Origin of the sequence: Micromonospora sp. CA-240977 (assembly GCF_050942285.1) — a bacterium.
In the GTDB taxonomy this organism is placed as follows: domain Bacteria; phylum Actinomycetota; class Actinomycetes; order Mycobacteriales; family Micromonosporaceae; genus Micromonospora.
Genome location: NZ_CP192055.1, coordinates 3363691 through 3419051, shown reverse-complemented (window position 1 = coordinate 3419051; position 55361 = coordinate 3363691). Strand labels below are relative to the sequence as shown.

General features: G+C 72.5%; 54 protein-coding genes, 1 pseudogene and 1 riboswitch (2 of these 56 only partly in view). Of the genes and pseudogenes, 28 read left to right on the top strand and 27 right to left on the bottom strand.

From position 1 onward, the window contains the following. The 4 genes from ACQPWW_RS15610 to ACQPWW_RS15595 all read left to right on the top strand — a co-directional run. Nucleotides 1–241, top strand: partial view of a magnesium and cobalt transport protein CorA gene (locus ACQPWW_RS15610; RefSeq protein WP_433133367.1) — the end only. Its footprint begins 860 nt before the window's first position; 241 of the gene's 1101 nt are visible here — the last part of the coding sequence; the start codon falls outside the window, past its left edge; its stop codon occupies nucleotides 239–241. Between the two features lie 66 nt (nucleotides 242–307). Further along, on the top strand, nucleotides 308–1081 hold the full coding sequence (locus ACQPWW_RS15605; protein ID WP_433134363.1) for an SGNH/GDSL hydrolase family protein: 774 nt from the start codon (nucleotides 308–310) through the stop codon (nucleotides 1079–1081). A 44-nt stretch (nucleotides 1082–1125) separates the two neighbouring features. Continuing rightward, a complete protein-coding gene (locus ACQPWW_RS15600) occupies nucleotides 1126–1545 on the top strand; it encodes a YchJ family protein (protein WP_433133365.1) in 420 nt (139 codons plus the stop codon). Between the two features lie 54 nt (nucleotides 1546–1599). Next, a complete protein-coding gene (locus ACQPWW_RS15595) occupies nucleotides 1600–1986 on the top strand; it encodes a VOC family protein (protein ID WP_433133363.1) in 387 nt (128 codons plus the stop codon). A 24-nt stretch (nucleotides 1987–2010) separates the two neighbouring features. Here ACQPWW_RS15595 and ACQPWW_RS15590 read toward each other — a convergent pair whose 3' ends face one another. Together ACQPWW_RS15590 and ACQPWW_RS15585 are read right to left on the bottom strand one after the other, a co-directional pair. Then, the gene (locus ACQPWW_RS15590; RefSeq protein ID WP_433133361.1) at nucleotides 2011–3285 is read right to left on the bottom strand and encodes an MFS transporter; all 1275 of its coding nucleotides are present in this window, start codon (nucleotides 3283–3285) and stop codon (nucleotides 2011–2013) included. Between the two features lie 211 nt (nucleotides 3286–3496). Continuing rightward, nucleotides 3497–4621, bottom strand: a complete 1125-nt coding sequence (locus ACQPWW_RS15585; RefSeq protein ID WP_433133359.1) for a mechanosensitive ion channel family protein — start codon at nucleotides 4619–4621, stop codon at nucleotides 3497–3499. 232 nt (nucleotides 4622–4853) lie between these two features. Between ACQPWW_RS15585 and ACQPWW_RS15580 the strand changes: the two genes are divergently transcribed. The 4 genes from ACQPWW_RS15580 (at nucleotide 4854) to ACQPWW_RS15565 (ending at nucleotide 8939) form a co-directional block, all read left to right on the top strand. Further along, nucleotides 4854–5963 (top strand): peptidoglycan recognition protein family protein, encoded by a 1110-nt coding sequence (locus tag ACQPWW_RS15580; RefSeq protein ID WP_433133357.1) that lies wholly within the window; start codon nucleotides 4854–4856, stop codon nucleotides 5961–5963. An 88-nt stretch (nucleotides 5964–6051) separates the two neighbouring features. Next, the gene (locus ACQPWW_RS15575; RefSeq protein WP_433133355.1) at nucleotides 6052–7626 is read left to right on the top strand and encodes a glutamate synthase-related protein; all 1575 of its coding nucleotides are present in this window, start codon (nucleotides 6052–6054) and stop codon (nucleotides 7624–7626) included. Between the two features lie 171 nt (nucleotides 7627–7797). Continuing rightward, the gene (locus tag ACQPWW_RS15570) at nucleotides 7798–8337 is read left to right on the top strand and encodes a GNAT family N-acetyltransferase (RefSeq protein WP_433133353.1); all 540 of its coding nucleotides are present in this window, start codon (nucleotides 7798–7800) and stop codon (nucleotides 8335–8337) included. Beyond that, entirely contained in the window at nucleotides 8334–8939 is a 606-nt protein-coding gene (locus ACQPWW_RS15565) for a GNAT family N-acetyltransferase (RefSeq protein ID WP_433133351.1), read from the top strand. The genes ACQPWW_RS15570 and ACQPWW_RS15565 overlap by 4 nt, the downstream gene beginning before the upstream one ends. Here ACQPWW_RS15565 and ACQPWW_RS15560 read toward each other — a convergent pair. Further along, complete coding sequence (locus ACQPWW_RS15560) at nucleotides 8834–9808, bottom strand: helix-turn-helix transcriptional regulator (RefSeq protein ID WP_433133349.1); 975 nt, start codon at nucleotides 9806–9808, stop codon at nucleotides 8834–8836. The genes ACQPWW_RS15565 and ACQPWW_RS15560 overlap by 106 nt on opposite strands. A 95-nt stretch (nucleotides 9809–9903) precedes the next feature. On the opposite strand from ACQPWW_RS15560, the gene ACQPWW_RS15555 reads away from it, so the two are divergent. The 3 genes from ACQPWW_RS15555 to ACQPWW_RS15545 all read left to right on the top strand — a co-directional run bounded on the left by ACQPWW_RS15555 (nucleotide 9904) and on the right by ACQPWW_RS15545 (nucleotide 12080). Beyond that, entirely contained in the window at nucleotides 9904–10341 is a 438-nt protein-coding gene (locus ACQPWW_RS15555) for a VOC family protein (protein ID WP_433133347.1), read from the top strand. A gap of 58 nt (nucleotides 10342–10399) precedes the next feature. Further along, on the top strand, nucleotides 10400–11587 hold the full coding sequence (gene dinB / locus ACQPWW_RS15550) for a DNA polymerase IV (protein ID WP_433133345.1): 1188 nt from the start codon (nucleotides 10400–10402) through the stop codon (nucleotides 11585–11587). A 124-nt stretch (nucleotides 11588–11711) separates the two neighbouring features. Then, complete coding sequence (locus ACQPWW_RS15545; RefSeq protein ID WP_433133343.1) at nucleotides 11712–12080, top strand: hypothetical protein; 369 nt, start codon at nucleotides 11712–11714, stop codon at nucleotides 12078–12080. Nucleotides 12081–12206: 126 nt separating this feature from the next. Here the strand turns inward: ACQPWW_RS15545 and ACQPWW_RS15540 are convergent, their stop codons facing one another. Both ACQPWW_RS15540 and ACQPWW_RS15535 read right to left on the bottom strand, forming a co-directional pair. Beyond that, the gene (locus tag ACQPWW_RS15540) at nucleotides 12207–12890 is read right to left on the bottom strand and encodes a transglycosylase family protein (RefSeq protein ID WP_433133341.1); all 684 of its coding nucleotides are present in this window, start codon (nucleotides 12888–12890) and stop codon (nucleotides 12207–12209) included. Continuing rightward, a riboswitch (cyclic di-AMP (ydaO/yuaA leader) is annotated at nucleotides 12891–13062 on the bottom strand. Between the two features lie 99 nt (nucleotides 13063–13161). Continuing rightward, entirely contained in the window at nucleotides 13162–14616 is a 1455-nt protein-coding gene (locus tag ACQPWW_RS15535) for a nitrilase-related carbon-nitrogen hydrolase (protein ID WP_433133339.1), read from the bottom strand. A gap of 109 nt (nucleotides 14617–14725) precedes the next feature. Between ACQPWW_RS15535 and ACQPWW_RS15530 the strand changes: the two genes are divergently transcribed. Continuing rightward, on the top strand, nucleotides 14726–15871 hold the full coding sequence (locus ACQPWW_RS15530) for a sensor histidine kinase (protein WP_433133337.1): 1146 nt from the start codon (nucleotides 14726–14728) through the stop codon (nucleotides 15869–15871). Beyond that, nucleotides 15871–16524: a response regulator gene (locus ACQPWW_RS15525; RefSeq protein ID WP_433133335.1), complete on the top strand. Its 654-nt coding sequence runs from the start codon at nucleotides 15871–15873 to the stop codon at nucleotides 16522–16524. The genes ACQPWW_RS15530 and ACQPWW_RS15525 overlap by 1 nt, the downstream gene beginning before the upstream one ends. A gap of 60 nt (nucleotides 16525–16584) precedes the next feature. Here the strand turns inward: ACQPWW_RS15525 and htpG are convergent, their stop codons facing one another. Further along, on the bottom strand, nucleotides 16585–18501 hold the full coding sequence (htpG, locus tag ACQPWW_RS15520; protein WP_433133333.1) for a molecular chaperone HtpG: 1917 nt from the start codon (nucleotides 18499–18501) through the stop codon (nucleotides 16585–16587). A 161-nt stretch (nucleotides 18502–18662) separates the two neighbouring features. On the opposite strand from htpG, the gene ACQPWW_RS15515 reads away from it, so the two are divergent. Beyond that, on the top strand, nucleotides 18663–19361 hold the full coding sequence (locus ACQPWW_RS15515; RefSeq protein ID WP_433133331.1) for an SDR family oxidoreductase: 699 nt from the start codon (nucleotides 18663–18665) through the stop codon (nucleotides 19359–19361). A 63-nt stretch (nucleotides 19362–19424) separates the two neighbouring features. Here ACQPWW_RS15515 and ACQPWW_RS15510 read toward each other — a convergent pair whose 3' ends face one another. Next, entirely contained in the window at nucleotides 19425–20873 is a 1449-nt protein-coding gene (locus ACQPWW_RS15510) for a M28 family peptidase (protein ID WP_433133329.1), read from the bottom strand. Nucleotides 20874–21075: 202 nt separating this feature from the next. Here ACQPWW_RS15510 and ACQPWW_RS15505 point away from each other — a divergent pair, with 202 nt between their 5' ends. Next, nucleotides 21076–23847, top strand: coding sequence for an ATP-binding protein (locus ACQPWW_RS15505; protein ID WP_433133327.1), 2772 nt, complete (start codon nucleotides 21076–21078; stop codon nucleotides 23845–23847). 16 nt (nucleotides 23848–23863) lie between these two features. Here ACQPWW_RS15505 and ACQPWW_RS15500 read toward each other — a convergent pair whose 3' ends face one another. Together ACQPWW_RS15500 and ACQPWW_RS15495 are read right to left on the bottom strand one after the other, a co-directional pair. Continuing rightward, nucleotides 23864–24619, bottom strand: coding sequence for a hypothetical protein (locus tag ACQPWW_RS15500; RefSeq protein ID WP_433133325.1), 756 nt, complete (start codon nucleotides 24617–24619; stop codon nucleotides 23864–23866). Beyond that, the gene (locus ACQPWW_RS15495; protein WP_433133323.1) at nucleotides 24616–25116 is read right to left on the bottom strand and encodes a SigE family RNA polymerase sigma factor; all 501 of its coding nucleotides are present in this window, start codon (nucleotides 25114–25116) and stop codon (nucleotides 24616–24618) included. Before ACQPWW_RS15495 ends, ACQPWW_RS15500 begins: the two co-directional genes overlap by 4 nt. A 138-nt stretch (nucleotides 25117–25254) precedes the next feature. Between ACQPWW_RS15495 and ACQPWW_RS15490 the strand changes: the two genes are divergently transcribed. Next, entirely contained in the window at nucleotides 25255–26091 is an 837-nt protein-coding gene (locus tag ACQPWW_RS15490; protein WP_433133321.1) for a DUF3152 domain-containing protein, read from the top strand. Between the two features lie 16 nt (nucleotides 26092–26107). Here the strand turns inward: ACQPWW_RS15490 and ACQPWW_RS15485 are convergent, their stop codons facing one another. From ACQPWW_RS15485 to ACQPWW_RS15475, 3 genes and pseudogenes are all read right to left on the bottom strand, one after another. Beyond that, entirely contained in the window at nucleotides 26108–26743 is a 636-nt protein-coding gene (locus ACQPWW_RS15485) for a hypothetical protein (RefSeq protein WP_433133319.1), read from the bottom strand. A 127-nt stretch (nucleotides 26744–26870) separates the two neighbouring features. Further along, nucleotides 26871–27443 (bottom strand): annotated as a pseudogene (locus tag ACQPWW_RS15480) (snapalysin family zinc-dependent metalloprotease); the annotation flags it as partial. A gap of 148 nt (nucleotides 27444–27591) precedes the next feature. Next, complete coding sequence (locus ACQPWW_RS15475; protein ID WP_433133317.1) at nucleotides 27592–28539, bottom strand: ArsR/SmtB family transcription factor; 948 nt, start codon at nucleotides 28537–28539, stop codon at nucleotides 27592–27594. A 108-nt stretch (nucleotides 28540–28647) separates the two neighbouring features. On the opposite strand from ACQPWW_RS15475, the gene ACQPWW_RS15470 reads away from it, so the two are divergent. After that, entirely contained in the window at nucleotides 28648–29910 is a 1263-nt protein-coding gene (locus ACQPWW_RS15470; protein ID WP_433133315.1) for an MFS transporter, read from the top strand. Between the two features lie 118 nt (nucleotides 29911–30028). After that, nucleotides 30029–30592, top strand: a complete 564-nt coding sequence (locus ACQPWW_RS15465; protein ID WP_433133313.1) for an AMIN-like domain-containing (lipo)protein — start codon at nucleotides 30029–30031, stop codon at nucleotides 30590–30592. 27 nt (nucleotides 30593–30619) lie between these two features. On the opposite strand, the gene ACQPWW_RS15460 is transcribed toward ACQPWW_RS15465, so the two are convergent. From ACQPWW_RS15460 to ACQPWW_RS15440, 5 genes are all read right to left on the bottom strand, one after another. Then, nucleotides 30620–31198 (bottom strand): dihydrofolate reductase family protein, encoded by a 579-nt coding sequence (locus ACQPWW_RS15460; protein ID WP_433133311.1) that lies wholly within the window; start codon nucleotides 31196–31198, stop codon nucleotides 30620–30622. Beyond that, nucleotides 31195–32394: an RNA polymerase sigma factor gene (locus tag ACQPWW_RS15455; protein ID WP_433133309.1), complete on the bottom strand. Its 1200-nt coding sequence runs from the start codon at nucleotides 32392–32394 to the stop codon at nucleotides 31195–31197. The genes ACQPWW_RS15460 and ACQPWW_RS15455 overlap by 4 nt, the downstream gene beginning before the upstream one ends. Before the next feature lie 20 nt (nucleotides 32395–32414). Next, nucleotides 32415–32768: a YciI family protein gene (locus ACQPWW_RS15450; protein ID WP_433133307.1), complete on the bottom strand. Its 354-nt coding sequence runs from the start codon at nucleotides 32766–32768 to the stop codon at nucleotides 32415–32417. A 39-nt stretch (nucleotides 32769–32807) separates the two neighbouring features. Then, entirely contained in the window at nucleotides 32808–33221 is a 414-nt protein-coding gene (locus ACQPWW_RS15445; protein WP_433133305.1) for a DUF6069 family protein, read from the bottom strand. A gap of 320 nt (nucleotides 33222–33541) precedes the next feature. Further along, nucleotides 33542–33901 carry an L-rhamnose mutarotase gene (locus ACQPWW_RS15440; protein ID WP_433133303.1) on the bottom strand — a complete coding sequence of 120 codons (360 nt, stop codon included), beginning with the start codon at nucleotides 33899–33901 and terminating at the stop codon, nucleotides 33542–33544. A gap of 148 nt (nucleotides 33902–34049) precedes the next feature. Between ACQPWW_RS15440 and ACQPWW_RS15435 the strand changes: the two genes are divergently transcribed. The 6 genes from ACQPWW_RS15435 (at nucleotide 34050) to ACQPWW_RS15410 (ending at nucleotide 40313) form a co-directional block, all read left to right on the top strand. Further along, complete coding sequence (locus ACQPWW_RS15435) at nucleotides 34050–34730, top strand: response regulator (protein WP_433133301.1); 681 nt, start codon at nucleotides 34050–34052, stop codon at nucleotides 34728–34730. 14 nt (nucleotides 34731–34744) lie between these two features. Next, the gene (locus ACQPWW_RS15430; RefSeq protein WP_433133299.1) at nucleotides 34745–36217 is read left to right on the top strand and encodes an ATP-binding protein; all 1473 of its coding nucleotides are present in this window, start codon (nucleotides 34745–34747) and stop codon (nucleotides 36215–36217) included. After that, the gene (locus ACQPWW_RS15425) at nucleotides 36214–37116 is read left to right on the top strand and encodes a Gmad2 immunoglobulin-like domain-containing protein (protein WP_433133297.1); all 903 of its coding nucleotides are present in this window, start codon (nucleotides 36214–36216) and stop codon (nucleotides 37114–37116) included. Before ACQPWW_RS15430 ends, ACQPWW_RS15425 begins: the two co-directional genes overlap by 4 nt. 138 nt (nucleotides 37117–37254) lie before the next feature. Further along, nucleotides 37255–37884, top strand: coding sequence for a TetR/AcrR family transcriptional regulator (locus tag ACQPWW_RS15420; protein ID WP_433133295.1), 630 nt, complete (start codon nucleotides 37255–37257; stop codon nucleotides 37882–37884). A gap of 33 nt (nucleotides 37885–37917) precedes the next feature. Continuing rightward, nucleotides 37918–39411, top strand: a complete 1494-nt coding sequence (locus ACQPWW_RS15415; RefSeq protein ID WP_433133293.1) for an MFS transporter — start codon at nucleotides 37918–37920, stop codon at nucleotides 39409–39411. 110 nt (nucleotides 39412–39521) lie between these two features. After that, on the top strand, nucleotides 39522–40313 hold the full coding sequence (locus ACQPWW_RS15410) for a maleylpyruvate isomerase family mycothiol-dependent enzyme (RefSeq protein WP_433133291.1): 792 nt from the start codon (nucleotides 39522–39524) through the stop codon (nucleotides 40311–40313). Nucleotides 40314–40354: 41 nt separating this feature from the next. Here the strand turns inward: ACQPWW_RS15410 and ACQPWW_RS15405 are convergent, their stop codons facing one another. The 3 genes from ACQPWW_RS15405 to ACQPWW_RS15395 form a co-directional block, all read right to left on the bottom strand. Then, complete coding sequence (locus ACQPWW_RS15405; RefSeq protein ID WP_433133289.1) at nucleotides 40355–41554, bottom strand: RtcB family protein; 1200 nt, start codon at nucleotides 41552–41554, stop codon at nucleotides 40355–40357. A gap of 134 nt (nucleotides 41555–41688) precedes the next feature. Next, nucleotides 41689–41814 (bottom strand): hypothetical protein, encoded by a 126-nt coding sequence (locus ACQPWW_RS15400; RefSeq protein ID WP_433133287.1) that lies wholly within the window; start codon nucleotides 41812–41814, stop codon nucleotides 41689–41691. 85 nt (nucleotides 41815–41899) lie between these two features. Then, the gene (locus ACQPWW_RS15395; protein ID WP_433133285.1) at nucleotides 41900–43897 is read right to left on the bottom strand and encodes a GTP-binding protein; all 1998 of its coding nucleotides are present in this window, start codon (nucleotides 43895–43897) and stop codon (nucleotides 41900–41902) included. Between the two features lie 257 nt (nucleotides 43898–44154). On the opposite strand from ACQPWW_RS15395, the gene ACQPWW_RS15390 reads away from it, so the two are divergent. Both ACQPWW_RS15390 and ACQPWW_RS15385 read left to right on the top strand, forming a co-directional pair. Next, a complete protein-coding gene (locus tag ACQPWW_RS15390; RefSeq protein WP_433133283.1) occupies nucleotides 44155–45648 on the top strand; it encodes a glycosyltransferase family 39 protein in 1494 nt (497 codons plus the stop codon). A 177-nt stretch (nucleotides 45649–45825) separates the two neighbouring features. Next, nucleotides 45826–46785, top strand: a complete 960-nt coding sequence (locus tag ACQPWW_RS15385) for a helix-turn-helix transcriptional regulator (protein WP_433133281.1) — start codon at nucleotides 45826–45828, stop codon at nucleotides 46783–46785. On the opposite strand, the gene ACQPWW_RS15380 is transcribed toward ACQPWW_RS15385, so the two are convergent. Together ACQPWW_RS15380 and ACQPWW_RS15375 are read right to left on the bottom strand one after the other, a co-directional pair. Beyond that, nucleotides 46773–47321, bottom strand: coding sequence for a hypothetical protein (locus ACQPWW_RS15380; protein ID WP_433133279.1), 549 nt, complete (start codon nucleotides 47319–47321; stop codon nucleotides 46773–46775). The genes ACQPWW_RS15385 and ACQPWW_RS15380 overlap by 13 nt on opposite strands. A 64-nt stretch (nucleotides 47322–47385) precedes the next feature. Beyond that, nucleotides 47386–48693 (bottom strand): RICIN domain-containing protein, encoded by a 1308-nt coding sequence (locus ACQPWW_RS15375; protein WP_433133277.1) that lies wholly within the window; start codon nucleotides 48691–48693, stop codon nucleotides 47386–47388. A gap of 160 nt (nucleotides 48694–48853) precedes the next feature. Between ACQPWW_RS15375 and ACQPWW_RS15370 the strand changes: the two genes are divergently transcribed. Next, entirely contained in the window at nucleotides 48854–50041 is a 1188-nt protein-coding gene (locus ACQPWW_RS15370) for a spore photoproduct lyase family protein (protein WP_433133275.1), read from the top strand. 14 nt (nucleotides 50042–50055) lie between these two features. Here ACQPWW_RS15370 and ACQPWW_RS15365 read toward each other — a convergent pair whose 3' ends face one another. The 3 genes from ACQPWW_RS15365 to ACQPWW_RS15355 all read right to left on the bottom strand — a co-directional run bounded on the left by ACQPWW_RS15365 (nucleotide 50056) and on the right by ACQPWW_RS15355 (nucleotide 52485). Continuing rightward, nucleotides 50056–50562: a DinB family protein gene (locus tag ACQPWW_RS15365; RefSeq protein WP_433133273.1), complete on the bottom strand. Its 507-nt coding sequence runs from the start codon at nucleotides 50560–50562 to the stop codon at nucleotides 50056–50058. A 50-nt stretch (nucleotides 50563–50612) separates the two neighbouring features. Beyond that, the gene (locus ACQPWW_RS15360; RefSeq protein ID WP_433133271.1) at nucleotides 50613–51452 is read right to left on the bottom strand and encodes a M15 family metallopeptidase; all 840 of its coding nucleotides are present in this window, start codon (nucleotides 51450–51452) and stop codon (nucleotides 50613–50615) included. Nucleotides 51453–51516: 64 nt separating this feature from the next. Continuing rightward, entirely contained in the window at nucleotides 51517–52485 is a 969-nt protein-coding gene (locus ACQPWW_RS15355) for an acetylxylan esterase (protein ID WP_433133269.1), read from the bottom strand. A 183-nt stretch (nucleotides 52486–52668) separates the two neighbouring features. Here ACQPWW_RS15355 and ACQPWW_RS15350 point away from each other — a divergent pair, with 183 nt between their 5' ends. Beyond that, nucleotides 52669–53703, top strand: a complete 1035-nt coding sequence (locus tag ACQPWW_RS15350; protein ID WP_433133267.1) for a LacI family DNA-binding transcriptional regulator — start codon at nucleotides 52669–52671, stop codon at nucleotides 53701–53703. Nucleotides 53704–53838: 135 nt separating this feature from the next. Here the strand turns inward: ACQPWW_RS15350 and ACQPWW_RS15345 are convergent, their stop codons facing one another. Both ACQPWW_RS15345 and ACQPWW_RS15340 read right to left on the bottom strand, forming a co-directional pair. Next, nucleotides 53839–54666 carry a peptidylprolyl isomerase gene (locus ACQPWW_RS15345; RefSeq protein WP_433133265.1) on the bottom strand — a complete coding sequence of 276 codons (828 nt, stop codon included), beginning with the start codon at nucleotides 54664–54666 and terminating at the stop codon, nucleotides 53839–53841. 70 nt (nucleotides 54667–54736) lie between these two features. Next, a protein-coding gene (locus tag ACQPWW_RS15340) for a D-alanyl-D-alanine carboxypeptidase family protein (RefSeq protein WP_433133263.1) crosses the window boundary here: on the bottom strand, nucleotides 54737–55361 show its 3' portion. 584 nt of this gene lie beyond the right edge of the window; only the last 625 of its 1209 coding nucleotides appear in the window; its start codon lies off the right edge, out of view — the gene reads right to left on this strand; it ends in the stop codon at nucleotides 54737–54739.

Sequence of the window (55361 nt, the reverse complement as noted above, 5' to 3'; positions counted from 1 at the left end):
CACCTCGATCGTGCAGTCCCGGCTGGCACAGCTCGCCGTCGAACAGAACAACGACATGCGCAAGATCGCGGCGTGGGCGGCCATCGCGGCCACCCAGACCGGCATCGCCGGCATCTACGGCATGAACTTCGACCACATGCCCGAGCTGGCCTGGCGCTACGGCTACGCGGGCGCCCTCACCCTGATGGCTGTCGTCGCGCTGGGCCTGTACCGCCTGTTCCGCCGCTCCGGTTGGCTCTGATCACGTTCCCGCTCCCACCGCGGGGCGTGCGGCGCCGGGCGGGCAGCGGCTAACCTCGCACCCGTGATGTGGCAGCGGTACGTGGCGATCGGCGACAGCACCACCGAAGGGCTCGACGACCCGGACGAGGCGGGTGGCTACCGCGGTTGGGCCGACCGGTTCGCCCTGGCGGTGGCCCGCGCCCAGGGCGGCGGCCTGGACTACGCGAACCTGGCCATCCGGGGCCGGACCACCGCGCAGATCCGGGCCGAGCAGCTCCAGCCCGCCCTCGACCTCGCACCCGACCTGGCCACCGTGGTCGCCGGCATGAACGACGTGCTGCGCCCGTCCTTCGACGCGGACCAGGTCGCCGGCGATGTCGCGGCGATGCAGCAGGCGCTCGTCGGGCAGGGCGCCACTGTGCTGACGTTCACGATGCCGGATCCCGCCACCGTGATGCCCCTGGCCCGGCCGCTGCGGGGTCGGATGCTCGCCCTCAACGAGGCGATGCGGGCCGCCACCGCGCGGACCGGCGCCTCCCTCGTCGACCTGGGCGCCCTCCCGGTCGCCTCCGATCCCCGGCTGTGGAGCGACGACCGGCTGCACGCCAACAGCGCCGGGCACGAGCGGATCGCCGCCGCGCTGGCGTACACCGTCGGTCTGCCCGGGTTCGACGACTCCTGGAAGGTCCCGTTGCCGCCGGCACCGCTGCGACGCCGGGCCGAGGTGCTCGGCGCCGAGCTGGCCTGGACCCGCCGGCACCTGCTGCCCTGGCTGGTCCGGCACCTGCGGGGCCGGTCGTCCGGGGACGACCGGGTCGCGAAACGGCCGGTGCCCCTGCCGGTGGCGCTGGGCCGGTGACGGCCCGCCGTCGCTGTCGCTCGGCGGTGCGGCAGGATGGCGACGTGGGTAAGGGCGCGGGACGACGACGGGCGGGCACGACGACGGGGCCGGCCTGCCCGTGCGGCTCCGGCCAGGCGTACGCCGACTGTTGCGCGCCCGTGCACGCCGGCGACGCGCAGGCGCCGACCGCCGAGGCGTTGATGCGCTCCCGGTTCAGCGCCTTCGCCCTGGGCGACACCGGTTACCTGCTGCGCAGCTGGCACTCCTCGACCCGGCCGGAGGACCTTGAGCTGAGCCCGGGGCAGCGGTGGACCCGGCTGGAGATCATCGACACCGAGCGGGGCGGCCTGCTCGACACCGCCGGCACCGTGACGTTCCACGCCCACTACCGGGACGCGGGCCGCCCCGGCACCGTCACCGAACACAGCAGGTTCGTCCGCGAGGACGGCCGATGGGTCTACCTCGACGGCGACCTGCCCTGATTCCTGCGCCGGCGGTCGACTCTGCCGTAGGCTCGGGGCGAACGGAGACCACCGATGACCATGACATTCATCAACCTGCCGGTGCGGGACCTGACCACCGCCGCCGAGTTCTACCAGGCGCTCGGCTTCACCAGCGACCAGACCGAGCCGGACGGCGACAGCATGATGCTCACCATCTCCGACAGCACCCGACTGATGCTGCACCTCCGCTCGGCCTTCGAGACGTACACCGGCGTCGCCACCACGGACACGGCAACCAACCGGGAGGTCATCGTCGGCCTGTCGGTGGGCAGCCGGGAGCAGGTCGACGAGCTTGTCGACCGGGCCGCGGTCGCCGGCGGGGAGGCGCTCGGGCCGGGGACGGCGAACGGGCCGATGTACATGCGCGGCTTCCGGGACCTCGACGGCCACCAGTGGTCGTTCCTGCACCTGGCCGGCTGAGCTACGGGCACCGCCGCCGGGCCGTCATCGGCCGGGGCCGCCCACGACGCTCGCGGTGCTGAGGGTTGGCGCGGCCGCACCGCGCCGACGGCGGCACAGCAGCACCAGCCCCATGACGAGGTACGGCCCGGCCGTCACCGCGAACGCCACAGCGTCGCCGGCCGCTGTCGCGACGAGCCCGTAGCCGGCGTACGTCCCGATGATCAGCAGGTCGGTGACCATCCCGGCCAGTGACGTGACGGTGGCTCGGCTGGTGCCGACGATGCGTGCCTGGAGTCGCGCGTCGGCCAGCACGGTGGCCAGTTGCGCGGCGCCGAACGCCACCGCGAGCAGCACGAAACCGCCCGGGTGCCGCAGCAGGGCACCCCCGGCCAGCGCGACGCCGACCAGGCCCAGCAGGGCGGCGTAGCCCCGGTGCCTCAGCCGCTCCCCGACCGGGGCGAGCAGCCCGCCGACGGTCACCCCCGCCCAGAGCAGCAGGAGCAGCAGCGGCACCGCCCGCGCTCCGACACCGGTGTCCAGCGCCAGCAGCGGGGTGTACTCGTCAAGCGCACCCCAGTCGGCGGCCACGACGGCGACCAGCAGTACCGCCGCCCGGACCGGCGGTCGCGTCCGGACCTGTGTCAGGCCGGCCCGCAGCGTCTCCCACCAGCCCAGGTCACCATCGTCGTCGTCCCGCTCGGATGTCGGTCGGGTCGGCTCGGCGGCCGGTGGGCGATGTTCCGGGAACCGGGCGGCGACCACCGCGGCGAGCAGGCAGGCGAGCACGCTGGCCACGGCGACCGCCGGGTACCCGCCGACGGCGAACACCGGGCCGGCGAGCACCCCGGAGACCACCGCGCCCAACACTCCCGCCGTGCGGGCACGCCCGAGCACACGGGCATACCGCCCGACGGCGCCGAGCCGGTCCAACTCGGTCCACACCAACGCCTCCAGCGCACCGGACACCAACGCGCCGCCGGCGCCCCAGAGCAGGAAGCCGACAGCGAACGCCGGGTACGACGGCAGCCACACCCAGAGCGCGTACCCGGTGGCGGTCACCAGCGGGGCGAGGCACAGCAGCAGCCGGCGGGACACCACGTCGGCCCACGCGCCGGAGGGCACCTCGAACAGGAGGCCCGCCGCCGACCAGATGACGAAGAGCGACGAGATCTGCCCCACCGACAGCCCGGTGTCGGCGAAGAACACCACGTACAGCGGGTAGAGCAGCACGAGGTCACTGAGGAACGCGTACCCGTAGAGGGTGGTCGTCAGCCGGCGAACCGGCGGGTCGGGCACGCGTGCGGCGATGTGGATCATGAGGCCTTCCCGTGGGAGTGGAGACGGACACCGGACGTGCGGTGCCCGTGGCGGCCCACGGTTTCGGCCTACGGTGCGGGATCAATGTCGCCAGGTCATGTCGGCGATGCTAGCCGCGTCCCGCGGCGTCGGCGAGCGCTTTCGGCGTGCCGGGGAAAAGACCGCGGGGTGGGGTCCCTTCCGGACCCCACCCCGCTGGCGGCGCGGCGAATCAGCGGCGGTTCGGGTCGACCGGCGGGATGACAGTGGTGGTCTCGCTGTCGTCGCCGGCCCGCTGCCCGGGCACCGTTCCGCCGGCACCCGTGCTGATCACCTGGGTCGTGTCGGCGTCGCGCCGGTTGACCACCTGCGTCGTGTCGGCATCGCGGTTGACCCCCTGGGTCGTGTCGGCATCGCGGCTGACCCCCTGGGTCGTGTCGGCGTCCCGGCCGACCACCTGGGTGGTGTCGGCATCGCGGCTGACCACCTGCGTGGCCTCCGAATCGGCCGGTCGGGTCACCACCTGGGTGGCCTCCGAATCGGCCGGTCGGGTCACCACCTGGGTGGCCTCCGAATCGGCGGGCCGGGTCACCACCTGGGTGGCCTCCGCGCCGCTGGTGGTGGCCGACCGGCGGGCCAGCTCGGCCTCGGCGTCGCGGCGACCGGCCCGGTACGCCTGGGCGTGCTCGGCGATTAGCTGCGACTCCTGCTCCGCGCGGGTCAGCCACGACTCCCAACGACTCTGCATCGGACGGATCAGACCGCCGCCGACACCGACGACGAGGATGCCGCCGATCGTGGCCAGCACGGCGATCAGCACGGGCGTGGTGACCGCGGTGGCCACCCCGATCTGGTTCAGCGCGGCGATGACGCCGAGGCCGAGGATGAACACCGAGGCGATGGTGGCAAGCACCCGGCCGTACGACAGCCCGCCGAGCGCGCCACTGATGATGTCCTTTACCGCGTTGGCGATGGCGGCGGCGACCACGACGATGACGATCGCGACGAAGGCTCGGGGCAACCACGAGATCACCGCGGCGAGCAGGTCGGAGATCGGGTTCGGCCCCCAGATGCCGAAGGCGAGCTGGAGGGTGAACAGCAGCACCGCGTAGTAGACGAGCTTCGCGACGATGTCGCTGGCGTCGTACCGGGAGCGGCTCAACGCCCGACGGATGCCGCCGCGTTCGACGGCGCGGTCGAAGCCCACCCGCTCCAGGATCTTCTCCACGATCTTCAACACGGCCTTGGCGATCAGCCAACCAGCCACCAGGATCGCCAGGAAGGCGACGGCCTTGGGCAGGAAGAGCATCACCGAGCGGAGGGCGTCGCCCACCGCGTCGCTGACGTTGTCACTCATCTGGTCATTCCTTTACGCGCAGCCGGGGATGGTCAGTCCCCGACCTACCCTCCACCCGACGTGGGGAAACGCCAGCCACTGATGGCCCGCTCAGCCGGATCACGGGTCCGACCCTCTAGCGCGCGGGCGAGTCCTGGCAATATTCTCCGGAGTGCGTGCGGCCACTGGAGCTACTTTTCATCCCCCGCCGTCGGCCGCAGGAGGAGATGCAATGCACGTCGACCATTCCGAAGTGGATCGCCGGACGCTGCTGCGGGCCGGTCTCGGCGCCGCCACGGTCGCCGTCGTCGGGAGCGAACTCGCCTTCCCGGGCGCGGCCCAGGCCGCCCCGGGCACCGACCTGGACTGGATCATCAGCTGCGACGAGTGGGCCGCCCGCCCGCCGAAGGACCCGCTCTCGGTGAGCGCCATCGCCACCAACAAGATCATCGTGCACCACATGGCGTTCCCGAACGTCACCGACTACTCCCGCGAGCAGGCGGTCAAGCTGGCCCACGACTGCCAGGACCTGCACATGGACGGCAACGGCTGGTCGGACACCGGCCAGCACTTCACGGTGAGCCGCGGCGGCTACGTGCTGGAGGGCCGCCGGGGCAGCCTGGAGCGCCTCGAAGCCGGCGACCGACAGATGATCTCGGCGCACTGCCCGGGAGAGAACGGCCGGGCCATCGGCATCGAGAACGAGGGCACCTACGTCACCGAGACTCCGCCCGAGGCGTTGACCGACTCGCTGGTCAAGCTCTGCGTGGCGATCTGCCGACAGTACGGGCTGCACGCGCACGACATCTTCGGCCACTGGGACTTCCGCACCACCCAGTGCCCGGGCGCGGCCTTCTACCGGCAGTTCCCGGAGCTGCGGCGGCGGGTGCACGCCGCCCTCGGCACCAAGCTCGGTGACGTGCCCGCGCGCCGCTGGCCGGACCTGTGGCGCTTCGTCAACTCCCCCTCCGTCCGGGTGGTGCAGCACCTGCTCGCCCACCGGGGCTACGCGGTGACCGTCAGCGGCACGTTCGACGCCGCGACAGTGGCAGCCGTGCAGGACTGGCAGGCCCGCAACGGCATCGCGGTGGACGTGGACGCCACCCTCACCCCGCCGACCTGGGAGACGCTGGCGCCGGAGTTGGACCAGCACGCCAGCGGAGCCCCGGTCACGGCGGTGCAGGAAATCCTCGCCACCAAGGGGTACGCGGTCACCGTCACCGGGGCGTACGACCACGCCACCCGGACGGCGGTGCAGGACCTTCAGGCGCTGCACGGGCTGCCCCGCAACGGCAAGCTGAGCACGAGCACGTGGTGCGCGATCGTCGGCGGGTCGGTCCGCGAGTCGTTCCGGCACCGCTGAGCCTCGGGTGGCGGTGCGGGTCGCGGCCGCACCGCCACCAGCCAGCTCACCGGTTTGATCCGCCGTTCGGACGGAAAGAGTTCCCGGCATGAGATGGGCCCGTCGAGCCGTACCCGCCGTCGCCGCCGCCGTCGCGGCGCTCGCCGCGCGGGATCTGATCCAGCGCGACCACGCGTTGCTGCGCAACTTCCCGGTGCTCGGCCGCGCCCGTTACCTGTTGGAGGCGATCGGGCCGGAGCTTCGGCAGTACATCGTGGCCGGCAACGACGAGGAGCGGCCGTTCACCCGTGACCAGCGCCGCTGGGTGTACGCGTCGGCGAAGCAGGAGAACAACTACTTCGGCTTCGGCACTGACAACGACATCGAGCACACCCGCGGTTACCCGATCATCAAGCACCGCACGTTCGGCCGGGCGGTGCCGCCGTCGACCCCGACCGCCGGGCACGACGTCCGGTTGCCCTGCGCGAAGGTGCTCGGCGCGGCCCGGGGGCGAGCCCGCGCCTTCCGCCCGGAGTCGGTCGTCAACATCTCCGGGATGAGCTTCGGATCGCTCTCCGGCAACGCCGTCACCGCGCTGAACAAGGGGGCCGCGCTCGCCGGCTGTCTACAGAACACCGGCGAGGGCGGCCTGTCGCCGTACCACCGCAACGGCGGTGAGCTGGTCTTCCAACTCGGCACTGCGTACTTCGGCTGCCGGGACGAGCACGGCCGATTCAGCCTCGACCGCCTGAAGGACCTGGTCGCCGGCGCGCCCGTGCGGGCATTGGAGATCAAGCTGAGCCAGGGTGCCAAACCGAGCCTCGGTGGGCTGCTGCCCGGGGCGAAGGTGTCCGCCGAGATCGCCGCCACCCGGGGCATCCCCGCCGGAGTGGACTGCGTCAGCCCTTCCCGGCACGCCGAGTTCTCCGACTGTGACAGCCTGCTCGACTGGGTGGAACTGTTGGCCACCGAGACGGGTCTGCCGGTCGGCATCAAGTCGGCGGTCGGCGACCTGAGCTTCTGGCGGGAATTGGCGAACCTGATGCGCGACACCGGCCGGGGCGTGGACTTCGTGACGATCGACGGTGGCGAGGGCGGCACCGGCGCCGCACCGCTGATCTTCAGTGACTCCGTGTCGCTCCCGTTCCAGCAGGGCTTCTCCCGGGTCTACCGGGTCTTCGCCGAGCACGATCTGCACGAGCAGGTGGTCTTCGTCGGCGGCGGCAAACTCGGCCTGCCGGACAACGCGGTAGTGGCGTTCGCGCTCGGCTGCGACATGGTCAACGTGGGTCGGGAGGCGATGCTGGCGATCGGCTGCGTCCAGGCCCAGAAATGCCACACCGACACCTGCCCGACCGGGGTGGCCACGCAGAACGCCTGGCTGGCCCGGGGCCTGGACCCGGCGTTGAAGTCGGTCCGGGCGGCCAACTACCTGCGGACGTTGCGCCGCGACCTGACCAAGGTCGCCGAGGCCTGCGGCGTGGAGCACCCCGCCCTGATCGGCACGGACGCCGTGGAGATCCTGGACGGCCGCACCGGCTCCACCCCACTGCACGAGGTGTACGGCTACCGGCCGGAATGGGGGCTGCCCTCGCCGAGCGACCGGGCGGAGATCGTTCGGCTGATGGCGCCGGAGGCGCCGCAGGGCGGCAGCGCCCCGCCCTCGGCCACCGCCGTCGGCTGACGCGCGACCGAACCACGCCCGACGCGGCCCGCCGTCGTCGGGCGCGGTGTCGGACGCACGGCACACGGCGCACGCCGCACCACGCAAGGCACACGCCGCAGCGCGCACGGCGCGACGTTCGGCGGGATAAACGCGTGGAGTCGTCGCCGGGAAGACCCGTATCGTGGCGCGGTGCTGATCAGACGCGAGACACCCGCTGACGTCGATGCCATCCGGGCGGTGCACACCGCCGCGTTCGGCAAGACCGGTGGCGACGGGAACGGCGACGGCGAGAGCCTGCCGGTCGAGGCGACCCTGGTCGACGCGCTGCGCGCCGACGAGGGCTGGCTGCCCGCGTACTCCCTGGTGGCGGTCGATTCGGACGGCCAGGTGGTGGGGCACGTGGTGGCCACCCGCGGCCGGGTGGGCGGCGAGCCGGTGGCGTTGGGCCTCGGGCCGCTCGGCGTGCTGCCCGACGCGCAGCGACGCGGCGTCGGCAGCGCGTTGATGCACGCGGTGCTCGGCGCGGCCGACGCCCGCGACGAGCCCCTCGTGGTGCTGCTCGGGCATCCCGAGTACTACCCGCGCTTCGGGTTCCGTCCCGCCGTCGACGTGGGGGTCACGCCGCCGCAGCCGTGGGGTCCGCAGTACTTCATGGCACGGCCACTGAACGCGTGGCGCGAGTCGATCCGGGGCGAGTTCCGCTACGCCCGCCCGTTCGACGACCTGTGATCGCACCGCGCATCCGCCGGCGGCGCGCCACCGACCTCGACGGATGTGTCGCGGCGCTCGCCGAGGTGCACCGGGTCGACAGGTATCCGCTGAACTGGCCCGCCGACCCCCACCGCTGGCTGCGCGAACCACACCCGGCCCGCGCCTGGGTCGCGGTCGACGCCGACGCCGACGCCGACGCCGACGCCGACGCGGCCATTGTCGGGCACGTCGCGGTGCACCGGGTGCCCAGCCCGGCGAACGGACTGCCCGCCCGACCGACGGCCGAGGTCGCTCGTCTCTTCGTGGTGCCGGCCGCCCGAGGCTTGGCGTTGGGCGGCGCGCTGCTGGCGCGGGCGCGGCAGTGGGCGAGCGCGCGCGGCACCGATCTGGTGCTCGACGTGACCTCCGGCGACGCCGCGGCGACCGCCCTCTACGAGCGCACCGGGTGGCGGTGCACCGGCGTCAGCACCGCACCGTGGACCGCCCCCGACGGCAGTCCGGTGTCGCTACGCCACTACACGCTGCGCCCGGACGCCGCCCCGGCCATCGCGGCGAGGCGGCGGGCGAGCAGCCCGGCCGCCTCGCGCAGCTCCGGAGGCTCCAACACCTCCACCTCGTAATCCAGGCGGGCGAGGTGCGCGGCCAGCCAGTCCAGGCTCTCCCCGCCCACGACCAGCACGCACCACCCGTCGCTGTCGTCCTCGACCCGCCCCACCTGGGGCGGCACCACCGCCCGCACCCGGTCGGCCGGGGCGCGCACCCGCGCCCGGGCGACATACCGGTACGGCGCCCCGGTCACCGACCGCTGCACGAAGGCGACCGGATCCGGGTGTTCGCGCTCCCGGAACCGCCAGGTCGTCGCCACCGCGGCGTCCATCCGATCCAGGCGGAACGTACGCCAGTCGGCGCGGTCGACGTCCCAGGCCATCAGATACCAGCGGCGACCTGTCGTGACCATCCGGACCGGCTCGACCGTCCGCTCCTCCTGGCCGCCGTCACGGGTCGCGTAGGTGAACCGGACCCGCACGGCGTCGCGACAGGCCCGTGCGAGAGTCACGAGCACCTCCGCGTCGATCTCGGCCACCGGGCCGATCAGGGTCTCCGTGGAGCCGTGCACTGCCCGCACCTCGGCGCGCAGCCGCGACGGCATCACCTGGTCGAGCTTCGCGAGCGCCCGCAGCGCCGCCTCGCCCGCCCCGGCGACAGTGCCGCCCGAGGCGAGCCGCAGGGAGACCGCTGTCGCGATCGCCTCCTCGTCGTCGAGGAGCAGTGGCGGCAGCCGGGTGCCCGCGCCGAGTTGGTAGCCGCCGCCCACGCCCGTCGTCTCGTACACGGGGTAACCGAGCACCCGCAGACGCTGCACGTCACGGCGCACACAACGGCTGGTGACCCCCAACTCGGCAGCGAGCTCACTGGCCGTCCAGGACGCTCGCCGTTGCAGCAGCGCCAGCAGCCGAAGGACCCGCTCGGTGGTCGCCTCGACGCTCATCCGCCGATCGTTGCACGGATAGCGGAACGACTCTGTCCGCTATCCGCGAGAGGCTTCGGATCATGACCGACCAGACAGGGAAACAAGGAGCTGACATGGCCCGCGACATCCAGATCACGTTCGACTGCGCCGACCCGGCCGCGCTTGCGACGTTCTGGGCCGAGGCGCTCCGCTACCAGATACAGGCGCCCCCCGGAGACTTCGAGTCGTGGGACCAGGCGCTGGACGCGATGGGTGTGCCCCCGGAGCACCGCAACGACGCCTCGGCGGTGGTCGACCCCGACGGCTCGGGTCCTCGGCTGTTCTTCCAACGGGTGCCGGAGCCCAAGCAGGTAAAGAACCGCGTACACGTCGATGTGCGGGCCGCCCCCGGGCTGGCGGGGGACGAGCGGATGGCGGCCCTGGAAGCGGAGGCGGAACGGCTCGCCACGCACGGTGCCACCCGGCTCGCCCGGCACGAGCCCGCTCCCCCGCTGGGGGCCGGTCACCTCGTCATGGCCGACCCCGAGGGCAACGAGTTCTGCCTGGACTGACCCGGGCGTTCGCCCAGCTCACTGCCGTCGTCGCCGGACGCCATGCGAACATGTGTACGTGTCGTCCGGCGCCCACATCCTGCACGCCGACCTTGACGCGTTCTACGCGTCGGTCGAGCAGCGTGACGACCCGCGCCTGCGCGGGCGGCCGGTCATCGTCGGCGGGGGCGTGGTCCTCGCGGCCAGCTACGAGGCGAAGGCACGGGGCGTACGCAGCGCGATGGGTGGCCAACAGGCGCGCCGGCTGTGTCCGGAAGCGATAGTGGTGCCGCCCCGGATGTCGGCGTACACGGCGGCGAGCCGTGCGGTCTTCGAGATCTTCCGACAGACCACCCCGCTGGTCGAGGGGCTCTCCATCGACGAGGCGTTCCTGGACGTGGGTGGGCTCCGGCGGCTTGTCGGGTCGCCGGCCGAGATCGCCGAGCGGCTGCGCCGGGAGGTGTGGGCACGGGTCCACCTGCCGATCACGGTGGGGGTGGCCCGCACGAAGTTCCTGGCGAAGGTGGCCAGTGGGGTGGCGAAGCCGGACGGGCTGCTGGTTGTCGCACCGGACGCCGAGGTGGCGTTCCTGCACCCGCTGCCGGTCGAGCGGCTGTGGGGCGTCGGCCCGGTCACCTCGGCGACGTTGCGCAAGCACCGGATCCGTACCGTCGGCGAGGTGGCCCGGCTGGGCGAGGCCGCGTTGGTGTCCCTGCTCGGCTCGGGCGCCGGGCGGCACCTGCACGCGTTGGCGCACAACCGTGACCCCCGCCCGGTGCAGGTCGGCCGCCGTCGCGGTTCGATGGGCGCGCAGCACGCGCTCAGTCGTACCCCGCACGCCCCGGCGGAGTTGGATGCCATCCTCGCCGGGCTTGTCGACCGGGTCTCCCGGCGGATGCGGGCGTCCGGGCGGGCCGGGCGCACGGTGATGCTGCGACTACGTTTCGGCGACTACACCCGGGCGACCCGCTCGCACACGGTGGGCAAGGCGACCGCCGACACGACGCCGCTGCTCGCCGCCGCGCGGGCGCTGCTACGGGGCGCACTGACCGAGATAGATCGCCGTGGGGTGACCCTGATCGGCGTCTCGGTGGGCAATCTGGACGACAATCCGGTGCAACCGGAGCTGCCGTTCCACAGCGACCCGGGTGCGGAGCTGGATGCCGCGGTGGACGCGGTCCGGGATCGGTTCGGTTCGGCGGCGCTCACCCGTGCGGTGCTGCTCGGCCGGGACCCGGGCGTGGAGATGCCGCTGCTGCCGGATTGACCGATCCGCGTGCGGTGTCCCGGCGACCGCTGCGACCAGAGACACATCACAGCAGGTCGGCGGTTTAACCAGCGGCTGACGGGTGACCCTTGTGGGGTACAGCCTGAAAAGGGGGGGACCCGCAATGTCCGACGACACCAGCAACCGACCGAGCCGCAGCGCCGAGCGCCCGCACGACGTGACCGACCCTCTGCTGTGGCAGCTGGCGATCGACGTGCTCAGTGCCCACGAGCCGGACGACGAGGGCAACTGCCGCAACCTCCAGTGCGCCGGGCAGTCCTGGCCCTGTGCGGCCCGCGCCGGCGCCGAGCAGTCGATACGCCTGGCCCGCAGCACCCCCGCCCCGGTCGAGACGACCACCGACGGCGGCGACAGCGAGGAGGGCGGCACGGGTTGGTCCGGGGAGAGCAGCGCACCGGCTCCCCGGTGGGGCTGGAACGCCGGTCCGGTCACGTCGCACCGAGGGCCGAAGGCGTCCGCGTCCGCGGCGTGACGGCCTTCCCCGGGGGTAGGAGCGCGTGGGCTGATCGGCATCACACGCACGAACGCTCGGCCGGTGATCCGGCCGAGCGTTCGCGTGTCACCCGTCAGAGGCTGAGCCGCTGCGTCGGGAAGACGATCAGAGGCTGAGCCGCTGACCCGGGAAGATCAGGCCCGGGTCGGCCCCGATCAGCTGCCGGTTGTGCTCGTACAGCGCCTGCCAACCGCCGGTCACCCGGTGGCCGTCAGCGATCTCCGACAGGGTGTCCCCCGGCTTGACCAGGTACGTCTGGCCGCCGGTGGTCGGCGCGGTGCGTTCGTGGCTGCGGGTCGCCGGCTGCTCTCGCCGCGAGGGCCGCTCCTGCTGTTCGGTGGGCTTCGCGGTGGACTTCGCAGTGGGCTTCTGCGTGGACTTCGTCGACGGCTTCGCAGTGGACTTCGTCGACGGCTTCGTGGCGGAGCCGCCCTTCTTGCCGCAGGTCGGCCAGGCGCCGATGCCCTGCCCGTCGAGCACCTTCTCGGCGATCGCGATCTGCTCGCCGCGGCTGGCCAGGTCGGCGCGGGCGGCGTACTTCTTGCCGCCGTAACCGGCCCAGGTGCTCTGGGAGAACTGCAGTCCGCCGTAGTAGCCGTTGCCGGTGTTGATCTTCCAGTTGCCGCCGGACTCGCACGTGGCGATCGCGTCCCAGTTGACCGCGGCCTGCGCCGGGGCGGCCGGCCCGAAGAGGGCGACGGCGCCCGTGACCGCACCGACGGCCAGGGTGCCGACGGCGAGGCGGCGGGTGGTGACCCGTCGATGACGGGGGGTGTAGACAGACGTCATGTGAGCTTCCTCCACGCCGGCGAGGTGAGCTGTCGGGTTCGGGCCGAGGAGCCCGGCCGCACGGTGGCGGCTTCACCCCGAGGTGACATGCACCGAGGAACGTGTGGGTCCCCCGCTCCTGCCCGGTGACTGGGTTCCGACGACCGGGGGCAGGATTTGGCGTTGCCGGCCGTGGTGTCCGCGTTGGCGAACCCGACCGACGTTAGGCACGGTCGGTGACGATCGCCCAACCCCTGTGAACTTCTTCACCCAGGCACGCTGGAGGGTTCGCTCAGCGGTTGCGGGCCTGGTCACTCTGTGCAGTGACCACGATGGACCGTTTGCGATCAGCTGTCCTCCTGGAGCCAGACGCCGACCCCCCGACGGCGACGACCAACAAGACCAGGGACAACAACGGAAACCAATCTCCCGTACGCGAGTAGACAGTGCCCCAGCCCGTCGTCGGAGCGGCAGTGACAAGCAGCTCCGCGTCTGCGCCGGTGGCCTCACCGAGCAGCCTGCCGCCGCCGTCGCTGACCGTCAGCCGGCCGAGCCAGGCGGCGCGGACCACGGTGATCCCGTTCTCCACACCCCGGACCACTGCGATGCGACCGTGCAGCCAACCGTCGGAGGTGAAGTCCAGCGCGGGCACGAGCAGCACCGAGGCGCCCTCCGCCCGATACCGCCGGACCAGGCCGGGATAGTCGAGGTCCTTGCAGATGGCGACGCCGAACCGCCCGCCCACGATCACGTCGTCGTCGCCCGGCGTCAGCCACTCCTCCAGGCCCGGGACCAGATGCTGTTTCTGGTACGTCGTGACGCTGCCGTCCGGGTCCAGCACCAGCGCGACGTTGCTCGCCGTGCCGGCCCGCCACAACACCGCGCCGACGACGACCTGGGCCCCGGCCTGCCGCAGCGCGTCCACGAGCACGGGCAGCGTCGTGTCGGTCACGGCGAACACCTTCTCCGGCAGCACGACGATCCGTGCCCCACGGGCGGTCAGGTTCGCCACCCGTACGCCGTAGCGGGCGAGCAGGTCCCGGCCGGACGGTTCGTCGATCGGGAGCCCGTCCGTGGGCTGCCGCAGGGCGACCAGGCCGACGGTCAGCGGCTCGGCCGGGTCGGGTGAACGGCTCAGTGACCAGGCCGACCACCCGCCGGCGCCGAGCAGGAGGGCGAGCAGGCAGGCGAGGGCGGGGCGGTCGAGCCGGCCGGTGCGGGTCGGCAGTGCGCTGCCGAGCAGGGCGGCGAGGGCGATCGGGACGGCGAGCAGCACGTAGGTGACGCCCCAGACGCCGGTGAGCGCGGTCAGCTGGATGACCGGCCGGACGTCGGCCTGCGTGTACGCGAGACTCCACCACGCCCCCTGCGGGAACAGGTGCGACGCCGCGTACTCGCCGAGCACCCACAGTGCCGGCACGGTGAGGACGGCGCGCACTGTTCGCCCCCGCAACAGCAGGGCGCGGGCGAGCAGGACCGTCCCGGCCGCCAGGCCGAGTCCGAGGCCGAGCACGCCGGCGACCGCGGGGACCGGAAGGTGCAGGGTGCCGAGGTAGTACCCGACCACGCCGAGCTGCCCGATCGACCAGGCGAGGACCGTCGCGCCGAGCGCGGTCCTCTGGCGTACCCGCACGGCGGCGAGGATCAGCGGGATCGGGGCGAGCCAGGTCAGCGCGGCAACGGGGTGCAGCCCGGTGCCGCCGAGCCAGAGCAGGCCACTGAGGAGCGCGGCGACGATCGTCATCATGCGCCAATCGTGTGGCGAGGGTGGCCGGGGCGGATCGCCGTACGGGGTGGAGGTGTTCTGGTCCTGTGGAGGGAGGCGGGGAGGAGCCGGGCCGGACGATACTGCCGTCGTGAAGCGGTACGTCAATCTCGCCGTCACTGTGGCCGCCGTCGCCGCGACAGTGCTGCCCGCAGTGGCCGGCGGGCCAGGTGCGTGGTGGGTGCTGCCGCTCGCCGTCGCGTCGTCGGTCCCGGTGCTGTGGCGGGACCGGGCGCTGGTGCCGGTCGCCGTCGTCGTGGGGGTCGCCACGACCGTCTCGGCCTCGCTCGGCGCGCCCCCGCTGCTGCCGGTCGGCCCGCTCGTCTGCCTCTACACGTTCGCGGCGCGGTCCTCGCTGGCGGTCCGCCTGCTCGGCATCGCGGTCACCGCCGTCGGCCTGCTGTTCTCGCTGCTGTATCCGCACCCGGACGTGGAGGTGCTGCGCTACCTGTCGGTCGCCTACGTCTTCTCGTACGCCCTGGGCACCAGCACCCGCGCCCGCCGTACCCACGCCCTGGCCCGCGCCGAACGGGATCGCCGGGTCGCCGGTGACCTTGCGGCGGCCGTACTGCGCGAGCGCACCCGCATCGCCCGCGACCTGCACGACATCCTCACCCACGCGGTCGGCGTCATGGTCGTGCAGGCGGAGGCGGGGCCGCTCCTGGTACGCCACCAACCCGACCGCGCCGACGCCGCGTTCGCCACCATCGCGGCCACCGGCAGGGACGCGGCCACCCAGCTCCGCCGCGCGGTCGGCAGCCTGCGGGAACCCGCCGACCAGCCGTTCGACCAGCCGGGGCTTGCCCATCTTTCCGTCCTTGTCGATCGCGTCCGCGCCACCGGCCTCGACGCCGTCCTCGAGGTCAGCGCCGGGCCGCCGGTCGGGGGTGCCTCCCCGTCGCCGTTCGCGCCGCCCGCGGACGTCGGGGTCGCCGCCTACCGGATCGTGCAGGAGTCCCTGACCAACGTGGTCCGGCACGCCGGGGCGCGATCGGTCCACGTCCTGCTGGACCACACACCGGACTCGCTTACCGTGTCCATCACCGACGACGGCCGCGGCGACCGGGCGTCCGGCACCGGCACCGGCACCGGCACCGGCACGCCCGGGTACGGGATCGTCGGCATGCGCGAGCGGGCCCAGGCCTGCGGGGGAAGCCTGCGCACCGGCCCGGCCTCCGACGGGCACGGCTTCACCGTCACCGCCACCCTGCCACTGTCGGCGTCGGCGGTCGGCTGATGCTGCGCGTGGTGCTCGCCGACGACCAGGACCTGTTCCGGGCCGGGTTCGCGACGATCCTCGGCGCCGAGCCGGACATCGAGGTGGTCGCCGAGGCCGCCGACGGCGCGGGCGCCGTGCGGGCCGCCCTCGAACACCGACCCGACGTCGTCCTGATGGACATGCGGATGCCCGTCCTCGACGGCGTCGCCGCGACCCGCCAGGTCTGCGCCCGTACGCCGAGCCGGGTCCTCGCCCTGACCATGTTCGACACCGACGACTACCTGTACGCGGCGTTGCGCGCCGGCGCGAGCGGCTTCCTGCTCAAGGACGCTCCCCGAGCCGATCTGGTGAACGCGGTCCGCGTGGTCGCCGCCGGCGACGCGTTGCTCGCCCCCGGCGTCACCGCACGCGTGATCGGCGAACTGCACAGGCGCGGTCACCCGGATCCGGCTCGGGCCGCTGCGGTGACCGCGCTGACCGCTCGCGAGACGGACGTGCTGCGCCTGATCGCGGCCGGTCTGTCCAACGCCGAGATCGCCGCCCACCACCACCTCAGCGAGCACACGGTGAAGACGCACGTCGGCAACCTGCTCGCCAAACTGAACCTGCGCGACCGCGCCCAGGCGGTGATGGTCGCCTACGAGTCCGGTCTGGTGATCCCGGGCCACTGACGTGACCGGCCGGCGGGGTCCGCTGCGCGGGAGGCCCGCCGGCCGGAGGGGTGTCGCCGGTTACAGGGTGCGCGCCAGCCGGTCGGCGAGCGTCCTGGTGAAGCGGGCCGGGTCGGTCAGCTCGCCGCCCTCGGCGAGCACCGCCAGGCCGTAGAGCAGCTCGGCGGTCTCGGTCAGGGCGGTGGGGTCGGTGCCCTGCTCGTGGGCCTTGCGCAGCCCGGAGACGAGCGGGTGACCGGGGTTGATCTCCAGGATCCGCTTGGTCGGGGGCACCTCGTGCCCCATCGCCCGGTACATCTTCTCCAGGGTCGGGGTGAGGTCGTGGGCATCGCCGACGACGCAGGCCGGCGAGGTGGTCAGCCGGGACGACAGACGGACCTCCCGGACACTGTCGGTCAGGGTGGTGCCCAGCCAGTCGAGCAGCGCGGCGAACTCCTGTCGCTGCTGCTCGCGCTCGGCCTCGGCCTGCTGCTTCTCCTCGTCGGTGTCCAGGTCGATCTCGCCCTTGGCGATCGAGCGCAGCGGCCGGCCGTCGTACGTGCCGACCCGCTCGACCCACACCTCGTCGACCTGGTCGGTGAGCAGCAGCACCTCGTGGCCCTTGGCGCGGAACGCCTCCAGGTGCGGAGAGTTCTCGATGGCGGCCCGGGATTCGCCGGTGGCGTACCAGATGTCGCTCTGGCCGTCCTTCATCCGCGACACGTAGCCGGCCAGGTCGGTGGGCTCGGCCGGGTCGTGGGTGGAGGCCACGGAGATGATCTCCAGCAGCGTGTCCCGGTTGTCGGTGTCGTCGATCAGCCCTTCCTTGACCACGGCGCCGAACTCGGTCCAGAAGGTGCGGTAGCGCTCGGGGTGGTTGGCCTTGAGGTCCTTGACCGTGGCGAGGATCTTCTTGACCAGGCGGCGGCGAACGATCTGGATCTGCCGGTCCTGCTGGAGGATCTCGCGGGAGATGTTCAGCGACAGGTCGTGGGCGTCGACCACGCCCTTGACGAAGCGCAGGTAGGTGGGGACCAGCGCCTCGCAGTCGTCCATGATGAACACGCGCTTGACGTAGAGCTGGACGCCGCGGCGGCCCTGCGGGGAGAACAGGTCCAGCGGGGCGTGGCTGGGCAGGAAGAGCAGCGCCTCGTACTCGAAGGTGCCCTCGCCCTTCATGTGCACGACCTCGAGCGGGTCGGCCCAGTCGTGGCTGACGTGCTTGTAGAACTCGTTGTACTCGGCGGCGTCGACCTCGTCGCGGGGCCGCGCCCAGAGCGCCTTCATCGAGTTGAGCGTCTGCTCCTCGCTGGTGGCGTCCGCACCGTCGGCGCCGGGGCGTTCGACGCGCATCCGGATCGGCCAGGCGATGAAGTCGGAGTAGCGCTTGACGATCTCCCGGACGGTCCACTCGGCGGTGTAGTCGTGCAGGTTGTCCTCGGTGTCGACGGGCTTGAGGTGCAGGGTCACGCTGGTCCCCTGCGGCGCCTCGTCGACTCCCTCGATCGAGTACGTGCCCTCACCGGTGGACTCCCACCGGGTGCCGCCGGTCTCGCCGGCCTTGCGGGTCAGCAGGGTGACCCGGTCGGCGACCATGAACGCGGCGTAGAAGCCGACACCGAACTGGCCGATGAGGTCCTGCGAGGCACGGGCGTCGGCGGATTCGCGCAGCTGGCGCAGCAGCTCGGCGGTGCCGGACTTCGCGATGGTGCCGATCAGCTGGACGACCTCGTCGCGGGTCATCCCGATGCCGTTGTCCCGCACGGTGAGGGTGCGGGCGTCCCGGTCGACCTCCAGGGCGACGTGCAGGTCGTCGGTGTCGGCGACGAGGTCCTTGTCGACGAGCGTGGCCAGCCTCAGCTTGTCCAGCGCGTCGGACGCGTTCGAGATGAGTTCCCGCAGGAAGACGTCCTTGTTCGAGTAGATCGAGTGGACCACCAACTGGAGGAGCTGTCGCGCCTCGGCCTGGAACTCCAACGTCTCGGCCTGATTGCTCACACCGTCTCCCTTCTCGGCTCGTGCGGATGTTCGCGGAAAGGATACGAGTCGTCACCGGCCGCGCGGTGACCGCATCCCGGTCGTATTCCCGATCGGGACGGTCGTCGTCGTGAGATGGCTGACTTTGGTAAACAGAAGTCAGGTGGGATAGCGTCACCGCCATGAAGATCGCAGGAAGCATCGCCCTGGTCACCGGCGCCAACCGCGGCTTCGGCCGGCACCTGGCCGCCGAACTCGTCGCCCGTGGCGCCACCGTCTACGCCGGCGCCCGCAACCCGGACACCGTCGACCTGCCCGGCGTGACGCCGGTGCGCCTCGACATCACCGACCCCGCCTCGGTCGCCGCCGCCGCCACGCTGGCCGGCGACGTCAACCTCCTGATCAACAACGCCGGCATCGACACCCACGCCGACCTGCTCGACGGCGACCTGGACCTCATCCGGCTGGAGCTGGAGACCCACTACCTCGGCACGCTGTCCATGATCCGGGCGTTCGCGCCGGTCCTCACCGGCAACGGCGGCGGCACGATCCTCAACGTGCTCTCCGTGCTGTCCTGGTACGGCACCCCGGTCCACGGCCCGTACGGCGCCGCCAAGTCGGCCGAGTGGTCGATGACCAACACGCTGCGCGTCCAGCTCGCCGAGCGGGGCATCCGGGTCGCCGGCCTGCACGTCGGCTACCTGGACACCGACATGGCCGCGGACGCCACCGGCCCGAAGTCCGACCCGGCGGCGATCGCCCGGATCGGCATCGACGGCATCGAGACGGACGCGTACGAGATCGTCGCCGACGACATCAGCCGGCAGGTGCAGGCCGGGCTGGCCGGCGGCGTCGCCGCGCTCTACCCGCAACTCCCCTGACCTCGGACGCGACGAGCCGCCACCGGGAAGCAGCGGTGGCGGCTCGTCCGGTCGCGTACCCGGTCAGCTCGCCAGCAACGTCACATCGTCGATCACGAAGCTGGTCTGCAACGACGAGTCCTCGGTGCCGGTGAACCGCAGCGTCACCGTCTGCCCGGCGAACCCGGCCACGTTCAGACTGCGCTGGGCGTAGCCGGCGGCGGCGTTGAGATTCGAGTACGTCGCAAGCGTTGTCGAACCCACCTGCACGGTGAGCCGGTCGTACGCCGTGGAACCGGTGGTCTCGGCGGTGTCGATGTGCAACCAGAACGACAGCGTGTAGCTGGCGCACCCGGCCGGCACTGTCACCGACTGGTACAGGCTCTCGGTGCGGGTGCTGCCGTTGCCGCCCAGCCACGCCTTGTACGACCCGGTCCGGGCCGGCTGGCCGCTGGCGTTGGTGATCACGCCGGAGGACGCGGTCCACGGGGTGGTGCCGTTCTCGAACCCACCGTTCCCGACCACCTGGCCACCGGCGCAGCTCGGGGTGCCGCCGCCGACGGCGAGCTGCCACAGCGCGTACGCGACACCGTCGGCCGCCCGGTTCAACACCGTGGCGCTGACGTTCGCTGTGGTGTCGCAGGACCGGTGGTAGCACGGGTCGTACGCGGAGTTGGCGGTCCCGCCCCACTTGGCCGCCTGGGAGCTGGTCTTGCGGGCGCTCGCGCCGGCCGCGTAGCCCGAGGTGGGAATGCCGGCCTGCTGGAAGTAGTAGTCGTCGGAGCGGCCCTGACCCTCGACGTTCTCCTCCGGCGACAGGCCCAACGAGTCCCAGTACGCCTTCAGCGGCGCCGCCGTGCTCGAGGTGACCCGGTTGATGAAGTAGCCGCCGTTGATCGAGCCGACCATGTCGAAGTTGTAGTAGCCCTTGATGTATCCGCGCTGGGTGGCGTTGAGCGAGTTGACGTAGAACCGGGAGCCGTTGAGCCCCTGCTCCTCGTCGGTCCACCAGGCGAACCGGACCTTCTTCGTCACTGTCGGGTTCTGCGCGGCCAGGACCAGCGCGTTCTCCAGCAGGGTCGCCGAGCCGGAGCCGTTGTCGTTGATGCCCGGTCCGGCCGAGACGCTGTCCAGGTGCGCGCCGAACATGACCACCTGGTCGGTCGGGCCGCCCGGCCACTCCGCGATCAGGTTGTTCGAGGGGTACGTGCAGCTGGAGCAGTACTGCTCACTGACGGTGTAGCCGGCCGACTGCAACCTGGTCCTGACGTAGCTGAGCGAGGCGGTGTAGCCGGCCGAGCCGGCCCGGCGGTTGCCACCGTTGCTGCTGGCGATGGAGTTGAACTGGGTCAGATGCGCCTGGACGTTGGTGACGGAGATGTCCGGTGCGGCCACGGCGGCGGCGGACGCGGCGATCGGCCGGGCCACTGTCGCGGTGGTGGGCGACGCGGCCACCGGCTGGGCGGCCAGCGTCACCGTCATCCCGGCGAACACGGCGAGCGCGACACCCGCGCTCAGCGTTCTGCCTCTCATGGGGGCTCCTCGGGGTTGGAGAGATACCCGAGACACTTACAGATGTCGATGTAGAGGGCATCGGTCGTTCGTCCCGAACCCCCGCCGCTTCGACGGTAGGTACCGGCTACGGCACAGGTGAGTAGAGGTGCCAGGATGGGTAGGTAACGCAGCAGGGGTCGTTGGGCCCGGAACGGGGGCTTGCGATGGGGCCGGATCAAGCGTGACAGGACCCGGCACCGACCTGTTCACCGGCGGCGGTGACACCGGCCGGCTGATGGCAGAGCTGAACTGGGCCCGTACTCCACTCGGCCCGGTGACCGGCTGGCCGCAGAGCCTGCGCGCCGCGGTCCGCACGGTGCTCTCGTCCCGGTACCCCATGCTGCTGCTCTGGGGAGAGAGCTTCTCCCAGCTCTACAACGACGCGTACTCCGCGCTGATCGGCGACAAGCACCCGGCCGCGCTCGGCGACGACGTACGGGTGACCCTGGCCGAGGGCTGGGACGTCCTCGCCCCGCTCATCGAGCAGGCCACGGCGACCGGAGTGGCCAGCTGGGTCCCCGCCCTGCGGCTGCTGCTGGAGCGGGCCGGCTACCGCGAGGAGGCGTACTTCAGCGTCTCGCACGCCCCGGTCCGCGACGACGACGGCCGGTCCGTCGGCATCCTCACCGTGTGCAGCGAGGTCACCGAGCAGGTGGTCGGCGAACGCCGGCTGCGACTGCTGCGTGACCTGTCCGTTCTCGGCGACGGACGCACCGTCGACGTGCACGCCACAGGCGCCCGGCTGACCGACGCGATCGAGGGCCACCCGCTGGACGTGCCGTTCACCGCCATCTACCTGCGGGACGGCACGGCGCTGCGGCGCGTCGCCTGCACCGGCGGCGACAAGGGGTACGCGCGGGCGCTACCGGACACCGTCGAGCTGGCCGAGCCCGGCTCGGCCGCGGACGCGTGGGGGCTGGCGGACGCCGCGCGGGGCCGAGCGACGGCGGTGCCCGACGTCGCCCACCGGCTGCCGCTGCCCGGCGGCCCGTGGGGCGACCCGGTCCGGACCGCGCTGGCACTGCCGCTGCCCGCCGGCGGCGAGGATCAGCCGCTCGGCGTCCTGCTGGCCGGGGTCAGCCCCAGCCGCGGGCTCGACGAGGCGTACCGATCCTTCTACCAACTCCTGGCCCAGCAGATCGCCGTGGCGCTGCGCAACGCACAGGAGTACGAGCAGGAGCGGCGCCGGGTCGAGGCGCTTGCCGAACTGGACCGGGTGAAGACCGACTTCTTCGCCAACGTCAGCCACGAGTTCCGTACCCCGCTGACCCTGATCCTCGGTCCGCTCGCCGACGCCCTCACCGACGCCACCGCGCCGTTGCCGGCGGTGCAGCGCGAGCGGGTGGAAACCTCCTGGCGCAACGCCACCCGACTGTTGACCCTGGTCAACAGCCTGCTCACCTTCTCCAGCCTGGAGGCCGGACGGGCCCGCAGCGACGCCCGCGTGGTCGACCTGGCGGCGCTCACGGCCGAGCTGGCCGGCGTGTTCCGGGCCGCCGTCGAGCGCGCCGGGCTCACTCTCGAGGTGGTCTGCCCGCCGCTGCCCCGGCCGGTCGCCCTCGACCCGGTCAACTGGGAACGCATCGTCACGAACCTGCTGTCCAACGCCCTGAAGTACACGTTCATCGGCAGCATCCGGGTGGCCCTGGAATCCGACGACGAGGAGGTCCGCCTCACCGTCGCGGACACCGGCATCGGCATCGCCGAAGCGGACCTGCCGAAACTCTTCGAACGCTTCCACCGGGTCCGGGGCGCCCGCGCCCGCAGCCACGAGGGCACCGGCATCGGCCTCGCCCTGGCGTGCGAGTTGGCCCGGCTGGAGGGCGGCACGGTCCGGGTGACGAGCAGCGTGGGTGTCGGCAGCACGTTCACCGTGGCGCTGCCCTGGTCGGCGGCGGGCCGCACGGCGGGGACCGAGCCGTCGCCGGCCGGACGGGGTGACGCGGCCCGGGCCACCGTCGAGGAGGCGATGGGCTGGCTCACCGAGCCGGGCGGCGATCCCACGGAGCCCGGCGACGTGTCCGGTCCGGGCATGGACGAGCTGGCCGGCGCACGGATCCTCATCGCCGATGACAACTCCGACATGCGGGCGTACCTCAGTCGGCTGCTCACTGGGCAGGGCTGGCGGGTGCGGGCCGTCACCGACGGCCGGCAGGCCCTCGACGAGGTCCACCGCGATCCGCCGGACCTGGTCCTCACCGACGTGATGATGCCGGTGCTCGACGGTTTCGACCTGGTCCGCAGGCTCCGCGCGGACCCGGCCACCCGGGGCCTGCCGGTGCTGGTGCTGTCCGCCCGCGCCGGCGGCCAGGCCAGCGTGGAGGGCCTGAACCTGGGCGCCGACGACTATCTGGTGAAGCCGTTCGCCGCGGCTGAGCTGATCGCCCGGGTCCGGGCCGGCATCCGGCGGGCCCGCAGCCACCCGACCGGCGACGTCACCGTGTCGGCGGCCGACGCGACGCCGACGCGGCCCGACCCGGTCACCGCCGTCGCGCCGCCCCGGCCGGTCGCACCCGGGCGGGACGCGCCGGCGCTGGCGCAGGCACCGACCGACCGGAGCGGGCTGGGCGACATCCTGGACGTCGACTGGACCTACCCGTCCGCGCCCACCTCGGCCGCGGCGATGCGTCGGGACGTCCGGCTGACGCTGGACGACCTCGACGTCGACCCGGACGTGTTGGAGGATCTCCTGCTCGCCGGTTCCGAGGCGATGAACAACGCGGTCGAACACGCGCAGCGGCCCAGCCGGCCGGAGGTGCGGGTCCGGCTTCAGGTCGGCGGCGGGCTGATCCGGATCTCGGTGCGGGACTTCGGCACCTGGCGGGACCGCCGGCCGGCGATGGACCGGGGACGCGGCGCGTTGCTGATGAACGCCTACGGCGACGTGCGGCTGGTCTCCACCGCCGAGGGGACGACGGTGACGATCGAGCGCCGGTGGACCGATCCGGCCTGAGCGACAAGCCAGCGCGTCAGAGCCGGCGACCGTCGGCGTCACGGGCGATGATGCCGTCGAGCCGTTGCCCGGGGGCCAACTGGCCCGGCTCGAACCAGAAGATCACCACCTGCTTGTCGATACTCCACCGGGCCAGCCTGGCGTCAACCTGCCGGCCGTCCACAGTGCCGATGATCCGGCGGGCGGGGCCGACGAAGTAGCCGAAGGTCGGCACCGGCGTGGTCGAGGAGCTGTCGTCGTAGCCGATCTCGTGGAACCCGGGCCCGCGGTCGGACCCCTCGACGTCGTTGACCAGGATGTCCGTGGTCAGTGCGCCGTCCGGAGCCTGCCGACCGGCGGCGAGCCCGATGGCCACCTTTGGCGCACCGGGCACGGACACCCGGACGACGTAGTACATCCGCCGGTCGGCGCCGTACCGCACCCCGCTGTCGATCAGCTGGCCCACCGGCTTCGGGGGCGGGACGTCGCGGGCCACCGTCGGCGGCGCCGTCGGCTCCACCGAGTCCGGGGCCGTCGGCGAGACAGCGGCCGATGGCGGGGCGACGGCGGCCGGCGGTGGGCGTTCGGGGGCGGGCGGATCGCCCGGCCGGGCGACGACCCCCACCAGGACGACGGCGACCAGGCCGGCCGCGAGCGTTCCCGCTCCCACTCCGGCAGCCCGCCGACGGGTCCGTAGCCGCCGCCCCTCGCGCATGACCAGGTCCAGGTCGAGCACGGTCTCGGGGCGCTCGGTCGCCCGCATGGCGTCGCGGAGCTGTTCCCACTCGCTCATCGGCACGCCTCGCTGTCAGCCGTCTGCGGCGCGGCGGTGCGCAGCTTCTCCAACGCCCGCGAGCTGGTGCTCTTGACAGTGCCCACGGATACGGCGAGTTCCCGGGCCACCTGCGCCTCCGGAAGGTCGAAGTAGTAGCGCAGCACGACGATGGCCCGCTCACGGGGGCTGAGCGCGCCGAGGATGGTGATCAACCAGCGCCGGGTGGCCACCTCGTCGGCCACGTCGCCGCGCCGCGGCTCCGGCACCTCGTCGGTCGGATACTCCCGCATCGGTCGTCGCCACCCGTCGATCAGGTGGTTGACCAGGGTGCGGCGGGCGTACCCGTAGGCGTCGTCGTCGTGGACGCGCGACCACGACGCATAGGTGCGCACCAGGGCGGTCTGCGCGGCGTCCTCGGCCTGGTGGTGGTCGCCGGTCATGAGGAACGCGGCATGCACCAGTCGCGCGGACGCCGCTCTCGCGAACTCGACGAACTCCGCGTCACCCCGCGCCACCGTGAACCCTTCCCCGTGCCATACCGCTAGGGACGGGCGAGGCCGGGAAAAGGTTGAGTCGACCTCACCTCAACTTTTCGCCGCGGTCACCCGTCTTCTCCCCCGCGCCGCCGCCGATCGGGGCGCGAGGGGAGAGACATGTCGACGAAGGTTACCCGCCGATGGCGTACCGCCTCAGCGGCGTCACTGCTGGTGGTGGCGCTGCTCACCGGGTGCGGAATGCCGGCCGCCGGGCAACCCGGCAGCGATCCCGTCGCCGCTGGGCCGCGGCCCACCGGGCCGGCGGCGGTCACCGCCTCCGGTCGGCCGACCGCAGTCGCCGACATCTCACCCAGTGCCTCGCCGGCCGTCGGAGTCACCTACCCCGCCGCCGGCGGCAACCGCTGGACGACGGCACCCGCCGAGTCGGCACCCACCGGGGCGCCCGGCGGTCAACTGCTGCGCTACCGGATCGCCGTGGAACGCGACATCCGGGGTCTGCCGGTGGGCGACATCGCGACGGCGATCTCCGCGACGTTGAACGACCCCCGTGGGTGGACGGCCGGCGGGACGTGGCGGCTGCGCCGGGTGGGCGCCGGCGATCCGACCGACTTCACCGTCTACCTGGCGACCCCCGTCACCCGCGACACGCTCTGCCAGGACGTGCCCGACGCCTACACCTCGTGCCGCAACGGGGGCCGGGTGGTGCTCAACGTGGCGCGCTGGGTCAAGGGGGTGCCCGGCTACGGCGCGAGTCTGTCCACCTACCGCGAGTACATGGTCAACCACGAGGTGGGGCACAAGCTCGGGTTCGGTCACGAGCGGTGCCCCCGGCGGGGCCGGCCGGCGCCGGTGATGCAGCAGCAGACGTTGGGCCTGCACGGCTGCACCGCGAACGCCTGGCCCTACCCGACGGGCACGGAGCGCTACCGCGGGCCGGTCGGGGCGTACGACGACGACATCCCGCGGCACGAGGGCGCGTACCCGGCGCGGTGAGGCCGCGGTCGTGGCCTCAGGTGGGGCGGCCGCGCTCCCGGGCGAGCCGCTCGTCCAGCCGGCCCAGCTCGTAGACCGCGTTGAGGCTGGTCGGCAACCGGCTGACATTGTCCGGCACGGGACCCGGATCCGGCCCGGGAGCGGGATCCGGCACAGGCTCGGCGGCGGGACGGTGGCGGCGCAGGAGCAACAACGCCAGCAGCACCAGGACGGCCAGGACCAGGAGGTAGGACACCGGCGGCCAGCCGTCGCGGACGGGGTTGGCGAGCGGCGGCGGGGCGACCGGAGCGGGAGGGCCACCGTCGCTGCGGGGCACGGCGGCAGCACGGGAGCCCGTGACCCCGCCACCGTCGGGCCGAACGGAGGCGACGGGGGCGCCCGGGGCGCGGACCGCGGCCGACGGCCCGGCGGGTGTCGGAACCGTGGTGGGCCGCGCCGGGTTGGCCTGGTCGGTGACCGCCGGCGACCTCGGCGTGGAGGTCGGCGTGGAGGTCGCGGTTGGCGGCGCGCTCGGCGCGCCACCCTGGTCGAGGAGGTCGTCGACGATCCGGCCGACGCCACCGAGGAGATCAGCGACCGGACCCGAGGTGGTCGACGGGGACGGCGCGGGCGCGAGGGCGAGGGTCAGCGCGAGGACGACGACGGCAGGCATCAATCCACCTCCGATATGTCGATACGTCAGGCACCGTACCGCATCGTGGGATCGCGTGGGGTGACACCGCCCCGCGGCAAACGGGGGCGTCCTTCGCGCGCCCCCGTTCCGATGCCCTCGCTGGTCAGGCGGGCCGGCTGCCGACCACTGTCGCCCCGAGGTCCGAGACGCCGGTCCAGGTGTACGTCGTGCTGGCCGGCGCGGCCAGGCTGCCGGCGAACAGCGAGTTCACCCGGCTCGCCTCGGTCGAGCTGGGGTTCGCGTTGCGGCAGGAGACCGGGGCGCTGCTGCCGGACATCAGGTCGGAGCAGAGCCCGGTGCGCCGGTCCGGCAGGCCGAGGATGTGGCCGAGCTCGTGGGCGGCGATCCGGTTGCGGTCGTAGCCCTGGTTGACGGCGGTGCGGCCCATCCAGATCCGTCCCGAGCCGAGGCCGGTCGGCTGCGCCCGCGGCCAGCCGTCGTCGACGTAGATGGTGATGCTGGCCGGGGTGCCGGCCAGCAGCCGGACGTTGCTGACCCGGCTGTTCCAAATCTGTGCCGCCTGGTCGAAGTTGGTGCGGAACTCGCCGGTCCGGCTCGCGTCGTAGTAGACGGTCCGGACGGCGGCGGCGGGAGCGCCGGTGGCGACCTGCACCCCGGTCGCCGCCAGCACGGCCACCAGCACGGCCATCGCCGTACGTCTCAGTTGTCGTCGGAACATCACGCACTCCCCTGCGGTCGTCCGGCGGCCGATAACCACCGGTATTGATGTACGTGAATGTTAGAGCGGCGACGGCTGAGGTCCGACATAGCGGAAGCGTCATACCGCCGAGTCGCGCCAACGCCCTGGCGGGCCTCGCCCACCGGCGTCAGGGGGCAGCCGTACCGTTGGCGGCGATCAGCGCCTCGGCTGCGGTTGTGCGGGCGTATAGGACGAAACGCCCGACCCGGTGCGTGCCGACCAGGCCGGCGTCACGCAGCGCGCCAAGGTGCTGGGAAACGGTGCCAGAGGTGAGCCGGCATCGCTCGGCGAGTTCCAGAGTCGAGGTCGGCACGGCCAACTCGTGCAGCAGCGCCGCCCGGGTCCTACCCAGCACCCGGGCGAGCGCGTGCCCGTGCGGGGTCCGACCCCGTTCCCACAGCGTGGCCACCGCCCGCGCCGGGAAGCGCAGCACCGGTTGCCCAGGAGAGCCAAAATTCGACCACACCCGGCGGCCGATGAATACCGACGGCACGAGCAGCAGGCCCCGTCCGTCGAGTCGCACCGAGCCACTCCGGGTGATGTGCTCCACCGACAGCGTGTCGGCCCTCAGCCGGACGAAGGGATCGAGGTGGTTGAGCAGACCATGAACCCCGTCGGTCGCCATGCGCTCTGCGCCGAGCAGCACTTCCCGCTCCAGCAGAGTGCGCATCCGGGGCCAGTAGGGTGCGATGACCGCGTCGACGTACGCCCGAATGGCCTCGGCCAGCCGAGTCAGGTGAGGCGGCGGGTCGGCATAGAGCGCTGCCAGGGACGACGACCGGCGCCCCGGCAGCGCGTCGAGGCTGGCCCGCACCGCTTCGGCAGGGGTGGCGACGAGGGACGCCAACTCGATGTCAAGGGTGGGCTGCGAGGTGGCCGGCGGCGGGCAGACGAAGGTCGGGATGAGCGGCGTCGGCATCCGCACCAGCTCGGCGAAGAGCTGCCACCGCACGCCGACCAAGCGTGGCTGGACCCGCTCGTACCAGGCCAGATGCTCCGGAAACTGGCGCGGCTGCTTGATGATCCGCACGCTCGCCACAGCTTCCCAGAGCGGTGACACCGCGAATCGGGTCATCGCCAGGTCCCGCGCGTTCAGACCGACCAGCATCATTGGAAGCCCCCGGCGGATTCGGCGAGAGTCAAATCTATCGGTTCGAGGCGCTGCCGCCGGCACCGTGGTGGCATGACCACCGCCTCGACGACGACCGGATCGAAGGACCAGGCCAGCCCCTGGCCGCACTCCTTCCGTCTGCTCTACGCCGCCGCCCTCATCGACGGCATCGGCTTGCACATCGGCCAGTTGGCCGTGCCGGTGTTGGCTGTGTCCCTGCTGTCGGCAAGCCCTGTTGAGGTGGGGCTGCTCGGTGCGCTGAGCACCGCCGCGTTCCTGCTGATCGGTCTGCCAGCCGGAGTCTGGGTCGACCGGCTGCCGCGCCGCGCCGTCCTGGTCACCGCCGACCTCGCCCGGGCGGCGTTGGTGGCATCCGTGCCGGTGGCATGGTGGGCCGGATGGCTGACCATCCCGCAGCTGTACCTGGTGGTACTGCTGACCGGCGTCGGCACCGTCTTCGCCGACGTTGCCGCGCAGAGCTATCTGCCGGAATTGGTCGGCCGGGGCCGGTTGGTGGCGGCGAACGCGCTGATGATGAGCACCAATGCGACCATGCAGATCGCAGGTCGAGGGCTGGGCGGGCTGGTCGTACAGGCGCTCACGGCACCGGTCGCGATCGTGCTGGACGCGGTGACCTTCGTGGTGTCCGGGATGATTCTGGCCCGGACCCGTGCCGAATTGCCGAGCCGACGTCCGCCGCGGGTGTCGGGCGGCTTCGCTCAGCAGCTCGGCACGGGCGTCCGGCACGTGACCGGCAACCCCCTGCTCCGCCCGCTCGCCCTCTCGACCGCGAGCATCAACCTGACCATGCAGCTGTCCACCACCCTGCTGCCGGTGGTGTTCCTACGCGAGCTGGGACTGGGTGCCGCCACCCTCGGTCTGTTCCTCGGCGTGGGCGGGATCGGTGCCCTGCTCGGCGCGGTGACCGCACGCCCGCTCGCCGAGCGGATAGGTCACGGTCGCGCGCTCTGGCTGCCCGGACTGCTCGCCGCGCCGCTCGGCGGTTTGGTCACGCTGGTCGACTCCGGGCCGATGCTCTGGGTGGCGGCGGCCGGTTGGCTGGCGCTGGCCTGGCGGACGGGGATTGGCAACGTGATCGGGGTCAGCCTGCGCCAGGGCCTCACCCCGGACGTGTTGCTCGGACGGATGAACGCCACTTTCCGGTTTCTGCTCACCGGGGCGCTCACCATCGGCGCAGTACTCGCCGGGATGCTCGGACAGTTCGTAAGCGTCCACACCGCGCTGGTGGTCGGCGCGGTCGCGAACGCGGTGACCTGGCTTCCGGTCTTCTGCTCTCCGCTGCGCACGCTCGACCGGCCGCCCACGGTCGACTGAGTCTCAGCCACTGTTACTCAGCGGTTACGCCACGGCGAAGCGCCAGTGCCGAGGCAGGACGACGGTGGCGGCAGAGGGTCACCACCACGTGGCCCCGACTCTCGAAGGGAGAACCACGATGAGGATCAGAGGCGCACTGACAGCACTGGCCGTCGTCCTCGCCGGGCTGGTCGTCGGCACGGGCAGCAGCAGCGCGGCCGGCACCACGACCGGGTCGGCGTACTGCGGCATCACCTGGGGCAGCGCGGACAGGTCGGCCGGCGCGCTCAGCGGCGAACCGCTGGTCGAGGTGCGCACCGGCCGACACGACTGCTACGACCGGGTGGTGTTCGAGTTCGCCGGCCCGGTCGACGGGTACGCCGTCGGCTACGGGGAGACGTGGACCGAGGGCGAGGGGCTGGCGTTGTCGCCGTACACCGCCGGAGGCGCGCTGCTGCGGGTCTCGCTGCGCGCGCCGGCGTACGACGACACCCACCAGGGCACCGTGCCGTACGCGGTCGGCGAGCACGTCGCGAACCTGCTGCGCTACCCGACCCTGCGTGACGTCGTCTTCGGCGGCAGCTTCGAGGGCTACAGCACCTTCGCGGTCGGCGTACGGGCGCGGCTGCCGTTCCGGGTGCTCGTGCTTGCCGGACCGGGCACCCACAGCCGGATCGTGCTCGACGTGGCCCACCAGTGGTGATCGGACCCTGACGGTCGCCGGGACGGCTCAGACGTGCAGGGTGGGGCGGTAGACGAGTTCGTGGGAGCGACCGTCGAGGATGCGGCTCTCGACCAGCTCCAGGTCGAAGTCGGCCGCACCCTGGAAGATCGGCTCCGTCCCGGTCTGACCGGTGACCACCGGGAAGATCGTCACCTGGATGAAATCGACCAGACCGGCGGCCAGCAGCGCCCGGTTCATCGACAGGCTGCCGTGCGATCGCAGAGGCACGTCGGACTCCTCCTTGAGCCGGGCGACGACGTCCACGGCGTCACCGGGCACGACTGTCGCGTCCGGCCAGTCGAGGGGGCCTTCCAGCGTTTTCGACACCACAGTCGCCGGGAGGCTCCTCATCCGGGTGACCCAGGCGTCAAGGACCCCGGTCTCCTCGGTGCTCGCGGCCAGCATCTGCGCGAACACCCGGTACGTGCGGGCCCCGAAGACCATCCTCTGCTTCTCGTCGTAGATGGCCAGTCGGTGCGCGAGCAACTCGGGGCCCTGCTTGCCCCAGTAGCCGCCCCAGTTGCCGCTCGCGGTGCCGAAGCCGTCAAGGCTGGAGAAGACGTCGATGGTGTAGGTGGCGGTCATGATGTGCTCCGTTCACTGGTGAGTGCGGTACGACGGGTCCGTAGGTGGGCCCGCTCGGTCTCGTTGGTGGCCAGTGCCATGGCCTGGTCGTAGGCGGCTCGGGCCTCGTCGTCGCGGCCGAGCCGGGCGAGCAGTTCGGCCCGGGTGGCCGGCAGCCGGTGGTAGCCCGGGAGGTCGACACCGTCCAACCCGGCGAGGGCCACCGCCGGTCCGTGCACCTCGGCGACGGCGACCGCGCGGTTGAGCGCGACGACCGGGGTCGGCGTGAGCGCGAGAAGCTGGTCGTACAGTGCCAGGACCTGCGGCCAGTCGGTGGCGGCGCCGTCGGTGTGCACCGCGCCGATCGCGGCCTGGATCTGGTACGGGCCGGGCTGGTTGCGCCGCAGGCAACGCCGGACCAGGTCGTGCCCCTCGGCGATGAGCGCCCGGTTCCACAGTGACCGGTCCTGGTCGGGCAGCAGCACCAGCTCGCCGGACGGGTCGAGCCGGGCCGGGCGGCGCGCCTCGGTCAGCAGCAGCAGGGCGAGCAGACCCAGCACCTCGGGCTCGTCGGGCATCAACGCGGCGAGCTCGCGGGCGAGCCGGATCGCCTCGGCGCACAGGTCCGTTCTGATCAGCGGTCCGGCGGTGGACGCGTAGCCCTCGTTGAACATCAGGTAGAGCACTGTGAGCACGTACGGCAGTCGGTCCGGCAGCTCGTGTTCGGCGGGTACCCGGTAGGGAATGCCGGCGTCCCGGATCTTCTTCTTCGCGCGCACGATCCGCTGCGCGACTGTCGACTCCTGGATCAGGTAGGCGCGCGCGATCTCCGGTACGTCGAGACCGCCGAGCAGGCGAAGCGTGAGGGCGGTCCGCGCCTCCGGGCCGAGCGCGGGGTGGCAGCAGGTGAAGATGAGTCGCAACTGGTCGTCTGTCACCGGTCCCACCTCTCGGGGCTCGTCCTGGTGGTGCAGCAGCAGAGCCTGGGCGTGCCGGGCCTCGCGGGTCGACTCCCGGCGGAGCCGGTCGACGGCGCGGTTGCGGGCGGTGGTCACGATCCAGGCGCCGGGGTTCGGCGGCGGGGTCTGCCACTTCTGCAGCGCCGTGGTGAAGGCGTCCTGGACCGCCTCCTCGGCGAGGTTGATGTCACCGAGGAGGCGGGCCAGCGTGGCGACGCAGCGGCCGTACTCCGCGCGGTAGATGGTCGCCAGGTCCATGTCGGCTGACCGGCTCCCGGTCAGGCCTGGGACAGGTCGTCGAAGGGACGCACCTCGACCGGGCCACAGGCCGCCGCGCACTTCTCGGCCCAGGCCAGCGCCTGATCCAGGTCGGCGCACTTGATCACCCAGAACCCGGCGATGTGCTCCTTCGTCTCGGCGAACGGTCCGTCGCTCATCGTGGTGGCGCCGTTCTCGATCCGGACCACTGTGGCACTGTCCGGCGAGCGGAGCCCTCCGGCGAAGACCCAGGCGCCCGTCGCCTGCATCTCGTCGTTGATCCGGCCGGTCTCCCGGAACATGGCCTGCACCTCCTCGTCGGACGGCTCCGGCGCGCCCTCGACGGAGTGCACGGACAACAGGTACTGCTTCATGACGATCCTCCGGTGGGTCGACTGTGGGATGGCGGTAGGTCAGGCGGCCAGACGGCGTGCGACAGCGGGGATCACGATCGCGGCCGCGACCAGGTGGGTGAGCATCAGCAGCACCCTGGTGGCCACCCCGGCCTCGACGATGACGTCCGGCACCAGCGACAGGACCGTCAGCGCCACCGTCGTGCGGACGAACGTACGCCGCGGATGCCTGGCGAAACGGGACAGCAGCGCGGCGAGGAGCACCCCGACCAGCGAGAAGGCGAAGGTCAGCACACCGAACCCCGTCACCGGAATCGGCGCGTCGGCCACGTCGAGGCTGACTCCGGCCGCACCGCCGACGGTGGCGACGGCCATGGTGGCGGCGCTCGCGGCGACCGTGGCGACGAGACCGGTACGGATCAGCGCGCCGAAGGTCGACGTGGCGGCGGGGGTGGTGGTCGCGGTGGTGGTCATCGTGCCCTCCAGTGGGGTGCGGGGCCCGTCGCTGTGCCGGGCTCTCACCAGGGCTACGAATTGAACCGACCCCGATCGACAGGCACGCCGATATTTCCTCGAAGATTTTCGACACCGGCGTCAGCCGAGGCGGTCTCGGGCGATTCTCGCAGCTCGGCTGTCGTCGGGGGTGGCCTGCCTGCCGACGACTGGATGTGCCGGTGGGCGGTATACCTCAGAGGTATGAATATGACTCTGAGGTATACCGTTCACTACCGCATCCGCCCCCACTGAGGTGACCGACGGTCACCGCCGGCCGTCGGTCACAGCCCGGGCCAGGGTCAGGAACTACTCGTCTCGGCCTGGTCGGGCGCCTCGTCGGCCAGGTGCCAGATCTCGCGCATCGGGGCCCACCAGTCCCCCGAGCCGGGCTCGGCGATCGACTCCTGACACGGGTCGGTCAGCTTCCACCACTCCTGCGTCTGCGGGTCCGCGGCGATCAGCCGCTGGTCGGCCTCGTAGTCGTCGCCGACGTACTCGTAGTAGCCGAAGAGCAGGTCGTCGTGAAGAAAGATGGTGTAGTTGCGGAAGTTCGCCTCGCGCAGCGTCTTCTCGACGCTCGGCCAGACGGCGGCGTGCAACCGCAGGTAGGTCTCCCGCTGTTCGGGGCGGAGTCGGATCACGCAGCCATGACGTTTCACGTCGTGCCCTTTCGTGTGAACTGGTTCAGGGGTGCCGAAGGCACCTGACCGTAGCGGTTGGAGGGTGCCGGGCAGGGGGCCAGCCGGCCGTCGATGTCGACCGTTCCGCCAGGACTACGCAGCGTGGCACCGGGTCTACCCTCGGATGATGGAGGGCCGCGTGCTGGTGGTCGAGGACGACGCCTCGATCCGGGAGGTCACCGCCCTCGGTCTGCGCCGCGCCGGCTTCCGGGTCGACACGGCCGTCGACGGGCGGCACGCCCTCGCGGCGTGGCGGGCCCACCCGGTCGACCTGATCGTGCTCGACGTCATGCTGCCCGGCCTGGACGGCCTGGAGGTCTGTCGCGAGATCCGGCGCACCAGCCAGGTGCCGATCCTGATGCTGACCGCGCGCACCGACACGATCGACGTGGTGGTCGGGTTGGAGTGCGGCGCGGACGACTACCTGCGTAAGCCCTTCGACCTGCCCGAGTTGGTGGCCCGGGTCCGCTCGGTGCTGCGCAGGGTGAGCGCGCCGGTCGCGTCGAGCGTCATCGAGGTCGGCGGCCTGGAGATCGACCCGGGCGGCTTCCTGGTCCGGCGGCACGGCCGGGAGGTGGCGCTGACCGCCACCGAGTTCCGCCTGCTGCTGGAACTGGCCCGCCGACCCGGCCAGGTCTTCACCCGGGAGCTGCTGCTGGACCTGGTCTGGAACCACGGCTTCCTCGGCGACTCCCGACTTGTCGACGTGGCGGTGCAGCGGCTGCGCGCCAAGATCGAGGACGATCCCGCGCAGCCACGGCTGGTCCGTACCGTGCGCGGCGCCGGCTACAAGTTGTCCACGGGCTGACGGGAGGGTCTGCGATGGCCGGACGCGCGGTGTCTCCGGGCCGCCTGCGGCGCCGGCTGACCATCGCGTTCGTCCTGGTCGCCGGGGTCTCGGCGGGACTGCTCGCCGGCGGGACCGGGCTGCTGCTGCGACAGTCCTGGTGGGACGCGTCGCTGCACGAGGCCGCCGCCGACGCCCGCTACCAGCTCGTCCTCGCCGGACAGTTCGTCCCGTTGACCGAGCAACGCAGCACGGAACTGCTCACCAGCTTCGAGGCCAGCGGTCGGCACGTGGTGCTCGTCGACGGTCCGAGCCGTCCCTCGCACCCCGCGTACGCCCCGGTGCTGGGCACCCGGTTGCGGGCCACCGTCGCGGGCGGGCAACTCGGCTACCAGCGCAGCGCGCCGGCGGAACGCCCTCGGCTGCTGGTGGTCGGCGGCCGCGTTCCCGGCTCGACCGCCGAGCTGTACGTGCTCACCGTGGAGGACGACGTCGCCAGCGACCTGGCCCAGCTGCGCACCGCGCTACTGGCTGGCTGGGTCCTCGTGGTGCTGCTCGCGGCCGGGGTCGGTCACGCGCTCGCCCGGCGCACGTTGGAGCCGGTGGGCCGAGCCAGCCGGGCCGCGCAGGCGCTCACCGAGGGCCTGCTCGCCACCCGCCTGCCGGTCCGCGGGCGCGACGAGTTCAGCGCCTGGGCCGCGTCGTTCAACGAGATGGCCGAGGCGCTGGAGTCGAAGATCGCCGCGCTGTCGGCCGCGCAGGCCCGCGAGCGGCGGTTCACCGCCGACGTCGCGCACGAGCTGCGTACCCCGGTGACCGCGCTGGTGGCCGCGGCGTCGCTGCTGCGCGAGCACCTCGACCAGGTGCCCGACGAGGCCCGGCCGGCGGCCCGGTTGCTGGTCGGCGACGTGGTCCGGCTGCGCCGGCTGGTCGAGGACCTGATGGAGATCTCCCAGCTGGACGCCGGGCGGGAGCGGTTGGCCCTGCGGCCCGTCGACGCGTTGGCGCTGCTGCGCGGAATCGTCGCCACCCGTGGCTGGTCGGACCGGGTGCTTGTCGACGGAGGTCCGGTCTCGCTGCACACCGACCCGCGTCGGCTGGAGCGCGTGCTGGCCAACCTGGTGAGCAATGCGGTCGAGCACGGCGGCGGAGAGATCCGGGCCGCCGTGACCGGTTCGGGCCCGTGTGTCGTCTTCGAGGTCAGCGACCAGGGGCCGGGCATCCCGGCGGCGCACCTGTCCCGCGTGTTCGACAGGTTCCACAAGGTCGACCCGTCCCGCTCCGCGCCGGGCAGCGGTCTCGGGCTGGCCATCGCGTGGGAGCACACGGCGCTGCTCGGCGGGGCGCTGAGCGTTCGTAGCGGGCCTGACTCCGGCACCTGTTTCCGGTTGGAGCTGCCGGCCTCCGCTCGGGTCGAGCCACAGCGCGACGACGGTGCGCAGCAGCACCGCGACGACGGCGCGCAGCGGCACACCGGGGCCGCGACGGCGGCGGACGGCGCGAGATGAGCCGGCCCGGTGTCGCCGGGGCCATCGCGCCGGTGCTCGTCGCCGCGGCGCTGCTCAGCGGGTGCGGCGCCCCGCGCTCGGGGGTGCTCGGTCCGGCGCCCACCGTCGCGCCGGCGAGCGCCACGGCGTCGAGCGGCGCGCCGTCGAGTGCCGCACCGACCGAACGCCCGGATCCGCCGTCGGCGCCACCACCGGCAACCACGACACCCCCGCCCGCGCCGGCCAGCACCACCACCCGGGACACCGTGACGGTGGAGCTGTGGTTCGTCCGCGCCGGGCAGCTCGTGCCGACCAGGCGGACCCGGCCCGCCACCGTGGCGACATCCCGGCTGGCCCTCACCGAACTGGCCGCCGGACCCACGCGGGCGGAGTCCGCCACCGGGCTGAGGACCCTCGTCCCGGCCGGCCTCGAGGTCACCCGGATCACCGACGGCACGGCGACGCTGCGGGTCCCCTCCGCCGACGACCGGACGCAGCGACGGCTGCGCGAGGCGCAGGTGGTCTGGACGCTCACCCAGTTCCCCACCGTCCGGCAGGTCCGCGTCGACGGCGCCGCACCCGTCGACCGGACGGACTACGCGGACCTGCTGCCGCCGATCGTGGTCAGCGACCCGGCCCCGGGTGACCGCGTCTCCGCCCCGCTCATCGTCACCGGCACCGCCGACGTGTTCGAAGCCACGGTGAGCGTCCGGGTGCTGGACGCCGCCGGCCGGGAGGTGGCCGCCGGGTTCGGCACCGCCAGTTGCGGCAGCGGCTGCCGGGGCGGATACCGGGTGGTGGTCGGCTGGCGCACGGTCCGGGAGCAGAAGGGCACCGTCGAGGTGTACGAGGTGTCCGCCCGCGACGGCAGCCGGATCAACACGATGGCCGTGCCGGTGGTCCTCGCGCCCGTCAGCTGACCGGCGGGTTCATCCCCCGGACCCCCGTCGGAAACGCGATCGTTTCGTTGACTCGGTGCGATGCAACTCACGAAACCCTGCACCTTCACAATTTCAGAACTAGTGTCGGTACGACATCGTTTCGCGGGGGGTACGGGGATGCTGGGTGGTCAGCAGGTGGGAGCGGGTGCCGGGGTCCCGGCGGCCCGGGTCCCCCGGTGCACCGACGGCGACCTGTTCGCCGTGGTCATCGACCTGCTGCGCGAGGTCGGCTTCGACCGGATGACCATCGACGGCGTCGCGGCCCGTGCCCACGTCAGCAAGGCCACCATCTACCGACGCTGGGACGGCAAGGCCGAACTGGTCGTCGCCGCCCTGCGCGACCGGCACGTGGGCGTACACAACCCGCCCGACACCGGCAGCCTGCGCGGTGACCTGATCGAGCTGCTGCGCGCCACGGCCGCGATCTGCGTTGCCGACTGCGACCTGATGCAGGCGCTGACCTTCGCCATGCGGACCAACCCCGAGCTGGAACGCCTGGTACGCCACCAGGTGCTGCCGGCCGGACGGGTGGCCAGCACCGCCATCCTGGTGCGGGCCGCCGCCCGCGGGGAGATCCCACCGGAGGCCGGCGAACGGGAGTTGTTCCACGATCTCGCGCCCGCGCTCACCATGTCCCGCATCCTCGCGCACGGCCTACCCGCCGACGACGCGTTCCTCACCCAGGTCGTCGACCAGGTGCTGATCCCGGTACTCCGCTACCAGCCCGACCGCCCGTCTCAGGCCTGACTCACCGACATCCGCAACACGGAAGGCTTCACCATGCCCGGAACCACCTCGACCGCACCCGGCGCACCCGGCGCCGGGACGTCGACAAGCGCGCCGCACCCGCGGCGCTGGATCGCCCTGGCGGTCATCGCGGTCTCGCAGCTGATGGTCGTCCTGGACGCCACAATCGTGAACATCGCGCTGCCGAAGGCACAGGCCGACCTGGGCATCACCGACGCGAACCGCCAGTGGGTGATCACCGCCTACACGCTGGCCTTCGGCGGGCTGCTGCTGCTCGGCGGCCGGATCGCCGACTACTGGGGCCGCAAGCGCACGTTCATCGTCGGCATGACCGGCTTCGCGCTGGCCTCCGCGCTGGGCGGCCTGGCCACCACCGGCGGGATGCTCTTCGCCGCCCGCGCGTTGCAGGGCGCCTTCGGCGCGCTGCTCGCCCCGGCCGCGCTCGCGCTGCTCACGGTGCTGTTCACCGAGGCCACCGAGCGGGCCAAGGCGTTCGCGGTGTACGGCGCGATCGCCGGCGGCGGGTCGGCGGTCGGTCTGCTGCTCGGCGGGGTGCTCACCGAGTACGCCGACTGGCGCTGGTGCCTGCTCGTCAACATCCCGGTCGCCGCGATCGCTATCGCGTTCGCGCTCCCGCTGGTGCCGGAGAGCCGGGCACACGGCAACACCCGCTACGACGTGCCGGGTGCGGTCGTGGTGACCGCCGGCCTGGTCTCCCTGGTGTACGGCTTCACCAAGGCCGCCGAGGACGGCTGGGACGCCACCGCGACGCTCGGTTTCATCGCCGCGGGCGTGGTGCTGCTCGCCGCCTTCGTGGTGATCGAGCTGCGCTCCAGCCACCCGCTGCTGCCGCTGCGGATCGTGCTGGACCGCAACCGGGGTGGGGCGTTCCTCACCTCGACGCTGATCGGCGCCGGCCTGTTCGGGGCGTTCCTCTTCCTGACCTTCTACTTCCAGGTGGTGTTGCAGTACAAGCCCCTGGAGGCGGGTCTCGCCTCGCTGCCGGTCACCGCCGGTGTGCTGATCGCCGCCGGTGGCGCCAGCCAGCTGATGCCGCGACTGGGCGCCAAGCCGCTGATGGTCGCCGGCGCCGTGCTCGCCGCTCTGGGCATGCTGGTGCTGACCCAGATCGACGCGGACACCTCGTTCCTCACCCACCTGCTGCCCGCCCAGGTCATCCTGGGCCTGGGGCTGGGCTTCACCTTCGTCCCGCTGTCCAGCCTCGCCCTGGTCGGGGTGCCGGAGCACGACGCCGGCGCGGCCAGCGCGACGCTCAACGCCACCCAGCAGATCGGTGGCTCGCTGGGCACCGCGCTGCTGAACACCTTCTACACCAGCGCGGTCGCCGCCTACCTGGTCGGCCGTGCGCCGAACCCGGTCACCCAGGTCGACGCCCTGGTGCACGGTTACCGGGTGGCGTTCGCCTGGGGCGCGGCGCTGATCGTGCTCGCCGGCCTGGCCACCTTGATCCTGGTGAAGGTGCGCAAGGAGGACGTCCCGACCGGCGGCGCCGTGCACATGGGCTGAGCTGACCGACGTGGCCGCCAGCCGGAACCGCTCCGAACGTGGGGTGGACCCGTCGGCGGCCACGTCGGGTAGCGTCCCGATCATCGTCGAGAATCCGTTTGAGGAGATCCATGTCGACCCCTGCTGACCAGATCATCACGGCTCTGCGCGCGGGCCACGAGGAACTCGCCGCGCTCGTGCGGGACCTCAAGGAAGACGACCTGCTCCGTCCGTCGGGGGCCAGCGAGTGGCAGGTGTCGCAGGTGCTGAGCCACCTGGGCAGCGGCGCCGAGATCGGCCTGGCGACGCTGGAGGCCGCCCGCACCGGCGCGCCCGCACCGGACGCGGACTTCAACCCCGGCGTCTGGGCGCGCTGGGACGCGATGGCCCCGGCCGAGCACGCCGCCGGGTTCCTCGCCGCCAACGAGCGGCTCGTCGAGGCGTACGAGTCGCTGGACGCCGAGACCCGGGCCTCGCTCCAGATCGACCTCGGCTTCCTGCCGGCGCCGGTCGACGTGGCCACCGCGGGCCGGCTGCGGCTCAACGAGTTCGCCCTGCACCAGTGGGACGTCGAGGTGGCGTTCAACCCGTTCGCGGCGGTGACGCCGGAGGCGGTGCCGCTGCTGCTCGACCTGGTCGGCGGCATGCTGGGCTGGGTCAGCCGGCCGCAGGAGCGGGCCGACCGGCAGGCCACAGTGCTGGTTCGGCTGCACGCGCCGGAGCGGACGTTCGGGCTGCGGCTGGGCGAGAAGGTCGAACTTGTCGACGCGCCGGAGCAGCCCGACGGTGAGCTGGTGGCCCCGGCCGAGGCGTGGCTACGGCTGGCGTTCGGCCGGCTCGGGCCCGCGCACACTCCGGAGGGGGTGCGGGCGACCGGCGCGGTGAGCCTCGACGAACTGCGCCGGGTCTTCGCCGGCTTCTGACCGCCGCCGTGCGGGCCGGTCAGCCCGGCCCGCACGGCACGTCAGCCCTTCACGCAGACCACCTGCTTGAGGTGCGCCACCACCTCGACCAGGTCCTCCTGCTGGGCCATCACCTCGGTGATGTCCTTGTACGCGCCGGGAATCTCGTCGACCACCCCGGCGTCCTTACGGCACTCCACCCCGTCGGTCTGCGCGGCCAGGTCGTCGGTGCTGAACGTCCGCTTGGCCTGCGCCCGCGACATCCGCCGCCCGGCCCCGTGTGAGGCCGAGCAGTACGCGTCCGGGTTACCCCGACCCCGCACGATGTACGACCCGGTGCCCATCGAGCCGGGGATGATGCCCAGGTCGCCCCGGCCGGCCCGGATCGCGCCCTTCCGGGTGACAAGCACCTCCATCCCGTCGTAGCTCTCCTCGGAGACGTAGTTGTGGTGGCACGAGATCGGCTCGTCGTACCCGACCTGCGGGAAGTGCTCACGCACCACCCCACAGAGGAGGGCCAGCATGACGGCCCGGTTGCGCCGCGCGTACTCCTGCGCCCACCACAGGTCCCGCCGGTAGGCGTCCATCTCCGGCGTCCCGGCGAGGAACACCGCCAGGTCCCGGTCGGGCAGGTCGGCGTTGTGCGGCAGCCCCCGGGCCACCCCGATGTGCCGCTCGGCAAGCTCCTTGCCGATGTTGCGGGACCCGGAGTGCAGCATCAGCCACACCCGACCCTCGTCGGCGCCACCCTGCTCCAGGCAGACCTCGATGAAGTGGTTGCCCCCGCCGAGCGTGCCGAGCTGCCGCCGCGCCCGCGTCTCCAGCTGCGCCACCCTCCGGTCCAGGCCGGCGAACCGGCCCCAGAAGTCGTCCCAGCCGGCCTGCTCCAGGCCACGGATCCGACGCGTGTCGACAGTGTCCTGCCGCTGGGCGAAGCCGACCGGGATGGTGGCCTCGATCGCGGAACGCAGCCCGGCCAGATCGTCCGGCAGGTCCGCGGCGGTCAGCGAGGTACGCACCGCCGACATGCCGCAGCCGATGTCGACGCCGACCGCCGCCGGTGAGACGGCCTGCCGCATCGCGATGACCGAGCCGACCGTGGCGCCCTTGCCGAAGTGCACGTCGGGCATGACGGCGACCCCCTGCACCCAGGGCAGCGCGCCGATGTTGCGCAGTTGCCGGGCGGCCTGCGGCTCGATGGCGTACGGGTCGGTCCAGACCCGGACCGGTGCCCGGGTGCCGGCGAGAGGGGTGAATCCCATAGCGGTCTCCTTCTGTCGTGCCATGACCGTTAATGATCAGTTTGAGCTGGGCGGTGCCCGGCGGCGGTGGACGGAGACGAAACGGCCGCCCGATCCCGGTGGGATGGGCGGCCGGCGGACGCGTCAGCGTCGCGTCAGTCGCGCCACCCCGGCTCGTAGCGCCGCAGCGCCCGACAAACACAGGTTGTGGTGGTGCCGAGCAGCGCCGCGCGGACAGGGAGCAGACGCCAGGCGGCAGCGGTGCGGATGCGTCGTGGCACGGCGTACTCCCTTCGGGGTGTGCTCGGTCGACCTTGCGTGGACGAGCGTAGGAGGACCGCGACGTGTCCGCAATGGATATCGCCGTTACCGGCCGCCGACCCGGCGGGCCACCGCCAGCAGATACTCCTTGCGGTCCAGCGGATTGTTGTCCCAGCGGGCCCGGGTGGGGGCGGGACCAGACACCGGGCGGTACCTGTCGAACTCGGTCTCCAACACGCCCTCACCCCGGGTCAGCGCGGGTAGCCGACGCTCCAGCGCGTGCGCCAACCCCGCGGGGATCTCGCCCCGCACCAGGTACGAGGTGCCCTGCCCGACGGTGTCGGTCGGCACCGCGTCCAGTCGGGTCAGCGCGGGCAGCAGCGCTCCGAGGACGTCACCGGGCACCTCCAGCCGGAAGCGGTGCACCGGCTCGTGGACCCGCGTGCCGGCACTGGTGAGCGCGGCCATCAGCACCAACGGAGTGAGATTGCGGAAGTCCCCGGCCGTGCTGGACATGCTCTTGTCGAAGCTGCCATGGGAGTGACTCTGCCGCGCCCAGTAGCCGGCGTGGGTCATCGTCACCTCGCAGTCGGGAACCTCCCACCCGCGCAGACCCTGGCGCAGGGTCCGACGCACGGACTCCTCCACGGCGGCGAAGAAGGCCGGTGGCATCGAACCCAGCTCGACGCCGAGTCGGAAACTCACCCCGGCGCCGGTCGGCGCCGGCGCGACCCGCAGCCCGACGGTGGCCAGGAAGGGGTTGGGCGCCACCGCGATCACCTCGACCGCCTCGCCGACGCCGCACACCCGCTCCACGTGCACCGTGCTGCTCTCCCGGAACGTCACCCGCACGCCGAAGTCGTCAGCCAGGGTGGCCTGGATGACCTCCTTCTGCACCTCGCCGTAGAGCGACACGCTGATCTCGTGCTGCCGGTCGTCCTGCCGCAGGTTGATCAGCGGGTCCTGCTCGGCGAGCTGACCCAGCGCCGCGTGCAGCGCGGCCCGGTCGACGGGGCGCGCCGGCACCACCACCGTCTCCAGCGTGGGTGGCGCGAAGTGGCGGCCCGCGCCGGCACGTTCCGGGGGTACGCCGACCGGGTCGCCGATCCGCGCCTCCGTGAGACCCCAGAGTCGGGCGATGTGGCCGGCGCCGACCGACGACGCCACCACGTCGGCCCCCAGGCTGGCGACACGTATCGCCGTGACCAGCGCGGCATCGGCCGCGCCGACGCGGACCCGGTCACGGACCCGGATCGTGCCGGCGAAGAGCCTGACCAGGGCGACCTTCTCCCCCGCCCGGCCCCGCTCGATGGCGAACACGGTGCCGGAGATCGGGGCGTCCACGTCGCCCCGGACGGCGGGCAACAGTTCGGTGATCCCGGCGATCAACGCGTCCACCCCGGCGCCGGTGATCGCCGAGCCGGCGTACACGGGCAGCACCAGCGCCCGGCCGGTCTGCGTCGCCAACGCCAGGCGCAGTCGCTGGTACGGCACCGTCGACGCGTCCGCCACCCAGTCGGCGAGCAGTCCGTCGTCCTGCCCGGCGAGCACGTCGAGCAGCCGGTCGGTGAAGGCGGCGTCGGAAGGACCACACGAGGAGCAGTGGGCGTCGCGGGTCCCCGGCATCGTCACCGAACCCATCGCCACCACGGCCGGGGTGAGCTTCTCCACGACGGCCCGGACGACCCGCTCCGGGTCCGCCCCGGCCCGGTCGACCTTGTTGATGAAGATCAGCGTCGGGATGCGCAGCCTGCGCAGGGTCCGCATCAGCACCCGGGTCTGCGGCTGCACACCCTCCACTGCGGAGATCACCAGCACGGCGCCGTCGAGCACACCGAGCACCCGCTCGACCTCGGTGATGAAGTCCGGGTGACCGGGCGTGTCGATCAGGTTGACTGTCACGTCCTCCAGCACGAAGGAGACGACAGCCGAGCGGATGGTGATCCCGCGTTGTCGCTCCAGGGCCAGGGAGTCCGTACGGGTGCTGCCCGCGTCGACACTGCCGAGCTGGTCGGTCACACCGACGTCGTGCAACAGCCGCTCGGTCAGACTGGTCTTACCGGCATCGACGTGAGCCAGGATGCCGAGGTTCAGGGTTTTCACGCAGCGTCAGGTCCTTCAGATAGGCGACAGATCCCTTCTGGCCGGACATCGACGCAGCGCGCATTGGTGCTCCCTGAAGGTTGGTGGCGGTTTCGGATAGTTCAGCAGGCCGTCGCGGGTCCGGCAACCGGTTAACCGGCGCCGCCGTTCATCATCTGTGCGACTCCGCGACGCCGCGTGCTCACCTGACGCGGCTAGGTTCGCGCGGGCACTTCCGCCCCTGTTCAGGGAGAACCACCATCACCACCACCTGGCCGTTGCGTCGCGCCGCCACCGTCGCCACCCCACCGGACCCACCTCGGGCGGACGCGGAACGGCGGACGAGCGACACCCGGTCCGGCTGGACGATGGCGAGTGGGGTGATCCCCGCGCTTGTCGCGCTGGCGCTGGGCCGGTGGCGGCTGACCGGCCCGGCGCTCTGGGCCGACGAGTTGGCCACCTGGGGCGCGGTCCGGTTGAGCTGGTCGCAACTGTGGCAGCTCGCCGGTTCGGTGGACGCCGTCCTGACCCCCTACTACGCCCTGATGAAGGTGTACGTCGCGGTGGCCGGCACGTCCACTGCCGCGTTGCGGCTGCCCTCGGTCGCCGCCTGCACCGTCGCCACGGTGGTGGTGACCGCGCTCGGACGGCGACTCGGCGGCGCCGGGACCGGGCTGCTGGCCGGGCTGCTCTTCGCGATCCTGCCGGTGACGTCGCGCTACGCGCAGGAAGCCCGGTCCTACGCCCTGGTGATCCTCGGTGCCGCTGTCGCCGTGTGGTGCCTGATCCGGTTGCTGGAGGAGCCCGCGCGCCGTCACCTGGCCGGGTACGCCGCCGCGGTCGGCTTCGTGGGGCTGCTGCATCCGCTGAACGGCCTGCTGATGCTCGCGGGTCACGCCGCCGCGGTCGGCTGGTGGCAGCTTCCCCGACGAGCCGCCGGCTGGCGGACCGTACGGCGGTGGGTGACGGCGGCCGGCGTGGGGGTGCTGCCGGCGCTCGCGCTGTCCGCCTGGGGTTGGGGGCAGAGCGCCCAGGTGTCCTGGATCAAGCTTGTCGATCTGGGTGCCCTACAGGCGTTCCCGGAACGGCTCTTCCACTCCGGGGCCGTCGGCGGGCTCGTCCTCGTCCTCGCGGTTCTCGGCGTCCGCCGCGAACCGGCGTACGTCTGCCTGGCCGGCGCGGCGTTCGTCCCGATGGCGCTGCTGCTGCTCGCCGGCACCCAGCTGCACGTCTGGGTGGCCCGCTACGTGCTTGTCGTGCTGCCGGCGCTGGCCGTCCTCGCGGCCTGCGCCCTGGTCCGCGTCGGACGGTCGCCGGCCCTCGTCGCGACCGGCCTGGCGGCCGTCCTCGCCCTTCCCGCACACGTGACCATTCGCGCCCACGCCGGTCACAGCCAGGACTCGTACCGTGTCGCGTCGGTCATCGGGCCCCGCTACCGACCCGGCGACGTCGTGGTGTTTCCGGACAGCCACCCGAGCATCCCCTGGTCACCACGGGACATCTACGAGCGCTACCTGCCCGCCCCACGCCCCCCGGACGTGCTGCGCGTCGCCCCGCAGCGCAGCGACGGCAGGTTCCTGGCAACGGAGTGCCCGGACGCCGCCTGCCTCGGCACACCACCGCGCATCTGGGTCATCGGGGCCGATCCCGCGGCCGACCCGCTGGGCGACATGACGCCCGGCAAGCGGGAACGGATCAGCGCCGGCTACCGGGAGGCGCAGCGCTGGCGGTACCCGCTGCTGAGCATCAGCCTCCTGGAGCGCGCGACGTGAGAGCCCGGCGAGCGCGACCGCTCGCCGTGGTCCCCGGCAGGGCTGATGTCACCCGCGCCTGCTGTAGAGCTGCCCCGGATGTGGGGCGGCGCCGGACGTGGGGCGGCCCCGGACGTGGGGCGGCGACGGACCGTCGGCGAGCCGCGCTCCCAAGCCGCGTAGGGCAGACTCGCCGGCATGGTGGAGACCTCGGTGCGGCTGCTGCGGCTGCTGACCCTCCTACAGGTTCGCCGCGAGTGGTCCGGCGCGGAGCTGGCCGAACGGCTGGCGGTCACCACCCGCACCGTACGCGCCGACGTGGAGCGCCTGCGGGTGCTGGGCTACCAGATCGAGTCACACCCCGGGGTCGCCGGAGGCTACCGGCTCGGCGCCGGGTCGGCCCTCCCGCCGCTGCTGCTCGACGACGACGAGGCCGTGGCGGTGGCCGTCGGGTTGCGGGCGGCGGCCGGCGGTTCGGTCACCGGAATCGAGGAGACGTCGCTGCGGGCGTTGGCGAAGCTCGAGCAGTCGCTGCCGTCGCGGTTGCGGCACCGGGTGGACGCCCTGCGGGCCGCGACGGTCTCCGCCGCGGGCGGCGGCCCGACAGTGGACGCCGACACGCTCACCGCCATCTCGACGGCGGTGCACCGGGCCGAGCGCCTGCGCTTCGACTACGCCGGGCACGACGGCACGGCCACCGTGCGCGACGTCGAGCCGTACCGGCTGGTCTACACCGGCCGGCGCTGGTACCTGCTGGGCTGGGACACCGACCGGGCCGACTGGCGGACCTTCCGCGCCGACCGGATCCGGCCCCGGTCGCCGACCGGCCCGCGCTTCACCCCCCGGGAGCCGCCAGGTGGCGACGCGGTGGCGCACGTGCTGCGCGGCGTCGGCTCCACCGCCTGGCCGCACCCCGCCCGGGTACGCCTGCACGCGTCGGCCGACCGGGTGGCCCAGCGGATCCCGACCACGGCGGGCCTGCTGGAGGCGATCGACGAGCGGAGCTGCCTGTTGCACACCGGCGGGGAGTCGCTGAGCAACCTGGCCGCCTTCCTCAGCACCATCGAGGTCGACTTCGACGTGCTCGACCCGCCGGAGCTGCGTGCCGTCGTGGGTGCCGTGGCCGCCCGGTTCGGTCGGGCCGCTCAGGTGCCGTAGCTGCCCCGCCGGCGTCGGTGGTAGGCGTAGGCGACCGCGGCGAGCAGTGGTCCCCACAGCAGCAGCGGGAGGTAGCAGGCGTAGAAGATCGCGGCCTCCCCCGCGCCGCCCTGGGAGGGGAAGTCCGCCGGGAGCGGCTCGCCGCCCATGGTCACCCCGGCGAGTATCCGGGCGAAGGCGGTGGTCCACAGGACGGTCAGGACCGTCGCGCCGAGCGTCGCGGGGATGAGGGCGGCCGGCGTCGGTACCCGGCGGCCACCAAGCCCGGGAATCCAGCGCGGAAAGCGTTCACCCCAGGCGGCGATGAGCCCGATGGCGGTGAACGCGATCAACTCCGCCACGATCGAGAGGCAGACGAGGTACACCCGCCCGTCGAGCCCGATGCCGTCGTGGAACGCGACCGGAAGCCGCCAGAGGCCCGACGGCAGCACTGTGAACGGGATGGCGTAGGCGGCGGTTCGCGCCCATCGGGGCACTCCCGCCACCGGGGCGTGGGCGGTGCGCCACGCCCCGGTGAGCTGATCCTTTGGCGTCATGCCGCTCACGCTAGGAATCGCGCGTGCGCGGCACCTCCCCCCGGCGAGGGAGTGGACTCCCCGGTCAGGGCTGCGGCACCAGCCGGAACGACTGCGCCGCGGTGCCGTTGCAGGTGTACTGGATGAGCTGGACGCTGTCCGCGGTGGACGCTCCCGGCACGTCGAGGCACTTGCCGCTGAGCCGGTTGACAAGGCGGTAGTAGCCGCCGCCCTCCGATTCGGCACGCCACTGCTGGTTGTTGCCACCGCTGTAGGACCAGAGCTGGATCGGCGCCGAGTCGGCGGTGGACCGGTCGGTCACGTCGAGCACCTGGGCGCTGTTCGTGCGGTTGTTGACCCGCAGGTAGCCGCCGCTGGTCGGCACGAACTGGTACTGCTGCGCCGCGCTGCCGTTGCAGGCGTACTGCTGGATGGCGGTGCCGTTCGCGCTGGCGGCGGCGCGCGCGTCCACGCACTTTCCGCTGGCCCGGTTGACAGCGGTGTGCCAGGCGGTCGGCGAGATGCCGTCGGTCGGCGGGGGCGTGGTCGGGGGGACGGTGCCGACGCCGGCGAGCCAGTGCAGACCGTCGATCAGCAGCTGGTTCTGCTGCGCGCTGTCGAACGTCGACGACAGCCCGGTGTTGGTGCTGTAGTTCATGGCGTTGTGGCCGAAGTTGGCGTAGAGCATCTTGAACTGCCTGTTGCTCCACACCAGCGGGTAGTACCCGCCGTACCAGGACTGGTTGGGGTCGGTGCCGACCGGGAAGCTTGACGCGTCGACCGAGGCGAGGATGTCGATGTTCGGGTTCTGCCGCAGGTCGTTGCTCCAGGAGTACCACTCGCTTATCGACGAGGGGAACGTCGCGGGCAGGTTCCGGGTGGCCGGGTGGGTGCGGTTGTCGGCGCGCATGGTGACCCGGGTCGGCCCCCAGGTGTTCGTCTGGAACGAGCCGGAGCCGAGGAAGGTGTTGTAGTACCAGCTCCAGCTCGACGGGTTGTCGGTCCACGCGCTGACGTGGAAGCCCAGCCACGCCCCGCCGTTCTGCATGTACTGCTGGAACGCGGCGCGCTGCCCGCTGGGCGGCGCGTCGTCCAGGAACATGACGACCTTGTACTGGGCCAGGTTGGCGGTGTTCAGCAGACTCCAGTTGTTGGTGGCCTCCCAGGAGAAGCCGTACTGGGCGGCGGCCTGCGGGAACCAGGCTCGGGCGTCCTTGACGAAGTCGATGTGCGCGGCGTCCCAGGTGCCGTTGTAGAAGGCCAGGACCTTGAACGTCGGCGCGGCCTGCGCGGACCGCGAGGCGTTGACCGCGAGGCCGGCGGTCACCGCGACGACGAGGGCGACGAACAACGACAGGATTCGTCTGGTACGGGAGGAGAGTTCTGCGATCACCTGATCGTCCCTTCGGTGGGGACGCGCGCCGCCGCGTCGACCTTCATCATCTGTTCACAAGGTTTACAGATAGACGAAAGGTTATGCGGTGGCACCGGTGGCGTCAATCATGGATCGGATGATCGGGTGGGATTCCCGGGACAACGGGTAACCGCGCCCGATGACCAGCCCGGACGCCGTCGACGTCGATCAGCCCCTCGCCGTCGACGTGCCCGCCGCGCCACACGACGCCAGCGGCGAGTGGGTGCCGACCCGTGACCTCGCCGGGCTCGCACCCGCCGCCCGGCCCGCCCGCCGCTGGACCCCGCGCCGGGTGGTGGCCACCCCGGCCGCGCTGGAGCACCCGCACGGCCGGCGGATCGTCGAACGGGTGCAGGCCCAGGGCATCGAGGTGGAACACCTGCGGTCCAACCGGCTCACCGGGGTACGCGGACAGACCGACCGGGAGACCTACGCGAGGGCCAAGGCCACCATGGCGATCGTGGTCAGCCCACCCTCGCGGCGCACCCTGCAACCCATCGCGCCCAGCGCCGACTGGCGGGTCGACCTGGCCGAAGGCTGCCCGGCACACTGCCAGTACTGCTACCTCGCCGGCTCCCTGTCCGGCCCGCCGGTGACCCGGGTGTACGCGGACCTCGACGACATCCTGGCCGGGCTGGCCGCGTACGCCGGGCGCGGGACGGTGACCAGCCGCAACGCGCGACGCGCCGACGAGGGCACCACCTTCGAGGCGTCCTGCTACACCGACCCCCTCGCGTTGGAGCACCTGACCGGCAGTTGGCGGCGGGCGGTGCAACACTTCGCCGCCTGGGACGCGCCAGTGCAACTGCGCTGGACCACCAAGTACGCCGACGTGGACACCTTCGTGGGGCTGCCGCACGCCGGCCGTACCCGGGTCCGGCTCAGCGTCAACTGCGCCCCGGTCAGCGAACGGTTCGAGGGCGGCACCGCGCGGGTGCCGGAGCGGCTGGCCGCGCTGCGCCGGCTCGCGCTCGACGGCTACCCGGTCGGGCTGACCATCGCCCCGATCATCGCGCTGCCCGACTGGCGGGACCGCTACGGCGAGTTGCTCGACCAGATCCGCGCGGCGGTCGACGGGGTACCGGAGCTGGACCTGACCGCCGAGCTGATCACCCACCGGTTCACCCCGGGCAGCAAGGAGGTGCTGCTGGGCTGGTACCCGCGCACCCGGCTGGAGATGGACGAGGAGTCGCGCAGCCGCAAACACGGCAGGTTCGGCGCGGTGAAGTACGTCTACCCGCGCGACACCATGGCCGAGTTACGCGGCTGGTTCACCGCCGAACTCGCCTCGCGGGTGCCGGCCTGCCGGATCCTCTACTGGACCTGACGTGCGGGGTGGCACTAGACGCCCACGGTGCCGTCGACGCCCTCGCGGAGAAGGTCGGCGTGACCGTTGTGCCGGGCGTACTCGTGGATCAGGTGCAGCATCACCAGCCGCAGCGACACCGTCTCGCCCGAACGGACGTTCCGGCCGGTCACGTCGAGCGACGCCGCCGCCCGCTCGATCCGGCGGGCGTGCTCGACCTCGCGCTGCCAGGCGTCGAAGGCCTCGGCCCGGGTGGCCGAGCTGGCGTCGTACGCCTGCTGGAAGTCGCCGGTCTCGGACCAGACCAGCGGGATGTCCGCGCCGTCGATGACCCGCCGGAACCAGGCGCGTTCCACCTCGGCCATGTGCCGCACCAGACCCAGCAGGGACAGCGTGGAGGGCGGCATCGACTGCCGGCGCAGCTCCTCGTCGGAGAGACCCTCGCACTTGAGGGCCAGCGTCGCGCGGTGGAAGTCGAGGAAGGCGCGCAGGGTCTCCCGCTCGTCGCCGGTGAGCGGAGGGCCGATCCGTTCGGTGGTCATTGCAGTGATCCTGCCGGACGGTGCCGCCGGCGGTGCGGTCGGGCGGCCCGTCAACCGACCGACGAGCGGGCGACCGGCGCGGCGAAGAAGGTGTCCGGGTACGGCTCGTCGCGGAGGCTGTAGTGCCACCACTCCCTGTCGTAGTTGACGAAGCCGGCGTCGGTCATCAGCCGTCGCAACAACCGCCTGTTGTCCCGCGCCGTCGCGCTGACGCGGGGGTCGGCGGTGTGCGCCCGGGAGTCGAAGCAGTCGAAGCCCGTACCCATGTCGATGCTGTTGTCGGCGAAGCGCCGCTCCCGGGGCGCGGTGCAGGCGACCAGCGGCTGCCCGGGCCGGTACGCGGGCTGGGCGGCGGCGGGGTCGTCCACAAGCGTCAGGTCCATGGTGCTGCCCCGGCTGTGCGCGGTGGGCGCCCCGATGTAGCCGTCGGCGAAGAGCCGGTCCTTGGCCACGTCCGGGTAGAACTCGGCCTTGGTCTGCTGCTCGCCGGGGCGCTTCGACCAGGCGACGAGGTCGTCCACCGCCGGCTGCGGGCGGTAGCAGTCGTACACCTTGAGGCGGTGTCCACCGGCCAGCGCGGCGTCCTGCACCCGGCGCAGCGACTCGGCGGCCTGCCGGGTGAGCAGGCACAGCGGCTCCGGGTAGCCGGTGATCGGGCGGCCCACGAAGTTGTGCGCCGTGGCGTAGCGGATGTCGGCGTGGATGCGCGGGTCGAGGTCGGTCAGTACCACGAACCCGGGCAGCCGCCCCGCGGCGGAGCGGGACGTCGCGGGGGTGGGCTGGGGGGTGGGACTCACCGGCGTCGACTGCGGCGCGGGGCGGGGCTCCGGCCGCGAGCAACCGGCGAGCAGCGCGGCGACCGCGAGCACGACGGCGATCCGGTGACCCACCCCTCCTGTCTATCAGCCGGGCCGGCACCGCGGGCCTGATGCGCCCGTTCCGGGTCGGCCCCGCTCAGCCCTCGATCAGGTGGGCGCGCAGGAAGACCAGGGCCGACTCGTCGTCGTCGATCCCACCGGCCTCGTGGCCGTTGTAGCGCCACACCGCCAACTCGGTGGGCCCGGCGTGCGCGTTGACCGCCGCGTAGACCGTCGACGGCGGCACGATCTCGTCCATCAACGCCACCGAGTACCGCGTCGGGCGGCGGCAGCGCCGGGCGAAGTTGACACCGTCGACGTACGCGAGGGTGGCCAGCACCCGCTCCTCGGCGTCGCGGTGGATCGCCAGGTAGTCGCGGATCTCCCGGTAGGGGCGGGCGGCGGTGGTCACCACCGCGCGCGGGATGTCGCAGAGGAACGGCACGAACGCGACCACCGCCCGCACCCCGGGCGCCAGCGCGCCGGCCGCGAGCGCCAACCCGCCGCCCTGACTGTGCCCGAGCACCGCCACCCGGGTCGGGTCGACAAGCGGCAGGGTCCGGACGGCGTCCACCGCCCGGACCGCGTCGGTGATCAGCCGTCGGTAGTAGTAGGTCTTCGGGTCGGCGATCCCCCGGGTGGTGACGCCGGGCGCCTCCGGGCCGGCCGCGCCGAGGTCCGGGGTGTCGCCCCGGCTCCATCCCGAGCCCTGCCCCCGGGTGTCCATCTGCAGGTGCGCGAACCCCGCAGCGGCCCAGAGCAGGTTCTCCAGCGGGTGCCCGCGCCCGCCGCCGTAGCCGGCGAACTGGACCACCGTCGGCAGCGCCGTGGCGGCGCCGCGAGGCACCCGCAGCCAGGCCCGCACGGTCTGGCCGGCGAAACCCGCGAAGGTCACGTCGAACACGTCGATGCTGTCCAACTCGGTCGCGACCGGCTCGGCCCGCACCGGCCAGCCGGCATGCCGGGCCTCCGCCAGGGTGTCGGCCCAGAAATCGTCGAAGTCCGCCGGATCCTGGACGACGCCGCGGTAGTCCCGCAACTGTTCCTCAGGTAGATCGGTGTACATGCCGTCCTCGTCCGACGAACTTCCGGAAAGATTCCGTAACTTCGCCGAACGCTAGAACCGACCTGGCATGTCGTCAACCCCCGTCGGTGAGGCAAGATGACGCGTGGAACGGGCACACCGTTCCGGGATCCTCGGTTGACGACATCTCGCTGTCGTTCTTCCGGCTCGGTGAAGGAGACGCGGGTGGGCGCGGACGACGGACGCAGGGTGACCATCACCGCGATCGCACGGGAAGCCGGGGTGTCGGTGCCGACCGTGTCGCGGGTGCTCAATGGTCGCTCCGATGTCGCCCCGGACACCCGGGAGCGGGTCGAGGAGTTGCTACGCCACCACGGCTACCGGCGACGCACCAGCCGCAGCGTCCGCCGCGCCGGCCTCGTCGACCTGGTCTTCAACGACCTGGACAGCCCCTGGGCGGTGGAAATCATCAGGGGCGTGGAGGACGTCGGGCACGGCGCGGGTGTCGGCACTGTGGTCTCCGCGATCCACCAGCAGCCCACCGCGGCCCGGCAGTGGCTGCAGAACCTGCGCACCCGGGCCACCGACGGCGTCATCTTCGTGACCTCGCACCTGAGCCCGCCGCTGCACGCGCAACTGCGCCGCCTCAACGTGCCGGTGGTGGTCGTCGACCCGGCCGGGGTGCCGGCCATGGACGTCCCGACGATCGGCGCCACCAACTGGGCCGGCGGGCTCGCCGCGACCGAACACCTGCTCGCGATCGGGCACCGGCGCATCGGCCTGGTGGCCGGGCCGACGCACCTGCTGTGCAGCCGGGCGCGGCTCGACGGCTACCGGGCCGGGTTGGAGAGCGCCGGGGTGCCGGTGGACGACGCGCTTGTCTACCCGGGCGACTTCTACCACGCCTCCGGGTTCGCCGGCGCGACCGCGCTGCTCAACCTCGCCGACCCGCCGACCGGCATCTTCGCCGCGAGTGACCAGATGGCCTTCGGCGTCTACGAGGCCATCCGGCGCCGTGGGCTGCGGGTGCCGGACGACGTGAGCGTCGTCGGCTTCGACGACCTGCCGGAGGCCCGCTGGGCGTCGCCACCGCTGACCACTGTGCGGCAGCCGTTGGTCGAGATGGGACGGTTGGCGGCGCGGACCGTGCTGCGCCTGGCCCAGGGCGAGGGCATCGACTCGCCGCGGGTCGAACTCGCCACGGAGTTGGTCGTCCGCGACAGCACCGCCCCACCGTCCGGGTCGCCCGGCCCGTCGTGACGGTCGGAACTGGGTCGGAAACCGGTTGGACCAGTTCCGATCCACTCCCGGAACTTTCGGCTTGGCGGGCTGACCCCCGGCTGGCGCTCCCGCCGGAGCGGTGAGCGACCGAGGGTCGCCCACCGCGCCGCGCGATCAGTGGTGGTGGTGCGCCCGGACGGCCCGACGAATGGTCACCGGCAGCGCGGGCGCGCCGTCGACCGGCGCCGGGTCCTCGGCGGTCGGCGCCACTCCCCCGGCGGCGATCCGGTCCAGGGTGGCCAGCCCGGCCGCGTCGACCTCGCCGAAGATCGTGTAGTTGGGGCGCAGCGCCGAGTTGGCGTAGACCAGGAAGAACTGGCTGCCGTTGGTGTCCGGCCCCGCGTTGGCCATGGCCAGCACACCCCTGGCGTACACCCGACGTTCCCCGGTCGGGTCGGTGGGCGCCGGCGGCAGGTCGGTCGGCAGCTCGTCGCGGTACCGGTATCCCGGGCCGCCCTCGCCGGTGCCGGACGGGTCACCGCACTGCAACACGCTCAGGGTGGGGTACGCGGTCAGCCGGTGGCACGGGGTGCGGTCGTAGAAACGCTTGCCGACCAGGTGCAGGAAGCTCTGTACGGTGCACGGCGCGGCGGCCCGGTCCAGCGTCAGCCCGATCGGCCCGTGGTTGGTCGTCAGTGTCACCCGGACGCTGCCCCGGGCCGGGGTGCGCCCCGGGTCGGGCGGCAGCGGCACCGGCCGGGCCGCCGGCTCGTCGGGTGTCTCGGTGTACGCGCACGGGCCGTGGGTGGTGCGCGGCGGTCGGGTGGCGGCGTCAGCGGCGGCGGAAGCGCTGGTGGGGTCGGCTGGCGCGGCGACCGCGCCGGCGGACGCCCCGACGACAAGCGCCCCGGCGAGCGCGGTCACCCCCGCGAGGCGGGACAGGGCGCGCACCGGCCGGCGGGGTGCCGCCCCGCCGGGGCGCGGTTCGAGTTCACTCGACACTGTGATCCTCCTGGACTCGTGGTGCCAGAAAGACCGGAGTCTATGGACGTCAGCGCCCGATGTCGATCCGTCAGGGCAGCCGGCGGCGACGCCGCCACAGCAGCCCGCCCAACAGCGCCAGCACCCCCGCGCCGCTCACCGCGGCCACCGACCACAACCACCCCGAGCCGGTACGCGCGGGCCCGCTGGCCGCCGCCGGCCGAGGCACGCCGGGCCCCGCCAGCGCGGACGGCGCCGCCGACGCGGTGGCTGTCAACTCCCCCGCTTCGACCAGCCGGCCGACGGAGGCGTTCCGGGGCAGCGTGAAACCCCAGTCCAGCAGGGCCGCACCCTGCTCCCAGCCCCGCAGCGGCGCCGATTCGGCACCCAACAGGGTCACCACCAGCCGTCGACCGCCACGTTCCGCCGCACCCACGTAGGTGTGCCGGGCCAGATCGGTGAAGCCGGTCTTGCCGCCGAGCGCGCCCGGGTACCGGTAGATGAGCTGGTTCTCGTTCTGGATCTGGAAACCCTTCGTGCGCTGCGCCGGCTGGGTGGGAATCTGCGTCTGCTCGGTCAGCGCGTACCGGCGGAAGGCCGGCTCGGCGAAACAGGCCCTGGCGATCAACGCCAGGTCGTACGCGCTTGTGAACTGTCCCTTGCCGTCCAGCCCCGACGGGGTGACCGCGTGGGTCTGGAGTGCGCCGAGGTGGTGG

What these genes read in the sequence shown, in the direction of transcription:
- ACQPWW_RS15605 (WP_433134363.1), top strand. Translation starts at nt 308, where the DNA reads ATGTGGCAGCGGTACGTGGCGATCGGCGACAGCACCACCGAAGGGCTC.
- ACQPWW_RS15595 (WP_433133363.1), top strand. Translation starts at nt 1,600, where the DNA reads ATGACCATGACATTCATCAACCTGCCGGTGCGGGACCTGACCACCGCC.
- ACQPWW_RS15590 (WP_433133361.1), bottom strand. Translation starts at nt 3,285, where the DNA reads ATGATCCACATCGCCGCACGCGTGCCCGACCCGCCGGTTCGCCGGCTG.
- ACQPWW_RS15585 (WP_433133359.1), bottom strand. Translation starts at nt 4,621, where the DNA reads ATGAGTGACAACGTCAGCGACGCGGTGGGCGACGCCCTCCGCTCGGTG.
- ACQPWW_RS15575 (WP_433133355.1), top strand. Translation starts at nt 6,052, where the DNA reads ATGAGATGGGCCCGTCGAGCCGTACCCGCCGTCGCCGCCGCCGTCGCG.
- ACQPWW_RS15560 (WP_433133349.1), bottom strand. Translation starts at nt 9,808, where the DNA reads ATGAGCGTCGAGGCGACCACCGAGCGGGTCCTTCGGCTGCTGGCGCTG.
- ACQPWW_RS15555 (WP_433133347.1), top strand. Translation starts at nt 9,904, where the DNA reads ATGGCCCGCGACATCCAGATCACGTTCGACTGCGCCGACCCGGCCGCG.
- ACQPWW_RS15545 (WP_433133343.1), top strand. Translation starts at nt 11,712, where the DNA reads ATGTCCGACGACACCAGCAACCGACCGAGCCGCAGCGCCGAGCGCCCG.
- ACQPWW_RS15540 (WP_433133341.1), bottom strand. Translation starts at nt 12,890, where the DNA reads ATGACGTCTGTCTACACCCCCCGTCATCGACGGGTCACCACCCGCCGC.
- ACQPWW_RS15535 (WP_433133339.1), bottom strand. Translation starts at nt 14,616, where the DNA reads ATGATGACGATCGTCGCCGCGCTCCTCAGTGGCCTGCTCTGGCTCGGC.
- ACQPWW_RS15525 (WP_433133335.1), top strand. Translation starts at nt 15,871, where the DNA reads ATGCTGCGCGTGGTGCTCGCCGACGACCAGGACCTGTTCCGGGCCGGG.
- ACQPWW_RS15515 (WP_433133331.1), top strand. Translation starts at nt 18,663, where the DNA reads ATGAAGATCGCAGGAAGCATCGCCCTGGTCACCGGCGCCAACCGCGGC.
- ACQPWW_RS15510 (WP_433133329.1), bottom strand. Translation starts at nt 20,873, where the DNA reads ATGAGAGGCAGAACGCTGAGCGCGGGTGTCGCGCTCGCCGTGTTCGCC.
- ACQPWW_RS15500 (WP_433133325.1), bottom strand. Translation starts at nt 24,619, where the DNA reads ATGAGCGAGTGGGAACAGCTCCGCGACGCCATGCGGGCGACCGAGCGC.
- ACQPWW_RS15490 (WP_433133321.1), top strand. Translation starts at nt 25,255, where the DNA reads ATGTCGACGAAGGTTACCCGCCGATGGCGTACCGCCTCAGCGGCGTCA.
- ACQPWW_RS15485 (WP_433133319.1), bottom strand. Translation starts at nt 26,743, where the DNA reads ATGCCTGCCGTCGTCGTCCTCGCGCTGACCCTCGCCCTCGCGCCCGCG.
- ACQPWW_RS15475 (WP_433133317.1), bottom strand. Translation starts at nt 28,539, where the DNA reads ATGACCCGATTCGCGGTGTCACCGCTCTGGGAAGCTGTGGCGAGCGTG.
- ACQPWW_RS15470 (WP_433133315.1), top strand. Translation starts at nt 28,648, where the DNA reads ATGACCACCGCCTCGACGACGACCGGATCGAAGGACCAGGCCAGCCCC.
- ACQPWW_RS15465 (WP_433133313.1), top strand. Translation starts at nt 30,029, where the DNA reads ATGAGGATCAGAGGCGCACTGACAGCACTGGCCGTCGTCCTCGCCGGG.
- ACQPWW_RS15460 (WP_433133311.1), bottom strand. Translation starts at nt 31,198, where the DNA reads ATGACCGCCACCTACACCATCGACGTCTTCTCCAGCCTTGACGGCTTC.
- ACQPWW_RS15455 (WP_433133309.1), bottom strand. Translation starts at nt 32,394, where the DNA reads ATGGACCTGGCGACCATCTACCGCGCGGAGTACGGCCGCTGCGTCGCC.
- ACQPWW_RS15450 (WP_433133307.1), bottom strand. Translation starts at nt 32,768, where the DNA reads ATGAAGCAGTACCTGTTGTCCGTGCACTCCGTCGAGGGCGCGCCGGAG.
- ACQPWW_RS15445 (WP_433133305.1), bottom strand. Translation starts at nt 33,221, where the DNA reads ATGACCACCACCGCGACCACCACCCCCGCCGCCACGTCGACCTTCGGC.
- ACQPWW_RS15435 (WP_433133301.1), top strand. Translation starts at nt 34,050, where the DNA reads ATGGAGGGCCGCGTGCTGGTGGTCGAGGACGACGCCTCGATCCGGGAG.
- ACQPWW_RS15430 (WP_433133299.1), top strand. Translation starts at nt 34,745, where the DNA reads ATGGCCGGACGCGCGGTGTCTCCGGGCCGCCTGCGGCGCCGGCTGACC.
- ACQPWW_RS15425 (WP_433133297.1), top strand. Translation starts at nt 36,214, where the DNA reads ATGAGCCGGCCCGGTGTCGCCGGGGCCATCGCGCCGGTGCTCGTCGCC.
- ACQPWW_RS15420 (WP_433133295.1), top strand. Translation starts at nt 37,255, where the DNA reads ATGCTGGGTGGTCAGCAGGTGGGAGCGGGTGCCGGGGTCCCGGCGGCC.
- ACQPWW_RS15415 (WP_433133293.1), top strand. Translation starts at nt 37,918, where the DNA reads ATGCCCGGAACCACCTCGACCGCACCCGGCGCACCCGGCGCCGGGACG.
- ACQPWW_RS15410 (WP_433133291.1), top strand. Translation starts at nt 39,522, where the DNA reads ATGTCGACCCCTGCTGACCAGATCATCACGGCTCTGCGCGCGGGCCAC.
- ACQPWW_RS15405 (WP_433133289.1), bottom strand. Translation starts at nt 41,554, where the DNA reads ATGGGATTCACCCCTCTCGCCGGCACCCGGGCACCGGTCCGGGTCTGG.
- ACQPWW_RS15385 (WP_433133281.1), top strand. Translation starts at nt 45,826, where the DNA reads ATGGTGGAGACCTCGGTGCGGCTGCTGCGGCTGCTGACCCTCCTACAG.
- ACQPWW_RS15380 (WP_433133279.1), bottom strand. Translation starts at nt 47,321, where the DNA reads ATGACGCCAAAGGATCAGCTCACCGGGGCGTGGCGCACCGCCCACGCC.
- ACQPWW_RS15370 (WP_433133275.1), top strand. Translation starts at nt 48,854, where the DNA reads ATGACCAGCCCGGACGCCGTCGACGTCGATCAGCCCCTCGCCGTCGAC.
- ACQPWW_RS15365 (WP_433133273.1), bottom strand. Translation starts at nt 50,562, where the DNA reads ATGACCACCGAACGGATCGGCCCTCCGCTCACCGGCGACGAGCGGGAG.
- ACQPWW_RS15355 (WP_433133269.1), bottom strand. Translation starts at nt 52,485, where the DNA reads ATGTACACCGATCTACCTGAGGAACAGTTGCGGGACTACCGCGGCGTC.